General features: G+C 68.6%; 53 protein-coding genes and 1 pseudogene (1 of these 54 running past the window's edge). 10 read left to right on the top strand and 44 right to left on the bottom strand.

All coding sequences use genetic code 11. The features are described from left to right. The 11 genes from ACFRAQ_RS28650 to ACFRAQ_RS28600 all read right to left on the bottom strand — a co-directional run. On the bottom strand, window positions 1-541 hold the 5' portion of the coding sequence (locus ACFRAQ_RS28650; protein WP_357285167.1) for an adenylate kinase. 5 nt of this gene lie to the left of the window's left edge; only the first 541 of its 546 coding nucleotides appear in the window; the start codon lies at window positions 539-541; the stop codon falls past the left edge of the window. After that, entirely contained in the window at window positions 538-1,857 is a 1,320-nt protein-coding gene (gene secY / locus ACFRAQ_RS28645) for a preprotein translocase subunit SecY (RefSeq protein WP_357089100.1), read from the bottom strand. Before secY ends, ACFRAQ_RS28650 begins: the two co-directional genes overlap by 4 nt. A gap of 154 nt (window positions 1,858-2,011) precedes the next feature. Beyond that, window positions 2,012-2,455, bottom strand: a complete 444-nt coding sequence (gene rplO, locus ACFRAQ_RS28640) for a 50S ribosomal protein L15 (RefSeq protein WP_357285164.1) — start codon at window positions 2,453-2,455, stop codon at window positions 2,012-2,014. 2 nt (window positions 2,456-2,457) lie between these two features. Then, a complete protein-coding gene (rpmD, locus tag ACFRAQ_RS28635; RefSeq protein WP_157388589.1) occupies window positions 2,458-2,637 on the bottom strand; it encodes a 50S ribosomal protein L30 in 180 nt (59 codons plus the stop codon). A gap of 1 nt (window position 2,638) precedes the next feature. Next, window positions 2,639-3,283, bottom strand: a complete 645-nt coding sequence (gene rpsE, locus ACFRAQ_RS28630) for a 30S ribosomal protein S5 (protein ID WP_357089105.1) — start codon at window positions 3,281-3,283, stop codon at window positions 2,639-2,641. 31 nt (window positions 3,284-3,314) lie between these two features. Continuing rightward, window positions 3,315-3,722: a 50S ribosomal protein L18 gene (gene rplR, locus ACFRAQ_RS28625; RefSeq protein WP_357089108.1), complete on the bottom strand. Its 408-nt coding sequence runs from the start codon at window positions 3,720-3,722 to the stop codon at window positions 3,315-3,317. 3 nt (window positions 3,723-3,725) lie between these two features. Continuing rightward, a complete protein-coding gene (rplF, locus tag ACFRAQ_RS28620; protein ID WP_033087353.1) occupies window positions 3,726-4,265 on the bottom strand; it encodes a 50S ribosomal protein L6 in 540 nt (179 codons plus the stop codon). A 14-nt stretch (window positions 4,266-4,279) separates the two neighbouring features. Beyond that, window positions 4,280-4,678 carry a 30S ribosomal protein S8 gene (gene rpsH, locus ACFRAQ_RS28615; RefSeq protein WP_213558035.1) on the bottom strand — a complete coding sequence of 133 codons (399 nt, stop codon included), beginning with the start codon at window positions 4,676-4,678 and terminating at the stop codon, window positions 4,280-4,282. 231 nt (window positions 4,679-4,909) lie between these two features. Continuing rightward, a complete protein-coding gene (locus ACFRAQ_RS28610; RefSeq protein WP_379105094.1) occupies window positions 4,910-5,689 on the bottom strand; it encodes a hypothetical protein in 780 nt (259 codons plus the stop codon). Between the two features lie 96 nt (window positions 5,690-5,785). Next, on the bottom strand, window positions 5,786-6,247 hold the full coding sequence (locus tag ACFRAQ_RS28605) for a PPOX class F420-dependent oxidoreductase (RefSeq protein WP_379105092.1): 462 nt from the start codon (window positions 6,245-6,247) through the stop codon (window positions 5,786-5,788). 73 nt (window positions 6,248-6,320) lie between these two features. Continuing rightward, window positions 6,321-7,073, bottom strand: a complete 753-nt coding sequence (locus ACFRAQ_RS28600; protein WP_379105090.1) for a helix-turn-helix transcriptional regulator — start codon at window positions 7,071-7,073, stop codon at window positions 6,321-6,323. Between the two features lie 388 nt (window positions 7,074-7,461). Between ACFRAQ_RS28600 and ACFRAQ_RS28595 the strand changes: the two genes are divergently transcribed. Next, window positions 7,462-7,668, top strand: a complete 207-nt coding sequence (locus ACFRAQ_RS28595) for a hypothetical protein (RefSeq protein ID WP_379105088.1) — start codon at window positions 7,462-7,464, stop codon at window positions 7,666-7,668. A gap of 92 nt (window positions 7,669-7,760) precedes the next feature. Next, window positions 7,761-8,234 carry an SRPBCC family protein gene (locus ACFRAQ_RS28590; RefSeq protein ID WP_379105086.1) on the top strand — a complete coding sequence of 158 codons (474 nt, stop codon included), beginning with the start codon at window positions 7,761-7,763 and terminating at the stop codon, window positions 8,232-8,234. 197 nt (window positions 8,235-8,431) lie between these two features. On the opposite strand, the gene ACFRAQ_RS28585 is transcribed toward ACFRAQ_RS28590, so the two are convergent. Then, window positions 8,432-9,838 (bottom strand): alpha/beta fold hydrolase, encoded by a 1,407-nt coding sequence (locus ACFRAQ_RS28585; protein WP_379105084.1) that lies wholly within the window; start codon window positions 9,836-9,838, stop codon window positions 8,432-8,434. Window positions 9,839-10,460: 622 nt separating this feature from the next. On the opposite strand from ACFRAQ_RS28585, the gene ACFRAQ_RS28580 reads away from it, so the two are divergent. Next, window positions 10,461-11,069, top strand: a complete 609-nt coding sequence (locus tag ACFRAQ_RS28580) for a hypothetical protein (protein WP_379105082.1) — start codon at window positions 10,461-10,463, stop codon at window positions 11,067-11,069. 134 nt (window positions 11,070-11,203) lie between these two features. Here ACFRAQ_RS28580 and ACFRAQ_RS28575 read toward each other — a convergent pair whose 3' ends face one another. The 4 genes from ACFRAQ_RS28575 to rplN are packed head-to-tail and all read right to left on the bottom strand — an operon-like array spanning window position 11,204 to window position 12,646. After that, a complete protein-coding gene (locus tag ACFRAQ_RS28575; RefSeq protein WP_029923637.1) occupies window positions 11,204-11,389 on the bottom strand; it encodes a type Z 30S ribosomal protein S14 in 186 nt (61 codons plus the stop codon). A 3-nt stretch (window positions 11,390-11,392) separates the two neighbouring features. Next, window positions 11,393-11,959 (bottom strand): 50S ribosomal protein L5, encoded by a 567-nt coding sequence (rplE, locus tag ACFRAQ_RS28570; protein WP_040855261.1) that lies wholly within the window; start codon window positions 11,957-11,959, stop codon window positions 11,393-11,395. Window position 11,960: 1 nt separating this feature from the next. After that, on the bottom strand, window positions 11,961-12,275 hold the full coding sequence (gene rplX / locus ACFRAQ_RS28565; protein WP_357089127.1) for a 50S ribosomal protein L24: 315 nt from the start codon (window positions 12,273-12,275) through the stop codon (window positions 11,961-11,963). Window positions 12,276-12,277: 2 nt separating this feature from the next. Further along, the gene (gene rplN / locus ACFRAQ_RS28560; protein WP_033090674.1) at window positions 12,278-12,646 is read right to left on the bottom strand and encodes a 50S ribosomal protein L14; all 369 of its coding nucleotides are present in this window, start codon (window positions 12,644-12,646) and stop codon (window positions 12,278-12,280) included. 301 nt (window positions 12,647-12,947) lie between these two features. On the opposite strand from rplN, the gene ACFRAQ_RS28555 reads away from it, so the two are divergent. Both ACFRAQ_RS28555 and ACFRAQ_RS28550 read left to right on the top strand, forming a co-directional pair. After that, window positions 12,948-14,996: a M13 family metallopeptidase gene (locus ACFRAQ_RS28555; RefSeq protein ID WP_379105079.1), complete on the top strand. Its 2,049-nt coding sequence runs from the start codon at window positions 12,948-12,950 to the stop codon at window positions 14,994-14,996. Between the two features lie 77 nt (window positions 14,997-15,073). Beyond that, the gene (locus ACFRAQ_RS28550) at window positions 15,074-17,110 is read left to right on the top strand and encodes a M13 family metallopeptidase (RefSeq protein ID WP_379105077.1); all 2,037 of its coding nucleotides are present in this window, start codon (window positions 15,074-15,076) and stop codon (window positions 17,108-17,110) included. A 19-nt stretch (window positions 17,111-17,129) separates the two neighbouring features. On the opposite strand, the gene ACFRAQ_RS28545 is transcribed toward ACFRAQ_RS28550, so the two are convergent. The 3 genes from ACFRAQ_RS28545 to ACFRAQ_RS28535 are packed head-to-tail and all read right to left on the bottom strand — an operon-like array spanning window position 17,130 to window position 19,820. Beyond that, on the bottom strand, window positions 17,130-17,465 hold the full coding sequence (locus ACFRAQ_RS28545; RefSeq protein WP_357285126.1) for an MmcQ/YjbR family DNA-binding protein: 336 nt from the start codon (window positions 17,463-17,465) through the stop codon (window positions 17,130-17,132). A 34-nt stretch (window positions 17,466-17,499) separates the two neighbouring features. Next, on the bottom strand, window positions 17,500-18,849 hold the full coding sequence (locus ACFRAQ_RS28540) for a SagB family peptide dehydrogenase (protein WP_379105075.1): 1,350 nt from the start codon (window positions 18,847-18,849) through the stop codon (window positions 17,500-17,502). Then, a complete protein-coding gene (locus ACFRAQ_RS28535; protein ID WP_379105072.1) occupies window positions 18,846-19,820 on the bottom strand; it encodes an ABC transporter substrate-binding protein in 975 nt (324 codons plus the stop codon). Before ACFRAQ_RS28535 ends, ACFRAQ_RS28540 begins: the two co-directional genes overlap by 4 nt. 210 nt (window positions 19,821-20,030) lie before the next feature. On the opposite strand from ACFRAQ_RS28535, the gene ACFRAQ_RS28530 reads away from it, so the two are divergent. Then, window positions 20,031-21,128, top strand: coding sequence for an AMP-binding protein (locus tag ACFRAQ_RS28530; RefSeq protein WP_379105070.1), 1,098 nt, complete (start codon window positions 20,031-20,033; stop codon window positions 21,126-21,128). A gap of 67 nt (window positions 21,129-21,195) precedes the next feature. Here ACFRAQ_RS28530 and ACFRAQ_RS28525 read toward each other — a convergent pair whose 3' ends face one another. The 5 genes from ACFRAQ_RS28525 to ACFRAQ_RS28505 are packed head-to-tail and all read right to left on the bottom strand — an operon-like array spanning window position 21,196 to window position 36,291. Continuing rightward, complete coding sequence (locus ACFRAQ_RS28525; RefSeq protein ID WP_379105068.1) at window positions 21,196-25,854, bottom strand: amino acid adenylation domain-containing protein; 4,659 nt, start codon at window positions 25,852-25,854, stop codon at window positions 21,196-21,198. Further along, on the bottom strand, window positions 25,851-30,914 hold the full coding sequence (locus ACFRAQ_RS28520) for an amino acid adenylation domain-containing protein (RefSeq protein ID WP_379105066.1): 5,064 nt from the start codon (window positions 30,912-30,914) through the stop codon (window positions 25,851-25,853). The genes ACFRAQ_RS28525 and ACFRAQ_RS28520 overlap by 4 nt, the downstream gene beginning before the upstream one ends. Before the next feature lie 19 nt (window positions 30,915-30,933). Further along, entirely contained in the window at window positions 30,934-34,230 is a 3,297-nt protein-coding gene (locus ACFRAQ_RS28515) for an SDR family NAD(P)-dependent oxidoreductase (RefSeq protein ID WP_379105063.1), read from the bottom strand. Then, complete coding sequence (locus ACFRAQ_RS28510; protein ID WP_379105686.1) at window positions 34,223-35,530, bottom strand: polyketide synthase; 1,308 nt, start codon at window positions 35,528-35,530, stop codon at window positions 34,223-34,225. The genes ACFRAQ_RS28515 and ACFRAQ_RS28510 overlap by 8 nt, the downstream gene beginning before the upstream one ends. A 5-nt stretch (window positions 35,531-35,535) precedes the next feature. Further along, entirely contained in the window at window positions 35,536-36,291 is a 756-nt protein-coding gene (locus ACFRAQ_RS28505) for a thioesterase II family protein (protein ID WP_379105061.1), read from the bottom strand. Between the two features lie 155 nt (window positions 36,292-36,446). Between ACFRAQ_RS28505 and ACFRAQ_RS28500 the strand changes: the two genes are divergently transcribed. Further along, on the top strand, window positions 36,447-37,103 hold the full coding sequence (locus tag ACFRAQ_RS28500; protein WP_379105059.1) for a GNAT family N-acetyltransferase: 657 nt from the start codon (window positions 36,447-36,449) through the stop codon (window positions 37,101-37,103). Here the strand turns inward: ACFRAQ_RS28500 and ACFRAQ_RS28495 are convergent. The 4 genes from ACFRAQ_RS28495 to ACFRAQ_RS28480 form a co-directional block, all read right to left on the bottom strand. Further along, window positions 37,058-38,353 (bottom strand): SidA/IucD/PvdA family monooxygenase, encoded by a 1,296-nt coding sequence (locus tag ACFRAQ_RS28495; RefSeq protein WP_379105057.1) that lies wholly within the window; start codon window positions 38,351-38,353, stop codon window positions 37,058-37,060. The genes ACFRAQ_RS28500 and ACFRAQ_RS28495 overlap by 46 nt on opposite strands. A 248-nt stretch (window positions 38,354-38,601) precedes the next feature. Next, window positions 38,602-40,338, bottom strand: a complete 1,737-nt coding sequence (locus ACFRAQ_RS28490) for an ABC transporter ATP-binding protein (protein WP_379105055.1) — start codon at window positions 40,336-40,338, stop codon at window positions 38,602-38,604. After that, the gene (locus ACFRAQ_RS28485) at window positions 40,335-42,218 is read right to left on the bottom strand and encodes an ABC transporter ATP-binding protein (RefSeq protein ID WP_379105053.1); all 1,884 of its coding nucleotides are present in this window, start codon (window positions 42,216-42,218) and stop codon (window positions 40,335-40,337) included. Before ACFRAQ_RS28485 ends, ACFRAQ_RS28490 begins: the two co-directional genes overlap by 4 nt. A gap of 94 nt (window positions 42,219-42,312) precedes the next feature. Further along, window positions 42,313-43,167 (bottom strand): DUF4190 domain-containing protein, encoded by an 855-nt coding sequence (locus ACFRAQ_RS28480; protein ID WP_379105050.1) that lies wholly within the window; start codon window positions 43,165-43,167, stop codon window positions 42,313-42,315. A gap of 123 nt (window positions 43,168-43,290) precedes the next feature. Here ACFRAQ_RS28480 and ACFRAQ_RS28475 point away from each other — a divergent pair, with 123 nt between their 5' ends. Together ACFRAQ_RS28475 and ACFRAQ_RS28470 are read left to right on the top strand one after the other, a co-directional pair. Continuing rightward, window positions 43,291-44,223, top strand: a complete 933-nt coding sequence (locus ACFRAQ_RS28475; protein ID WP_379105048.1) for a pseudouridine synthase — start codon at window positions 43,291-43,293, stop codon at window positions 44,221-44,223. 46 nt (window positions 44,224-44,269) lie between these two features. After that, the gene (locus ACFRAQ_RS28470; RefSeq protein ID WP_379105046.1) at window positions 44,270-45,034 is read left to right on the top strand and encodes a CPBP family intramembrane glutamic endopeptidase; all 765 of its coding nucleotides are present in this window, start codon (window positions 44,270-44,272) and stop codon (window positions 45,032-45,034) included. A 339-nt stretch (window positions 45,035-45,373) separates the two neighbouring features. Here the strand turns inward: ACFRAQ_RS28470 and ACFRAQ_RS28465 are convergent, their stop codons facing one another. The 3 genes from ACFRAQ_RS28465 to ACFRAQ_RS28455 form a co-directional block, all read right to left on the bottom strand. Further along, window positions 45,374-47,533 (bottom strand): MMPL family transporter, encoded by a 2,160-nt coding sequence (locus ACFRAQ_RS28465; RefSeq protein ID WP_379105044.1) that lies wholly within the window; start codon window positions 47,531-47,533, stop codon window positions 45,374-45,376. Between the two features lie 38 nt (window positions 47,534-47,571). Further along, window positions 47,572-48,084 carry an EXLDI protein gene (locus ACFRAQ_RS28460; RefSeq protein ID WP_379105042.1) on the bottom strand — a complete coding sequence of 171 codons (513 nt, stop codon included), beginning with the start codon at window positions 48,082-48,084 and terminating at the stop codon, window positions 47,572-47,574. Between the two features lie 202 nt (window positions 48,085-48,286). Continuing rightward, the gene (locus ACFRAQ_RS28455) at window positions 48,287-49,249 is read right to left on the bottom strand and encodes a LysR family transcriptional regulator (RefSeq protein WP_379105040.1); all 963 of its coding nucleotides are present in this window, start codon (window positions 49,247-49,249) and stop codon (window positions 48,287-48,289) included. A 60-nt stretch (window positions 49,250-49,309) separates the two neighbouring features. Between ACFRAQ_RS28455 and ACFRAQ_RS28450 the strand changes: the two genes are divergently transcribed. After that, window positions 49,310-49,732, top strand: a complete 423-nt coding sequence (locus ACFRAQ_RS28450) for a DUF5997 family protein (protein WP_357285076.1) — start codon at window positions 49,310-49,312, stop codon at window positions 49,730-49,732. 299 nt (window positions 49,733-50,031) lie between these two features. Here the strand turns inward: ACFRAQ_RS28450 and ACFRAQ_RS28445 are convergent. The 13 genes and pseudogenes from ACFRAQ_RS28445 to rpsJ all read right to left on the bottom strand — a co-directional run. After that, a pseudogene (locus ACFRAQ_RS28445) lies at window positions 50,032-50,265 on the bottom strand (FAD/NAD(P)-binding protein); the annotation flags it as partial. 139 nt (window positions 50,266-50,404) lie between these two features. Then, window positions 50,405-50,998 (bottom strand): hypothetical protein, encoded by a 594-nt coding sequence (locus ACFRAQ_RS28440; protein WP_379105037.1) that lies wholly within the window; start codon window positions 50,996-50,998, stop codon window positions 50,405-50,407. 239 nt (window positions 50,999-51,237) lie between these two features. Beyond that, window positions 51,238-51,534 carry a 30S ribosomal protein S17 gene (gene rpsQ, locus ACFRAQ_RS28435; RefSeq protein WP_213558067.1) on the bottom strand — a complete coding sequence of 99 codons (297 nt, stop codon included), beginning with the start codon at window positions 51,532-51,534 and terminating at the stop codon, window positions 51,238-51,240. After that, window positions 51,531-51,770 (bottom strand): 50S ribosomal protein L29, encoded by a 240-nt coding sequence (rpmC, locus tag ACFRAQ_RS28430; protein WP_040804215.1) that lies wholly within the window; start codon window positions 51,768-51,770, stop codon window positions 51,531-51,533. The genes rpsQ and rpmC overlap by 4 nt, the downstream gene beginning before the upstream one ends. Further along, on the bottom strand, window positions 51,770-52,186 hold the full coding sequence (gene rplP / locus ACFRAQ_RS28425) for a 50S ribosomal protein L16 (RefSeq protein WP_213558068.1): 417 nt from the start codon (window positions 52,184-52,186) through the stop codon (window positions 51,770-51,772). The genes rpmC and rplP overlap by 1 nt, the downstream gene beginning before the upstream one ends. Before the next feature lie 3 nt (window positions 52,187-52,189). After that, window positions 52,190-52,996 carry a 30S ribosomal protein S3 gene (gene rpsC, locus ACFRAQ_RS28420; protein WP_033091021.1) on the bottom strand — a complete coding sequence of 269 codons (807 nt, stop codon included), beginning with the start codon at window positions 52,994-52,996 and terminating at the stop codon, window positions 52,190-52,192. Continuing rightward, window positions 52,997-53,398, bottom strand: a complete 402-nt coding sequence (rplV, locus tag ACFRAQ_RS28415; RefSeq protein ID WP_213558069.1) for a 50S ribosomal protein L22 — start codon at window positions 53,396-53,398, stop codon at window positions 52,997-52,999. After that, a complete protein-coding gene (gene rpsS, locus ACFRAQ_RS28410; RefSeq protein WP_019931198.1) occupies window positions 53,395-53,676 on the bottom strand; it encodes a 30S ribosomal protein S19 in 282 nt (93 codons plus the stop codon). The genes rplV and rpsS overlap by 4 nt, the downstream gene beginning before the upstream one ends. A 14-nt stretch (window positions 53,677-53,690) precedes the next feature. Next, a complete protein-coding gene (rplB, locus tag ACFRAQ_RS28405) occupies window positions 53,691-54,521 on the bottom strand; it encodes a 50S ribosomal protein L2 (RefSeq protein ID WP_379105029.1) in 831 nt (276 codons plus the stop codon). 32 nt (window positions 54,522-54,553) lie between these two features. Continuing rightward, window positions 54,554-54,859: a 50S ribosomal protein L23 gene (rplW, locus tag ACFRAQ_RS28400; protein ID WP_067712168.1), complete on the bottom strand. Its 306-nt coding sequence runs from the start codon at window positions 54,857-54,859 to the stop codon at window positions 54,554-54,556. Continuing rightward, the gene (gene rplD / locus ACFRAQ_RS28395) at window positions 54,856-55,527 is read right to left on the bottom strand and encodes a 50S ribosomal protein L4 (RefSeq protein WP_357089175.1); all 672 of its coding nucleotides are present in this window, start codon (window positions 55,525-55,527) and stop codon (window positions 54,856-54,858) included. Before rplD ends, rplW begins: the two co-directional genes overlap by 4 nt. Further along, complete coding sequence (rplC, locus tag ACFRAQ_RS28390; RefSeq protein ID WP_357285067.1) at window positions 55,524-56,189, bottom strand: 50S ribosomal protein L3; 666 nt, start codon at window positions 56,187-56,189, stop codon at window positions 55,524-55,526. The genes rplD and rplC overlap by 4 nt, the downstream gene beginning before the upstream one ends. A gap of 14 nt (window positions 56,190-56,203) precedes the next feature. Then, window positions 56,204-56,509: a 30S ribosomal protein S10 gene (gene rpsJ, locus ACFRAQ_RS28385; protein WP_040804197.1), complete on the bottom strand. Its 306-nt coding sequence runs from the start codon at window positions 56,507-56,509 to the stop codon at window positions 56,204-56,206. Between the last annotated feature and the right edge of the window lie 96 nt (window positions 56,510-56,605).

The raw sequence follows: 56,605 nt of genomic DNA, 5'->3' as shown, positions 1-56,605 counted from the left end.
GACCCAGGGCCTTGAGCGCGTTCGCGTTGACGTCCTCGATCTCGCCGACGCCCTCGACCGACACGACCTGGCCGTCGTAGTGCACCAGCAGCGGCTCGGTCTCCTCGCGGTAGACGCGCATGCGGTTGCGAATGACCTCTTCGGTGTCGTCGCCGCGGCCGCGGGCCAGCATGCGCTCGACCACCACGTCCTCGTCGACCACGAAGGACAGCACGGCGTCGAGCTCCTTGCCCATGCCCTTCAGCATCTTCTCCAGCGCCTCGGCCTGATCCACGGTGCGCGGGTAGCCGTCCAGGATGAAGCCGTTGACGGCGTCCGGCTCGGCGATACGGGCCTCGACCATGCGGTTGGTCACGTCTGACGGCACCAGGTTGCCGGCGTCGATGTACCCCTGGGCTTCCTTGCCCAGCGCGGTCTGCTGGTCGATGTTCGTGCGAAACAGGGCTCCAGTGGAGATGTGCGGAACACCGAGCTTTTCCGACAACAGTTCGGCCTGGGTGCCTTTACCGGCGCCCGGCGGTCCGAGCAGTACGAGTCTCACTTCAGGAACCCTTCGTAGTTTCGGTTCATCAACTGGCTCTCGATTTGCTTCACGGTATCGAGGCCGACGCTCACAATGATCAGCACCGCGGTACCACCGAACGGCAGATTCGTCACGCCGCCGGAGGCCCCGATCCCGAGGAGCAGGTTCGGCAGAACAGCGACAGCACCGAGGTAGATGGAGCCGGGGAGGGTGATCCGGCTCAGGACATAGTTCAGGTAATCGGCGGTCGGCTTGCCCGGCCGGTAGCCCGGGATGAAGCCGCCGAACTTCTTCATCTCGTCCGCGCGCTCCTCCGGGTTGAAGGTGATCGCGACGTAGAAGTAGGTGAAGAACACGATCAGGGCGAAGTAGATCGCCACATAGACCGGGTTGCTCGGGTTGACCAGATACTTCTGGATCAGCTCCTGCCACTTGGCCGGATTGCCCGTGCTCTTCTGGGTCAGCTGCGCCAGCAGGTTCGGCAGGTACAGCAGCGAGGACGCGAAGATCACCGGGATGACACCCGCCTGGTTGACCTTCAGCGGCAGATAGGTCGAGGAACCGCCGTACATCTTCCGGCCGACCACGCGCTTGGCGTACTGCACCGGAATCCGGCGCTGGCCCTGCTCCACGAAGATGACGCCGACGATGACCACCAGGGCGGCCGCGCAGACCAGGGCGAAGATGCCCACGCCGCGGCTGTCCCAGATCATCTTGCCCTCGGAGGGGATGCGGGCGGCGATACCCGCGAAGATCAACAGCGACATGCCGTTACCGATGCCGCGCTCGGTGATCTGCTCACCGAACCACATGACCAGGGCCGCGCCCGCGGTCATGACCAGCACGATGATGATCATGCCGAAGATAGAGGTGTCGTCGAGAATGTCCTTGGGGCAGCCACGCAGCAGCTGACCGCGGGAGGCGAGCGCGACCAGACCGGTCGACTGCAGGATCGCCAGCGCCACGGACAGATAGCGCGTGTACTGGGTCATCTTGTTCTGACCCGCTTGACCCTCTTTTCGCAGTTCCTCGAACCGCGGGATCACGACGGTCAACAGCTGGATGATGATGCTGGCCGTGATGTACGGCATGATGCCGATCGCGAACACGGACAGCTGCAGCAGCGCGCCGCCGGAGAAGAGGTTGATCAGCTGGTAGATGCCGGCGGAGTCACCGCCGTTGACCAGATTGACGCACTCTTGAACGTTCTTGTAACTGACGCCCGGCGAAGGCAGCGACGCACCGAGCCGGTAGAGCGCGATCAGTCCCAGCGTGAAGAGAATCTTCCGCCGTAAGTCCGGGGTCCGGAAAGCCGACACGAAGGCGGAAAGCACAGATCCTCCTGGCTAACGACATAGGTCAGGCCACGGATTCAGCGAAAGAACGCCGAGAACCATGACGGGGTGTTGGCAGACAACACTTGAACTTTAACAGCGGCACCGGGCGAGCTCGCGACTCGCCCGGTGCCGTTGCTACTTCAGGTTACCGTCAGGCCAGCTCGGTGGCAGTGCCACCCGCTGCGGCGATCTTCTCCTTGGCGGAGCCGGAGAACTTGTCGGCCGAAACCTGCACGGCCACAGCGATTTCGCCCTCGCCGAGCACCTTCACGAGCTCGTTCTTGCGAACGAGGCCGTTGGCGACCAGCTCGGCCTTGCCGATGGTTCCGCCCTGAGGGAACACGCGGGCGATGTCACCGACGTTCACGACCTGGTACTCGGTGCGGAACGGGTTGGTGAAGCCCTTGAGCTTGGGCAGACGCATGTGAATCGGCATCTGACCGCCCTCGAAGCGGACGGGGACGTTCTTGCGAGCCTTCGTACCCTTGGTACCGCGGCCCGCGGTCTTACCCTTGGAACCCTCACCGCGACCCACACGGGTCTTCTCGGTCTTGGCACCCGGGGCAGGACGCAGGTGGTGCAACTTGATGGTCATGCTTAGACCTCCTCAACTTCCACGAGGTGGCGCACGACGTTGATCAGGCCACGGTTCTGCGCGTTGTCCTCACGCACCACGACCTTGCGGATGCCGCGCAGCCCGAGGGTGCGCAGCGAGTCCCGCTGATTCGCCTTGGCGCCGATGCTGGACTTGACCTGGGTCACTTTCAGCTGTGCCATATCAGACTCCCTGTCCCGCGCGCGCACGCAGCATGCCGGCCGGGGCCACGTCCTCGATCGGCAGGCCACGACGGGCCGCGACCTCTTCGGGACGCTGCAGCATCTTCAGAGCCGCAACCGTGGCGTGCACGACGTTGATGGCGTTGTCGCTACCGAGCGACTTGGCCAGAACATCATGGATGCCGGCGCACTCCAGAACGGCACGGCACGCGCCACCGGCGATCACACCGGTACCGGGCGAAGCCGGACGCAGCATGACGACACCGGCAGCCGCCTCACCCTGAACCGGGTGGGTGACCGTGGAGCCGATCATCGGAACGCGGAAGAAGTTCTTGCGAGCCTCTTCGACACCCTTCTGGATGGCCGCGGGAACTTCCTTGGCCTTGCCGTAGCCGACGCCGACGAGACCGTTGCCGTCACCGACGATCACGAGGGCGGTGAAGCTGAAGCGACGACCACCCTTCACGACCTTGGAGACGCGGTTGATCGCGACGACGCGCTCGAGCTGGTTCTTCTCGGCGGCATTGTCCCGACGATTGTCGTCGCGACGGCCGCGACCGCCACCACGCTGATCGCGGTTGTCGTTGCCACTGTTCTGTCCGGCGGGACCGTTGTTTCCGCCGTCACGCCGCTGACGTCCCGGCATCAGACGTTCCCTTCGTTCGCAGTGTTGATCATCAGAACTTCAGCCCACCTTCACGGGCGGCATCGGCGAGAGCCGCGATACGGCCGTGGTAGTCGTGACCACCACGGTCGAACACGACCGCCTCGACGCCGGCAGCCTTGGCGCGGGCGGCGATGAGCTCGCCGACCTTGGCGCCCTTGGCGGACTTGTCACCCTCGAGCGCACGCACATCGGCCTCGATGGTCGACGCGGCGGCAATGGTCTTGCCGGCCGAATCGTCGATCAGCTGGGCGTGCAGGTGGCGCGCGGAGCGGTTGACCACCAGGCGCGGACGCTCGGTGGTGCCGACGACCTTCTTGCGCAGACGGAAGTGACGACGCGTCTTCGACAGGCGGCGCGAGGTCGAGGCGTCCTTGCCGATCGGCTTACGAGCGGCCTTCTGCTTTTCGGTTTGTGCCATGGCTTACTTACCCGTCTTTCCGACCTTGCGGCGAACGACCTCGCCGGCGTAGCGGATGCCCTTGCCCTTGTACGGATCGGGCTTACGCAGGCCGTGGATCACCGCGGCGATCTGGCCGACCTTCTGCTTGTCGATGCCGGACACCGAGAACTTGGTCGGGGACTCCACCGCGAAGGTGATGCCCTCGGGGGCGTCGACCGGAACCGGGTGGCTGTAACCCAGGGCGAACTCGAGGTTCGAGCCCTTGGCAGCGACGCGGTAACCGACGCCGAAGATTTCCATCTTCTTCTCGTAACCCTTGGTGACGCCCTCGATCATGTTGCTGATCAGGGTGCGGGTCAGGCCGTGCAGCGAGCGGTTCTGACGCTCGTCGTTCGGACGAACGACCTCGAGCTCACCGGACTCAGCCCGGGCGACGGTGATCGGCTCGGCGACAACGTGGGACAGGGTGCCCTTGGAACCCTTGACCGTCACGTTCTGGCCGTCGATGGTCACCTCGACGCCGGCGGGAACCGGGATCGGCTTCTTACCGATACGCGACATTGTTCCTACCTCCCTTACCAGACGTAGGCGAGGACTTCGCCGCCCACGCCCTGCTGCTTGGCCTGACGGTCAGTGAGCAGACCGGAGGACGTGGAGATAATCGCCACGCCGAGGCCGCCGAGCACCTTGGGCAGGTTGGTGGACTTCGCGTAAACCCGGAGGCCCGGCTTCGACACGCGGCGCACACCCTGCAGGGAGCGCTCACGGCTCGGGCCGTACTTCAGGTCGACGATCAGGTTCTTGCCGACGGGCGCATCTTCGACGCGGAAGTCGGCGATGTAGCCCTCGCGCTTGAGGATCTCGGCGATGTTCACCTTGAGCTTCGAGTGCGGCGCCTTCACCTGATCGTGGTACGCCGAGTTGGCGTTGCGCAGACGGGTCAAGAAGTCTGCGATGGGATCAGTCATGGTCATGTGTTTGACCGGTACCTTCCTGCCGCGGTTCCCATTCAGCACCGTCTGAGATCGGCGGTCGTGGGCCTACGACAATTCGGGGCGGTCCAGCCGGGAACGCCCGACCGGATGATTCGCTTGTGCTGCGGAGCAACGCCGCACGCGAGAACGCGTGCGGACACAGCTGTGCCCGAGCAACCGGTCTAGTGTAGACAACCCCTGATCAGCGACCAAATCGAGGTCCGCGTCACATCAGCGGGGCGACCCGAGGCAGTAGACCTTCGGCATGATCTCGCCGGCCTGTTGATAGGAGTAGCTGGCGATGGAGCCCGCGACGCGGTCGCAGAAGGATTTGTCGAGCACCGAGCTGAGGATCTTGTACTTCGCGTCGGGCGCGGTGCAGCCGGTGATCTCGACGTCGTCGGCGCCGGTCTTCTTCAGGCAGTCGCCGACCTTCGCGTTGTCGATCGTGCGAGTCGCGTCGGAATCCTTTGCGATCAAACAGAATACGATGCCGGTCCCGAACGCGCCGATACCCTTCTTCGCCTTGAGCAGGTAGCTGTACGTGGTCTGCGTACCCGCGACGAACTTGCACGCCGAATCCGTCATGAACTCCGAGCCGTCGGGACGAGCCAGGACACGATAGACAGCGGTCGGGTCGGTGCACGCCACCTTCTGCACAGCACTGCCCTGGGTATCGGTGAGGCAATCACCCTTCTGAGCCGCATTCGCCGCGCGAGCCGGATCAGCACCCTTGATCCCGACGCAGATCGACCCACTGCCCTTGTCCGTATATACGTACTCGGTACCCGGCACATCCACACACCGGTTGTGGGCCTTGCCGCTGCCGGCGCGGTCGAGCACCACGAAGCCCGCGTCCGATGCCGAGCACGACACCTTGTCGAAGCCTTCGTCACCGGACTTCTTCAGGCAGTCACCCTGCGAGACATTGTTCGCGGAGCCATCGATCAGCCCACACCCGGTTGTGAACAGAGCCAACAACACCGCCGCCACGGCCAGCACCCAGCGCATACGGAACCCACCCCCGATTAGAAACCGTCATTTCCGACGAATCGTCACGCTAGCGCGCCGGTGCCGCGACGGCCAATCCGTGCGGGCGCCAGCGGGTTACAGGACCCGGCCGTCGGGGAGGATTCCTGGGCGGAAGGGTTCGACGCCGATGGTGCGGTGGATGCGGTCGGGGTGGATGAGGACTGCGACCCGGGTCTCGCCGTCGATCAGCCAGGGGAAGGTTTCGGCGTTCAGGTACTTCTGCGCCAGGCGGTCCATGATGTGGATCGCTTTCTGGCCCTCGATGAATCCTACTGCGCGGCCGCGGATTTCGACTCGATCGTAGGGCTGGTCCGGGTCGAAGCTGGAGAGGGAGAGGCGGGGGTCGCGGCGGAGGTTTTGTTCCTTGACGCGGCCCACGGAGGTGTTCATCACGATGTGCTCTGTGCCGTCGACGGATTCGAGGCCGACCCACATGGGGGTCAGCTGGGGGGAGCCGTCCTCGTTCAGGGTGCCGACCGTCCAGAAACGGGGCTCCTCGAGCCATTTGCGAACGCCCCCAACAACTTCCACCGGCATGGCTGTGCGTCCTTCCACTCGAGCGAACTCGAGTGTAGGTCGGGGACGGGCAGGGATCGTGAAACTTCGGAGATCAGGTCGCGGGGGTGGTGGGAAAGCACATGGCCAGCCAGCCCGAGGCGGCGGGGATCAGGGATTCGCGCCATGCCGTCATGGTGGCGGTGGCCGGGGACCAGACGCGGCGATCGCTGTCGGGGCGGCGGACGTAGACATCGCCGGTGGCCCAGAAGCGGCGGAAATCCGGGTGACGGCCGGACAGCTCCCGGACGATATCGGCGGTGACGCTGGTGTTCTCGGTGGCCCCGATGGCCGGGGCGGCCACGTAATAGTGGCGCAGGATGCCCACCATGTACGCGGCCTCGGTCTGCCAGTCCGGGAACACCAGCCGGGAACGGGGATCGCCGAACAGCCAGTGGGCGATGCTGGGCGCCTCGGCGATACCGGGCATCAGGCGGCGGTACTGGTCGTTCGCGGCGGCCACGCCCCAATTCACCACCCAGGCAGCGGGAATCGAGGTGAGCTGGTCGAGCAGCGCCGACATGTCGGCGGCGGAGGCGGCCTCGCCGAGCGCGAAACCGGGGCGGCCGCCCAGGGCGCGCAGATGCTCACGCTCGTGCTCGTTGTCGCAGACGGCGTCGGCCAGTGCCGACAACGCGCGGTCCCCCACGCTGACCTTGTCGCCCTGCTCGAGTTTCTGCACGGTGCCGATACCGAGGTGGGCGTGCTGCGCGAACTCACGCTGGGTCCAACCGCGACGCAACCGCAGGCGCTTCACGAACGCCGCCAGCGTCGGCATTTCGACGTCGACCCCATTGTCGAACTGCATGTGTGAACCCTTTGCGGCCGTGCGAGATTGAGCTCCCCCGAATTGGGGGTAGAGCGCCCGACGCTACCACCAGGTTGGGACAGCTCCCGATCTTGCTCCCTGGATCGGCCGATTGACAGGATTGACCCTCGGTGGCGCCCTGGCCGCCATTGGAGGGGAGGGCCAGGTCGTCCCGAATCGTCCGGGTCAACGGGGACCTGAACGCCGCGAGCCCCACCGAGACGAACCTCGGTGCGGGCTCGCGGTCTCGGATCGAAAGTAGCTGCGCCGATACCTATTCGAATCGGCCGCGCAATCGGTCATCACGGATCCGCTGTCGCCGGAATCGATGAGCTCGCGCCCGGCACTGCTAGGCTCCCCGGTCTGACGATGGGGGAAGGACCGGCTCATGCCCGGAATGATGGGGACGCCAACCGATCCCTCCCTGCCGCCGACCGCCCTCGCGACCCTGCGGCCGACCACCACCACACCGGCCCCGAGCACCACGGTCCCGACGACCACCACCCCCGCGGACACCGAACCAACCGATGTCGCGATCTGCCTGGATCCGGAAACCGATGTCCGCGTCGACGATGACCCCGGTGGCGGCAGCTGAAGCGATTAATTCGAGTGGTTCGCGTCGTCCAATGTTTCGAGGCCGCACCGACGCGGCCCGGGATCGAGAAACTCGAGAGACAGGACGAGACGATGAGCAACCCGGAAACCACCTTCACCGCCGAGCCCGACAGCCATGTGGCCACCACCGTCGCCCTGATCGACGCGCCCAAGGCCGCCGTGTACCGCGCCTACACCGAAGCGGACCTGATGGTGCGCTGGTGGGGGCCGCGCGAGCTCACCAGCAAAGTCGAGCGGTTCGAGCCGGTGACGGGCGGATCGTGGCACATCGTGCACGTCGATCCCGCGGGCAACGAATACGGATTCCGCGGCGTCTACCACGAGGTCAGCGCCGACCGGATCGTGAACACCTTCGAGTTCGACGGCACGCCCGGACACGTGTGCCTGGAATCGGTCACCTTCGACGAGGAAAACGGCAAGACGCGGGTGACGTCGCTGTCGGTGTTCCAGTCCGTCGCGGATCGGGACGGCATGGCGGCCTCGGGGATGGCGGAATTCGCGCCGATCGGGATGGCGCAGCTGCAGGAGGTAGCCGCCGGCCTGTGACCGCCTGCGGCACACCGCCGAAGTCCCCCACCGGGAGACATATCTCGATGGGGGACTTCGACTTTGGAGCCGTTCAGCTCACCGCGAGCCGGCGCCGGACGACTCCTGGACGCCACGAGTTCGCCGTGGTGGGCCACCTCTCGCAGGAATCGAATGCCAGGCCAGCGGCGGTTGCTGCACGGCCCGGATATACGTGCCTACTCGAGTGGTGTGGTGGGCGCGCAGGTGCGGTCTTCCGCCGGGAAGGTTCCATCGCCGAAGTAGCGGTTGGTGGTGTCGAGGATGCAGGTGCTCAGACCAGGGCGCAGCACCATGTGGATCCTGGTGTCGGTCAAGGTGATCAAGCGTGACCCCGACATCTGCTGGTGGAGTGCTACGGCATGGGGGTAGGGCGTCCGGTTGTCGCCGGTGGCCTGCAGGATCAGTGCGGGCACGGCGTTGTCGACCACGGTGGGCGGTTCCGGGGGCGGTGACCAGAACGCGCAGGGTTGAATATTGTTGGCCAGTGCGGCGAAGATCGGCTGGCTCGGACGCGCCGCCTGGATCGCGTTCCAATACCAGGCGGGGTCGGCGGGCATCGGTGCGTCCGCACACCAGATCTGCACCATCACCGAATCCTCACCTTGCTTCTCGGCCTCGATCTGCTGGTGCAGCTGTGGGGGCACCTGCGGCGTGCGTCCGTCGGCCGCGTCGGTGACGGCCCGTACCGATGACGCCAGAGCCTCGTTCAATCGCGCGTCCCGCAACATCGTCCACAGCAGGTTCGGCAGGAGATGATCGTCGAAACCGAAGCCCTCGACCACGATCGGCGACAGCGACGCACGGTCGATCAGGTCCTCGACTCCACGACGTACCGCGGTCGCGGAGTCGCCGAGGTGGTACTGCTGGTCACGAGCGGCGACCCAGCCGGCCCAGTCGTCGAAGGCCGCTTCCACCGCCGGCCCCCAGTCCTGCTGCAACCCCAGCCAGTAGCGCCGCGGATCGATGACACTGTCGAGCACCATGCGATCGGATCGATCGGGGAACAGCTGGGCGAAGACCGCACCCAGATAGGTCCCGTAGGACACGCCGTAGTAGCTGATGCGGTCCTCACTCAGTGCGGCACGGATCACGTCCATGTCGCGGGCGGTGTTGCGAGTGCTGAGCTGCCGCATCCAGTCCCGATCGCCCACCAGGCAATCGGCGGCCAGCTGTGCCTGCAGGACTGTTTCGGCGACGAATCCGGGGAACCCGACACCGGCCGAGCGGATCGAGCCGGCGACCGGCCATCCGCATCGCTGGTGCCGCCCGGAACGGGCGACTCCCCGCGGGTCGAATCCGATCAGGTCATAGCGGCTCAGCACATCCGGTTCGAGAACATCACCGACGAGATCGAACGCATCGAGCCCAGGCGTGCCCGGTCCGCCCGAGTTGGTCAGCAGCACACCGCGACGGTGTGCCATGTCGCGGGCCGGGATCCGCGAGACCGCGATGGTGATGCTCGGCCCGTCCGGCCAGCCGTAATCGAGTGGCACGGTGACATCCGTGCAGGCCGCGCCCTCCGCCGTCAGGGCCGCGTCCTCGCATGTACGCCAGTCGAGATATTGCTGATGAAAGCGCGCCAACGGATCTCCCGGTTCAGCACCCGCGACACCCGAAGCAGAGGCCACCGTGACCGCGAGTACGGCGACGATCACCGTCGCGACAACACCCCACACATCATTCAGCGAACTTCGGGGGCGACGCTCAGGGGACGTGATCGAGTACGGATCTCCAACACTCACGAGGACAAGACCTTTCAGCAAGTCGAGATCGAATCGCGCCGGGAGCCACCGCCGCCAACAACCCAGCCGCGCAGAAATCAGTCCGGGTCAACCGCAAATCCGGGCAAATCCGGGCAATTCCGGGAAACCCACGGAATTCTGCGGCCTCGGCCACGTATTTCGCGGTGGGTTGGCGAACCGAGTTTAGCGTCCGATCACGGAATGGTCGGCCAGGCGAAAAGTCGCGCCGAAACCGGTCCCAACACATCCGAAACCCTGCCCGTAACCACCCTTTTCGGATAAATCGTCACATTTGGTGCGCCAGGCGCGGCAACGACCAAATCCGAGCGGTTCAGTATTTCCGGACACCGCCGGCGAGTAAGGTGTCCCACTGCGTGTGGCGTACCACACACCGGCGAATTCGACGCCTAAGGTCTGGTGCGGTCCGCCCCATCAGGGGCAGCTGAGTGGAGGGATTCGAAGAGTGAAGTTCGAGAAGATCACCGCTGTCGTTTTCATGGCCATCTCGGCCGTGGGAATTACCGCGGCAACCGCCCATGCAGAGCCGGCTGTCGCCGAGCAGCCGGCTGCGGCGGGCATCATTTCCGGTCTGGATCACGAAATCGGCTACCAGATCACCATTTCGCCAGTCGACAAGGTCATCACGACCACCGTTCAGAATGGCAAGTTCGAGATGGCGCGGAACGGCGCGGTGGTGCTCGAGTCCGGCAACGGAGCGGCGATGACCGAAATGCCGCAACAGTTCGCCGTCGACGGGCGTTCGATTCCGCTCGTGCAGCACATCGGTGCGGACGGCCGCACCTTGACGCTGACACCGACCCCAACGGCGGAAGATACCGCGCAACTGAAGAACATCAGCTCCTACGACCGCCTGAAGGAACAGATCGACAAAAACCTGCCCGGCGTCGTCACCGGTGCCATTGTGGGCGGCCTCCTCGGGGCGTGCGTGTTCCTGTTGTGGGGGCTCACCATTCCCGTGGGTGCGCTGATCGGCGCGACCATCGGCGGATACGTCACGGGCGGCCCGGAGTTCCTCGACGCCGTAACAGCGTGGGTCACCGCCCAGCCGTGATCACCGGCGGGGTCAACTGGTCGGGGAGCAGCTGCGAGAAATGAGGGTCGACGACAATGCCGAAGGCCCCCACCGGGACGAATCACGGTGGGGGCCTTCGGGTGTGGAGTTGTCAGCTCACGAGGAGCTTCGGCTCACCAGGACGACTTGTGGACGCCCGGAAGCTCGCCGCGGTGGGCCATCTCGCGCAGGCACACGCGGCACAGGCCGAACTTGCGGTACACAGCGTGCGGACGACCGCAGCGCTGGCAGCGGGTGTAGGCGCGCACCGCGAACTTCGGCTTGGCGTTGGCCTTGTTGATCAGAGCCTTCTTAGCCATGGATCAGTTCTCCTTGAACGGGAAGCCGAGGGCCTTCAGCAGGGCGCGGCCTTCTTCGTTGTTGGTCGCGGTGGTCACCACGGTGATGTCCATACCACGCGGACGGTCGATCTTGTCGACGTCGATCTCGTGGAACATCGACTGCTCGGAGAGACCGAAGGTGTAGTTGCCGTGGCCGTCGAACTGCTTCGGCGAGAGACCGCGGAAGTCGCGGATACGCGGAAGAGCGATCGAGATCAGACGGTCCAGGAACTCCCACATGCGGTCGCCGCGCAGGGTGACCTTCGCGCCGATCGGCATGCCCTCACGCAGCTTGAACTGCGCGATGGACTTGGTGGCCTTGCGGATCTCGGGCTTCTGGCCGGTGATCAGGGTGAGGTCGGCGACCGCACCGTTGATCAGCTTCGCGTCACGGGCGGCGTCACCGACACCCATGTTCACGACGACCTTCACGACGCCCGGGATCTGCATCACGTTGGCGTAGTTGAACTCGTTGTTCAGGGCCGGCTTGATTTCCTCGCGGTAGCGGGTCTTCAGGCGGGGCTGAACCTTGTTCTCGGTAGAAGTCATCTCAGATGTCCTTCCCGTTGCGACGGGAGATGCGGACCCGCTTGCCGTTCTCATCGGTGCGGTAGCCCACGCGGGTCGGCTTGCCGTCGGAGTCGACGACCATCACGTTGGAGGCCTGGATCGGCGCTTCCTGGGTGACGATGCCGCCCGAGCTGGCGCCACGCTGGTTCGCGGAATCCGCGACGTGCTTCTTGATGCGGTTCACGCCCTCGACGAGGACCTTGCCGGTCGCCGGGAAGGCCTGGATGACCTTGCCCTTGGCGCCCTTGTCCTTGCCCGAGATCACGATGACCGTGTCGCCCTTGTGCACCTTCATGGTTACAGCACCTCCGGGGCCAGCGAGACGATCTTCATGAAGCGCTTCTCACGCAGCTCACGGCCGACCGGGCCGAAGATGCGGGTGCCACGCGGATCGTTGTCCGCCTTGATGAGCACCGCGGCGTTCTCGTCGAACTTGATGTACGAGCCATCCGGGCGACGACGCTCCTTGACGGTGCGCACGACGACGGCCTTGACGACCTCGCCCTTCTTGACGTTGCCGCCGGGGATGGCGTCCTTGACAGTGGCGACGATGATGTCACCGATGCCGGCATAGCGACGCGACGAACCACCGAGCACGCGGATGCAGAGGATTTCCTTCGCACCCGTGTTGTCGGCGACGCGCAGTCGCGACTCCTGCTGAATCACTTCAGCTCCTCCTAGACCTGGACGAAATGCACGCCGGATTGCCGACCCGACGGGCATGGTCAGTTGCCCTGCGACGCGCGCCTGCCAGCGGTTTTTCACCGAACTGGGAGAACAACCACCGTGGGTTCGCGGCCGAAGTGCGGGCATAGCTCCCGCAGGCAACCGCAACAGTCTAACGAAGGCCCAGGTCGTACCCAAATCAGGGGGTTCGGCGCGGATTCAGGGGATCCTCAGCCGGGTCCACTAGCGTCGGCTCGAGCAACGTACGAGCAATCCGATTATCCGGTAGAGGAGATTCGCGTTGACTTCCGAGCGTCCTGCTCTCGACCGCCGTGGCTTCCTGATCGCGCTGGGGCTGGTGCCCGCCGCGGCCGTGCTGGCCTCCTGCAACAAGAACGACGCCAAGGCCGGGAAACCGGCCTCGCTCATCGGGCCCGATCTGGCCGGATCGGATCCGGCGATCCGGCCGCAGGACGACCTGTACCGGTTCGTCAACGGGAAATGGCTGCGCGAGTACCAGCTGCCGCCGGACAAGGTGTCCTTCGGCACCTTCGACGAGGTGCAGGAACGAGTGGAGCAGCAGCTCAAGGAGATCATCGAGGGTATCCGCGACCCGAAGGGCGGATCCGACGCGCAGCGGATCCGCGACCTCTACGACGGGCGCATGGACAAGGACGTCATCGAGCAGCTCGGCATCACACCGCTCAACGATCTGTTCGAGCAGATCGACCGGGCCGCGACCAAGGCCGAACTGGCCAAGGTGATGGGCGCGCTGCCCGGGGTCGGATTGATCGGGATCGGGGTGGGGCCCGACCCGAAGGACTCCAACGCCTATCTGGCCGAGGTCTCGCAGGCGGGGCTCGGGCTGGACGAGCAGTACTACCGCAAGCCCGAGAACGCCGACAAGCTCGCCAAGTACCGGACCTATATGCAGCGCATCGCGGCCGGCGCCGGGTTCGCCGACCCCACCGCCCTGGCCGACCGGGTGGTCGACCTGGAGAAACGGATCGCCGGATTCCATTGGGACAATGTGAAACTGCGCGACACCGACGCCACCTACAACCTGACGACGTGGGCGGACCTGACCGCGCTGGGGCCGCAATTCGATTGGGGCCCTTGGCTGGCGGGCACCACCGACCGGCCCAAGGATCTGTTCGGCAAGGTCAATGTGGGCGAGCCGTCGTTCATCACGGGCGCGGCGCAACTGTGGGCCGAGGTCGACATCCCCGCCTGGCGTGACTATCTGAAGCTGGCGCTGGTGCGCGGCTTCGCCACCTATCTGCCCAAGGCCATCGCCGATCCGAACTTCGACTTCTTCGGCCGGGAGATGGCGGGCCTGCAGCAGCGGCCCGAACTGTGGAAGTCCGCGGTGTCCACGGTGAACGAGACGGTCGGCGAGGCGCTCGGAAAACTGTACGTGGACAAGCACTTCCCGCCCGAGGCCAAGAAGCGGGCGCTGGAGATGGTCGACGATCTGCGCGCGGCCTACCGGGACAACTTCAAGAACTCGTCCTGGATGTCGGCGCCCACCCGGGCGGCGGCCATCGCCAAGCTGGACAAGATCGACGCCAAGATCGGCTACCCGGACAAATGGGAGGACTACGGCAAGCTCACCGTCACCCGCGACCGGCTGATCGAATCCCTGCGCGCCTCCGCGGCCTTCGACGCCAAGCGCATGTTCGACCGGCTGGGGACGCCTGTGGACAAGTCGGAGTGGGGCATGCCGCCGCAGACGGTGAACGCCTACTACAACCCCAGCGGCAACGAGATCGTCTTCCCCGCGGCATTCCTGCAGCCACCGTTCTTCGACCCGAACGCCGCACCCGCCGTGAACTACGGTGCGGGCGGCGCGGTCATCGGCCACGAGATCGGGCACGGCTTCGACGATCAGGGCGCGAAGTACGACGGGGACGGCAACCTGAAGGACTGGTGGACCCCGGAGGACAAGGCCGCCTTCCAGGCCAAGACCGAGCAGCTCATCGCGCAGTACAACGCGCTGGTGCCGGAGGGTCTGCCCGCCGATCAGCACGTGAACGGTGAGCTGACCGTCGGAGAGAACCTGGCCGACCTGCGCGGACTGGAGATCTCGCTGGCCGCGTACCGCATGGCGCAGGAGCGCGCGGGGACCGCGACGCCCGACTACAAGCCGATGTTCGAATCCTGGGGCCGGACCTGGCGGACCAAGATGACCGACCAGTCGCTGGAACAGCAGCTCGCCAATGATCCGCACTCGCCCCCGGAGTTCCGATCCAACCAGGTGGTGCGCAATCTCGGCGAGTTCTACAGCACCTACGACGTGAAGGAAGGCGACAAAGCGTTCCTGCCGCCGGACCAGCGCGTCACCCTCTGAGCTCGCGACACCCCGCGCGGGGCTGCCTTCCCCGGTAGCCTCGCGTCGGTATCGCAGCTTCACGAGAGGTAGTGCCTGTGACTTCGTCGGGTTCGGCGCGCTTGGATCGCCGCGCATTCCTGATCGCCCTCGGGCTGGTTCCGGCCGCGGCCGCCTTGGCCTCCTGTAGCAAGGATTCGACGGCGAAAACGGTGACGGGGCCGGATCTCTCGGGAGCGGACGAGGCGGTCCGGGTGCAGGACGACCTGTACCGGTACGTCAACGGCAAGTGGCTGCGGGAGTACCAGCTGCCGCCGGACAAGCCCGCCTTCGGTGCGATCAGCGAGGCCAACGAGCGCACGCTGAACCAGTTGCGGGAGATCATCGACGGGATCAAGGACCCGGAACCGGGTTCGGACGCGCAGAAGATCCGCGACCTCTACGACGCGCGCGTCGACTGGGACACCGTCGAGAAGCTCGGGATGCAGCCGCTGCAGGAGCTGTTCGACCAGGTCGACAAGGCCGCGACCAAGCCCGATCTGGCGAAGGTGATGGGCGCGTTGCCGATCGGCGGGCTGATCGGGATCGGCGTCAGCATCGACCGCAAGAACTCCAACGCCTACATCCCCGGGATCTCGCAGTCCGGGCTCGGGCTGGAGGAGGACTACTACAGCAAGCCGCAGTACGCCGAGAAGCTGAAGGGGTATCGGGTCTACCTGGAAGCGATCGCCAAGGGCGCCGGGTTCGCCGATCCGAGCGGAATGGCGCAGCGGATCCTCGACCTGGAGACCCGCATCGCGGCCGTCTTCTGGGATCGGGTGCGCCGCCGCGACGCCGACGCCTCCTACAACCGCATGACCTGGCAGCAGCTGACCGAACTCGGCCGCGGCTTCGACTTCGAGCCGTGGCTGGCCGGATGCACCGACCGGCCCAAGGACCTGTTCGCGGAAGTGGTTGTCGCGCAGCCGTCCTACATCACCGCGGCCGGGCAGATCTGGGCCGACACCGATATCGCGATCTGGCGTGACTATCTGAAGCTGTCGGTGGTTCGGGCCTACGCGCCCTACCTGCCGATCGCGATCAACGACGCCTACTTCCAATTCGCCGGGCGGGTCATGCGCGGACAGCAGGAGCGGCAGGAACGCTGGAAGTACGGCGTCAACCTGGTGAACTCCTCGCTGCCGGAATCGCTGGGAAAGCTGTACGTGGACAAGCATTTCCCGGCCTCGGCCAAGGACGAGGTCAAGCGGATGGTGGACGATCTGCTGAACGCCTACCGGGAGAACTTCCGCGCCTCGGCCTGGATGACGCAGCCCACCCGGGACGCGGCCCTGGCCAAACTGGACAAGATGCGAGTCAAGATCGGGTACCCGGACAAGTGGGACGATTACTCGAAGCTGACCGTCACCCGCGGCAAGCTCGTCCAATCCCTGCTCGCCATCAACGCGTTCAACAACAAGAAGGACTGGGACCGGCTCGGCAAGCCGGTCGACAAGTCCGAGTGGGGCATGAGCCCGCAGACCGTCAACGCGTATTACTCGCCGCCCAACAACGAGATCGTCTTCCCCGCCGCGTATCTGCAGCCGCCGTACTTCGACAAGGACGCGCAGCTGGCGGTGAACTTCGGCGCGGTCGGCGCGACCATCGGCCACGAGATCGGACACGGGTTCGACGATCAGGGCCGCAAGTACGACGGCGACGGCAATCTGCGGGACTGGTGGACGCCGGAGGACAAGGCCGCCTTCGAAGCCCGCGCGGCCAAGGTGGTCGCCCAGTACGACGGCCTGGTCCCCGAGGGGGTGTCGCCCGAGAACAAGGTGAACGGCAAACTCACGCTCGGCGAGAACCTGGCCGACCTGCGCGGACTCCAGATCGCCCTGGCCGCCTACCGGCTCGCCGAGAAGCGCGCCGGCAATGACAACCCGGACTACCGCACCATGTTCCTGTCCTGGGCCCGGGGCTGGCGTGCGAAGCAGACCCCCGAGCTCACCGCCGAGGGTCTTTCCGACACCCACTCCCCCGACGAATTCCGCTGCAACCAGGTGGTCCGCAACCTGCCGGAGTTCTACAGCACGTTCGGCGTCACCTCCGGCGACAAGCTCTTCCTGCCCGAGGACCAGCGCGTCACCTTCTGACCCGCGCGGACCCGGCCGCTCAGGCCGGGTCCGTCAACTCCCGGGGCGCGGCCTGCCGCCACGAGTCGGTGACGATGGCCTCCAGCTCGTCGCGATCGTCCAAGGCCGCCAGGCGAACCCGGACCCAGGCGTTGCCCGCCTCGTGCGGGGCGATCCAGAACTTGTCCGGCTCGGCCCGCACCAGTTCGTCGCGGTCGGCGATCGGGCATCGGACGGCCATCGAGGTCTCGTTCTCCGGCAGGGTCAGGAACAGTTTCCCCGCGACCCGGAAGGTCGGCATCTGCCATTCGAACTGCTCGGCGGTGCGCGCCAGCGAAAGCGCCACCGCCCGAACATCATCCCCGGTCACCGTCATGCGATCGATCCTCCCAGGCGGGTCCGACACCGGTTCAGGCGGCGGGGGTGCCCAGGATGACGCTGCCCACGTTGCATTCCTCCAGTTCGGAGACGCCGGCGGCGGCGGTGAACGCGGCGGTGTCGGAGAAGCCCTGGGCCACCGCGCCCAGACCCATGGCGGTGGCCGCCAGATAGAGGGTCTGCATGAGGACGCCCACATGTTTGAGCATGTTGGCGTAGGCGACCGACTCGTAGGACCACATGACCCGGCCCGCGCGCGCCGAGATCAACAGCAGCAGTTGCGGTTCGGACGCGTTGGCCAGGGTCGCCGTCGTGGTGCGGAGCAGACGCTCGACCTCGGGGGAATCGGCGGGGGCCACGGGGCGCAGGACGTGCTCGAAGGAGTCGTAGTGGTACATGGCCGGGGGCAGACCCTCGACACTGCGGACCACCGGGTAGAGCTCCAGCTCGTGAACGCCGCCGCCCGAAGGGTAAGGGCGGGAAGGGAGTTCGCCGCCGTCGGGAGTCCGTTCCACCGAGCGGGTGCGGGCGGTGCGGTAGAGCAGTTCCGCCAGCTGAGCCAGGGTGATCGGGTTGCTGTCGTCGAAGGCGCGGCAGGAGCGGCGGTCCTCGACGACGGCGGTCAGGGACGGGTCCGAGGCGCGCAGGGCGGCCAGATCGGGGGCCGGGAGCGCGACCGACTCGCCCGGGTAGGCCGGACGGTGCGCGGGGACCTGCGGGAACTCGTCCTTCGCCCACGCCGTCGGGCCGAAGTTGTCCCAGGTGACCGTGCGGGAGCCCATCGTGCTGCGGCGGTGGAACCACAGGTCGGTGGCGCTCCAGCTGCGGGTGGTGAAGTCGCCGGACTCGGTGGACGGGTCGGCGGTGAAGCCGCCCCAGGCCAGGTCGGCGGCGATGCGGGCCGAAAGATGCTCGGGCAGGCCGAGTTCGGACGGGCTCGCACCGCCGGCCAAGGCGAGCAGGCGCGGGTCGTGCACCCGCAGGTCGCACCAGGAGGTGGGGTGCTCGAGCACCAGGCCCTCCGAATCACGGTGGATCACCGTGAATTTCGAGAGGGGGGCCGCCGCCGCGCCCGCCGGACGGGCGGGCGGGGTGGCGAAGGGGCGCAGGGTGTAGAGGTCCCGATCGCCGTCACGGACGGTGACCTCCAGCCAGCCCCCGCCGGTCAGGCGGTCGAGCAGCGGTGTCACCGAATCGGATTCGGGCTCCAGCTGGGTGAGGGTCGCCGGGCCGCGGTTGAGGGTCTTCAGGGCCTGGCTCTGGGGTGCGGTCAGGCCCGTTAGCTTCTCGTTGCGGGGCGGGTTCAGCAGGACCGCGCCGCCCGGCATCGTCAGGCAGGTGACGCCGGGGCGCAGCGCGTAGCGGTGGTCGGCGCGGATCATTTGGCGGCGTTGGCCAGGGCCGGTTCGAGCTTGTCGAGCAGGTAGGGCAGGGCCAGCGGGGTGGGCTGGTTGATGGCGCTGATCTCCTGGACGGTGAGGAAGACGATGGAGTTCTTCTTCACCGAGGGCAGGTCGTTGTACCCGGGCAGGGCGCGGTACTTCTCGTCCAGGCCGGGCGAGTAGCCGGCCAGCAGCAGGTCGGCGTTCAGTTCGTCGAGGCGCTCCGGCGACAGGGCCAGGCGGCCGCCATTGCCGCCCTGGTCCACCAGGCGCTGCGGGATGGTCATGCCGAGCTGGGTGAACAGGCGGCTGGATCCGTCCTTCGGGTCGGTGAGGACCATCAGCTGCGACGGCCCGGCCAGCCAGGAGCTGACGAAGGTCTTGCCCTTCAGGCCCGGATTGCGTTGCGCGATGCCGTCGATGCGGCCGTTGAGGTCGGCGACCACCTTGTCGGCGGCGGCGGTCTGGTGCAGCACCTGGCCCAGCGCGTGCACCTGGTCGGCCCACGGGGTCACGGCTTCCTTGGTGAGGCCGGGCAGGGTGGGCGCGACCTTGGACAGGTCGCCGTAGGTCTTGGCGTCGGCGATGAACGGGTCGGCCAGGATCAGGTCCGGGTTCAGCGCGGCGACCTGTTCGGCCAGACTGCCGGTGGTCGAGAGGGCCTTGGACTGCGACAGGGCGGCCGGCTCCCAGGGCGGGGCGCCCTTGCTGAGCACCGCGATGTTGTCGATGTAGCCGACCGGGGTGACGCCGAGCGCCTGCGTGGTGTCGAGCCACTGGTTGCCCAGGGCGACGATGCGGGTCGGGGTGCCCTCGACCGTGGTCTGGCCGTGCGCGTGGGTGATGGTGACCGGGGCGCCGCCACCCGAGGCCGTGTCGTCGGAGCTGGATCCGCAGGCCGTGAGCCCGAGCGCGAGCAGGCCTGCGACCGCCGCCAGGGCGGCTTTTGCGGTGAACGACCGCGACTTCATCGTGCTCTCCTGTCTGCTCTGCCCGACCGGATCGACCGAGCGCGCCCGGCCGAAACGGCCGAGCGGTAGGTGAGCCTAGCCTAATTTTCTCCCGAGTTGCAGACCGTTGTCGCCGATTCGATCCCCGAAGGGGTGGCCGATCGTGCTCTTCATGGATTAGGTTAGGTTTGCATAAGTTAGTACCGGGGGTTTGGAACGATGGAGCGTGCGGTGCCGGATTCACTGTCCGCCGTCGAGCGTCACCGGCTCGCGGACGAATGGGCCAATGGGGTCGAACTGTACGACGTCCCCTCGGTTTCCATGCTCATCGACTGCGGGCGCCGCGTGCCGTCACTGCGCACGGCCGTCCGCTGCGGCGGGCACATCCTCACCTACGCCGAACTCTACGAACGGCTCGACGGCGGCGTGACCGGCACGGCCGGACCCACCCTCGACGATCTGGCCCGCATCCTCTGCGATATCGCCAGCGCCGCCGAATTCGGCACGGTGCTGGCCGAACTGGGCCCCACCGGCACCGGGCTGAAACCGGTCGCGGTGGCCGCGGCCGCCGACGACCGCCGCGCGGTGGCCGCCGATCAGCGCTCCTGCCAGATCGACCGCGCCTACGGCTCGCCGGATTCGCGACTGCTGGCCACCCGCTGGGACACCACCGACGCCGCGGTCGAACTGCTGGCCGCGCTGGCCGACGGGGCGACGCTGGTCCTGGCCACGGCCCCGCAGCGCGCCGACGCCGGCGCCCTGGCCGAACTCATCGCGCTGAGCGCCGCGACCCATGTGGTGGCCGACGCCGACACCCTGGCCAACCTGGCCTTCCTGCCCTCCCCCGCGCTGCCCACCGTGCGCCGCTGGGATGTGTTCGGAAACGACTGCCCGGCGGCGCTGTCGGCGCTGCTGCACGAACTGGCTCCGGGCTCCTGCACCGGATTCGCCTACACCACACCGGAATACGCGGGCGTGGCCGCACGCGGACCCCTGGACGGTTCGGGGCGGGTGCGGCCGATTCCCGGCGCTCGGCTGCTGGTGCTGGACGACGCGTTGCGGCTGGTGCCGCCGGGCCGGTCCGGCCGTGTGTACCTGGGCGGTTCGGCGCTGGCGCTGGAATTGGACGGCGCCGCCGAAGGATTCGTCAACGACCCGTTCGTGCCGGGCGGACGCCTGGCGCGGACCGATATCCACGGCGGCTGGACGCGCGACGGCTGGCTTCTGCTCGATCTGGAGGGGTCCGTCGCTGCCGCGGCGCCGTCGGCCATCGAGCGGCGGCTCTCCGCACCGCATCGCGGTCACCGCGGCGAATCCGCCGCCGCCTGATCGGTTACCGGAGACGAACGGCCGCCGACCCTGTCGAGGTCGGCGGCCGACGTCGTCTCGTCTTCCGCTATGTGGCGGCCGCCAGCGCGGCCAGGCTGCGCTGCCACAGTTCGGTGAGGCGGGTGGCTTCCGCCTCGGTGAACAGGGTCTCGCTCCAGCGCCAATTCGTGGTCAGCTGCGGGCCTTCCGGGGTCGAGCCGATGCCCGCGATGACATCGAGGGCGTAGCGCAGCGGCAGGTCCGGTTCCGGATCCAGCGGCAGCGACTCGTTGAGCGGGCCGGTGAGCAGCGACCACGAGTCGGCGGCCTGGCCGCTGAGGTCCACGCGGCCCAGATAGTTGAACTCGACCTGCGGGTGCCGCGCGGTGGCCAGCTCCGGCACGCCGGTGGTGTAGCGGAGCAGACCGTAGTCCGAGCCACCGTTCGGGATCGCGGCGAGCTGCGTGGTCACCGCGTCCAGCAGGGCGCGCGCCGCCGCCGGATCCTGTTCGGCGCGTTCGATGTCCACCGTCGCGCCCGCGCCCAGGCGGACCGGGAACACGGTGGTGAACCAGCCGAGGGTGTTGCTGGTGTCGGTGCCGAGCAGGTCGTCGGCGCGGCCGTGACCCTCGAGCGCGATGAGCGCGCCGTGCGCGGGATCCTGGGCGCGCTCGCGCCGCCAGCTCGCCAGGGTGACGGTGAGGGCGGTGAGCAGGAATTCGCGCACGCCCTCGTCGCGGGTGAGGGAGGCCAGCACCCGTTCGGTCACGGGGACCGGGGTGACGGCCGTGGCGACCCGCAGCGACGACCAGGTGTCGGTGTCCGGATACGGGATGCGGCGGCCGATGGCCGGGTCGGGGGCGTCCAGCTGATCACGCCAATACGCGCTCTGGGACAGGATTTCCGCCGACTCGGCGCGCTCGGCCATCCGCCGGGAGAACTCCCGGTACGAGGTGGACTCCGGCAGCGCGGCCCCCTCACCGAGGGCGGCGATCAGCAGGTGCCACGACACCACGTCGACGGCGAGGTGATGGATGGTGAGCAGCAGGACGTCACCCTGATCGGTGCCGGAGAACCAGGCCGCGCGCACCATATCGCCGGTGCGCGGGTCGATCTCGTCCATCAGGACCCGGGCCGCGCCGTGCACGGCCTGGGCCGTGTCGGCGGGATCGGCGATGTGGGTGAGGATGTCGGCCGCCCGCACCGTGCCGGGCGGCGCGGTGACCAGGCGCGGGCCGTCGTCGGTATCGGTGAGGGTGGAGCGCAGCGTGTCGTAGCCGTCCAGCACACCCTGGAGTGCGGCCTCGATGGCCTGCCGGTCGATGCCGGCGGGCAGGCGCAGCAGCGCGGTCTGGGTGAAGCGGCGGTAGTTGCCGTACTCGTACATCCACGACACCACCGGAAGCGGCGGCACCGCACCGTAATCCGCGACCTTCTCGGCGGCGGCGGTCTCGGCCGCGTCGAGGGCGGCGGCCAGTTCCCGGATGGTGGGGGTGGCCAGGACCATGCGCGGGGTCAGGGTGAGACCGCGGCGGCGGGCCTTGTTGACCAGGGAGATGGCGACGATGCTGTCCACGCCGAGGGCGAAGAAGTCGTCGTCCACGCCGGGCGCGCGGCCGTCGAAGAGCTCGGCCAGCAGTTCGGCGAGTTCCTTCTCGGTGGCGGTGCGCGGCGCGGTGTCGGAGCCGGTGTCGGCCAGGGCGGCCTCGGCCAGCCGGGTCAGGGCGGGACCGTCGAGCTTGCCGTTGGTGTTGACCGGCAGCCGCGGCAGCGCGAGCACCCGGGCCGGAATCATGTAGGCGGGCAGGCTCTCCGAGAGCGCGGCGCGGGTGCGCACCGGGTCGATCACGCGATCGGGCTCGCCCACCACGAATCCCACCAGGCTCGCCCCGCCGGCGCGACGGACGACGGTGACAGCCGCGGTGTCGACACCGGGCAGACGCCGCAGCGCGGTCTCGATCTCGCCGACCTCGATGCGGTAGCCACGCACCTTGACCTGGGCGTCGGCCCGGCCGAGGTAGCCCAGGCCGCCGTGCGGCAGGCGGCGGACCAGATCGCCGGTGCGGTACATGCGGCGGCCGGGCCGGAAGGGGTCGGCCACGAAACGATCCGAAGTCGTTGCCGCGCGGCCGATATAGCCGCGGGCCAGCTGCGGACCCGACAGGTAGAGCTCACCGACGACACCGCCGGGTACCGGGCGCAGCATGGAATCCAGGACATAGGCCGCGGTTCCGGCGTTCGGGGTGCCGATGGTCGGGGTGTCGAAATCCGCGACGGGTGCGACCACGGCCTCGACGGTGGTCTCGGTGGGTCCGTAGCAGTTGTAGACGGCGGTGCCCCGGCCACCGGCCGCGACGCCCTCGCGCGGGGCGAGCTCACGCAGTCTCGCCCACAGCGCGGCGTCGATGGCCTCGCCGCCCAGCGCCAGCACCGGCAGCTCGCGGTCCACCAGACCGGCGGCATTGAGCTGCGCGAACATCGACGGGGTGGTGTCGATCATGTCGATGTCGGCGGCGATCATGCCCGCGCACAACCGGTGCGCGTCCCGCACTTCCTCGGCGTCGAACAGGTGGACGGTCTGCCCGGCGAGCAGTCCGACCATCGGCTGCCAGGAAGCGTCGAAACTCAACGACCAGGCGTGGGCGATGCGCAGCGGGCGGCCCAGCCGCGTCATGGCGGGGCGATAGACGCGGTCGCGGTGATCGGCGAAATACGCCATGAGCGCGGCATTGGTGCCGGCCACGCCCTTGGGTTCGCCGGTCGAGCCGGAGGTGAAGATCAGGTACGCGAGCTGGTCCGGATGGCGAATGACAGGCGGGCATTCCACGCGGTCGCCCGAATCACGGTTCCCGGCAATGGAATCGTTCGTGACGACGGGATCGACCAGCAGGACCGGCCGGGCATCCCCACCGGTCAACAGCGCACCCCGCGGATCGAGGTGATCGCGGGTGCCGGAGTCTGTGACCACCAGAGCCGGCCGCGCCTGACGCAGGATCGATTCGATCCGGGCGGCCGGCAGCGTGATATCCACCGGTACATACGCACCGCCCGCCGCGAAGGCCGCCAGCAGGGCGATGATCGAACGGGGTGAGCGCGGCAGCACCAGCGCCACCACGCTTTCCGGGCCGACGCCCTGCGCGGCGAACTCGCGGGCCTGCCGGGCGGCCAGCGCCCGCAGCTCCCGATAGGTCACGCGCAGACCCGAACTGTCCTGCAAGGCAATGGCTTCCGGCGTCGCGGCCGCCTGTTCCTCGAAGAGCTCCCACACCGACCCGGCGGTCGCCGTCGCACCGGCGGCGGAATCCACTTTCGCCAGGGCCTCGTCGCGGCCGAAATCGGGCTCCGGCGAGGCGATTCCGCTCTGCGCGCCGGCGGGCGGGTGACTCGCGGTGGAGGCGTAGGCCGCGGCCTCGGTCGCGATGAGGACGCTGAGGGAATCCGGTGTGGCCGTACCGATCCCGGGCAGCTGCCGCAGCACGGCCAGCAGTCGCTCGCCCAGGTCGGCGGCGGGCAGGTACGGCAGGGCGGCGGGCATGGCCTCGAACTGGACCAGCAGTTCGTCGCCGCTCATGTGGGCGACCACGGTGAGCGGGTAGTGCGCGAGGGATTCCATCTCGACCGGCCGGAACCGGGCCCCGTCGGGGGCGGTGACGGTGCGGATGGCGTCGTCGATGGGCGCGTTCTCGAACACGAACAGGGTGTCGAAGAGCGTGCCGTGCCCGGCGGCGCGCTGCACCGACGACAGGCTCACGTGGCCGATGTCGCGCATGGCCGCGCATTCGCGCTGCAGGCGCGCGCACTGCTCGACCACCGACAGCTCGCGGTCCAGGCAGTGGGTGACGGGCACGGTGTTGATGAACAGCCCGACCATGCCCTCCACGCCCGGAAGCTGGTCGGGGCGACCGGAAATGGTGGTGCCGTAGACGACGTCGCGACGGTCGGTGAGGCGGCCGAGCAGGACCGTCCAGGCGAACTGCACCGCGGTATTGAGGGTCAGGCCGTGGGCGCCCGCCCAGGACCGGACGGCCGCGGTGTCGGCGGCCGACAGCAGCAGGCGGGTCTTCTCCGGCACCGCGTCGGCGGCGATCGGCGCGCCGCCCGCCAGCAGCAGCGGGCCGGTCAGCTCGGCCAGGTAGTCGGTCCAGCGCTGGGTGACGGCCGCGGTGTCCTGCGCGCCGAGCCAGGCGATGTAGTCGCGGTAGGGACGCGGTTTCGGCAGTGCCGCGGCGGATCCGCCCGCCTGGTAGACGGCCAGCAGCTCGGTGAAGTAGATCGCCACCGCCCAGCCGTCCATCAGGATGTGGTGGGCGGTGAGGATCATGCGCCGCGCGCCGGTCCCGGGCACGGTGAGCAGCAGCACGCGCAGGGCGGGCCCACGACTCAGATCGAACGGAACGCGCCGTTCGACGGCGGCGAGCTCGTCGAATTCCTCGGGCCGCGCGTCCTGTTCGGTCCACGGCATCTCGGCGTGGGCGGGCACGATCTGCACCGGCCGCGGCACGTTCTCGTCCCAGAACGCGGCACGCAGGTTGGGGTGCCGGTCCAGCATGGCCTGGGCGCTGCGGCGCAGCAGGCCGGTGTCGAGCGGGCCGTCGATGTCCACCACGAATTGCATGGTGTACAGGTCGATTCCGTCGCCGGCGAGCCGCGACAGCGAGAACAGGCCCTCCTGCAGCGGGCTCAGCGCGAGGACGTCCTCGATCCGCGGCGGGGCGGCGGGGCTCGGGGTTCCAGCGGCGGCGGTCATCGGGCTCCCCAGGAGGCGGTCAGGGCGGCGAGGGCGTCGGCGTCGAGGCCGGAGGCGCTCATGGGTGCGGATTCCTCCTGTGGAATCGACTCCGCTTGCGCGGCAACGGGTTCGGCGGCATCGACCGCGGCGGCCAGTTCGGCGATGGTGAGGTGCTCGAACACCAGCTGCGGGGTGAGCGCCAGGCCGAGCGCGGTGGCGCGGGCCGACCACTGGATGGAGATGACGCTGTCGCCGCCGAGGGCGAAGAAGTTGTCGTCGGCCTCGACATCGTCGATCTCGAGCAGCTCCTCGAGCAGGTCGATGAGGGCGCGTTCGGTGGCGGCGTGGTCGCCGGTGGCCACGGCGAGGGTCCGCGCGGCGGCCGCGGGCGGCGCGAGCAGCCGGTCCAGGTCGGCGACCGGCAGCACCTCGAGCTCGACCACGGTGCGGTCGGGCGCGGTCGCGTACGCCTCCAGGGTGGCGACCAGCGCGGACCCGATGAGCCGCACGGTCTCCGGCTCGTACAGGTCGGCGTTGGCGACCACACGTACGGCCAGTCCGCCGTCGCCGGTGACGTTCACCGAGATATTGAGATCCAGGAACGACACGTCGAAGTCGACGGGCAGCACGGTGGCGGTGGTGGCGCCGGCCACGGTCACCGTCGCCGGGGCCCAGTCCGCGCCGCGGAAGTGCAGCATGCTCTGGAACAGCGGATTGCGAGAGCGGGAACGCGCCGGGTTGAGCGCCTCCACGAGGCGTTCGATCGGCAGTTCCTGGTGCGCGTGGGCGTCCAGCACCACCTCGCGGCCCCGGCGCACGGTGTCGCGCAGGGTCGGCGTGCCGGACAGGTCGTTGCGCAGCACCGCCATATTGGCGAACAGGCCGACCAGCGGCGCGGTGGCCGGGTCGACCCGGGCGGCCACCGGGGTGCCGAGGGCGATGTCGGAGCCGCCGCCCAGCTTGTGCAGCAGGGTCGCGACGGCGGCCTGGTAGACCATGAATTCCGTTGCGCCACAGGACTCGGCGAGGGCCGCGAGCCCGGTGCGCAGGGCCGCCGGGGCGGCGAAGGTGGCGACCTCGCCGCGCTTGCCGAGCACCGCGGGGCGGGCCCGGTCGGGCGCGACGTCGATCTGGTCCGGGACGTCGGCCAGCGCGCCGCGCCAGTGCTCGAGCTGCGCCCGGCCGTAGTCGCGCGCCGCGGAATCCGTTCCCGGCCCGAAGACGTCGTGCTGCCACAGCACGTAATCCGCGTACTGCACGGCGAGCGGAGTCCACTCCGGAGCCCGGCCGCCCTCGACGCGGGCACGGTAGGCGGCGATCAGGTCGTCGAGCAGGATGCCCAGCGAGGCGTGGTCGGCCACGATGTGGTGCACCAGCAGCGACAGCACCTGGGTGCTCGGGTCGAGCACCAGCAGCCGGGCGCGCAGCAGCGGCTCGGATTCGACGGTGAAGGCGTAGCGGCCGATCTCGGCGAGTTCGTCGGCCAGCAGTTCGGGGTCGACGCCGGTCACGTCGAGCGCGACCTCACCGGCCGCTCGGATCTCCTGGTACGGAATGCCGTCCCGCTCACCGAATCCGGTGCGCAGCGCCTCGTGCCGGGCCACCACGTCGGTGAGCGCGGCGCGCAGTGCGGGAATGTCGAGGCCGCCCTCGAAGCGCACGGCGAAAGGCAGGTTGCCGACCGCGCTGGGGCCCTCCATGCGGTACTGGAACCACATGGCCAGCTGCGAGTACGACAGCGGCAGCCGCTCCGGGCGCTCCCGTTCGGTCACGGCGGGACGGCCGGAAACCGGTGCGGGGACCACGGTTTCGACCGGCTCGGCGGTCTCGTCCTCGTCGTCCATGGCGTCCAGGTCGATGCCGAACTCGTCACGGAATCGGGCGACCAGACCGGCCGCGAGCCCGGCCGGGGTCGGGGTGTCGAACACGATGCGCACATCCAGTTCGACACCGAACTCCGCGCGGATCTGCGCGACCAGGCGGGCCGCCAGCAGCGAGTGGCCGCCGAGTTCGAAGAACGAATCGTCCGCGCCGACGACCGGGACGCCGAACAGGTGCGAGTAGATCCCGCACAGGCGGCGCTCGGTGGCGGTGGCGGGCGCGCGGTGCGCGCGCTCCACGGCCGGGGCCGGGGCGGGCAGCGCGCGCTTGTCCAGCTTGCCGTTGACGGTCAGCGGGATCTCGTCGATCACGGCGAAAGCGCTGGGCACCATGTACTCCGGCAGCGCGCCGGCGGCCTGGGCGCGGACCTGCTCCACGTCCACGGTCGCGCCGGCGGCGGGCACCAGGTAGGCGGCCAGCTGGGCGCCGACGGCCGGATCCTCGGTCACCACGACCACGCAGTGGCCGACGGCCGGGTGCGCGGCCAGCGCGGACTCCACCTCGCCGAGTTCGATCCGGAAGCCGCGCACCTTCACCTGCTCGTCGGCGCGGCCCACGAAGTCGATCTCGCCGAACTCGTTGCGGCGGGCCAGGTCTCCGGAGCGGTACAGGCGCGCGCCCGGGGTGAACGGGTCGGCGACGAAACGGCTCGCGGTGAGGGCCGGGCGGCCCAGGTAGCCGCGCGCCAATTGCGCACCGCCCAGGTAGATCTCGCCGACCACGCCCGCGGGCACCAGTTGCAGGGCCTCGTCGAGCAGGTAGGCGTGCACGTTCTGATTCGGGACGCCGATCGGCACGATCCCGGTGCCCTGCGGGCCCGACACCGGCTGATGGGTGGCGCACACGACGGCCTCGGTCGGGCCGTAGTGGTTGCGCAGTTCGGCGTCGAAGACGGTCGCGAACTTGTCGGCCACCTCACCCGGCAGCGCCTCACCGCCGACCGGGACGTGACGCAGCGCCCGCCATTCACTCACCTCGGGCAGCAGCAGGAAGGTGCTGAGCATGGACGGCACCATGTGCAGCACGGTGACGCCGCGGCGGGTGATCAGATCGGCGACGTAGCGGATGTCGCGGAACGCCTCCGGCTTGGGCACGATCAGGCGCGCGCCCAGCGCGAGGGTGACGAAGATGTCGAGCAGCGAGGCGTCGAAGGACACCGAGGACGACTGCAGCAGTACGTCTTCCGACGTCATGCCCCATTCGGCGGTGAAGCTGACCACGTGCTCGGCGATCGCGGCGTGCGAGACCGGGACGCCCTTGGGCTTGCCCGTCGACCCCGAGGTGTAGATGACGTAGGCCAGGTTGGCCGGGAGCAGCGGGCGGACGCGGTCGGCGTCCGAGGGGTCGGTGTCGGGCAGCCCGGCGGCGGCCTCCTCCGCGGCGTCGAGCTCGACCCGGCCCAGCACCAGCCGCGGGGCGGCGTCGGCGACCAGGTAGTCGATGCGGTCGTCCGGGTAAGCGGGGTCGATGGGCAGGTAGGCCGCGCCCGCCTTGAGCACGGCGTAGACGGCCACGATGAACTCGACCGAATTGCTCATGCGCAGGGCGACGATGTCCTCGCCGCCCAGGCCCTCGCGAATCAGCCAGTGCGCCAGGCGGTTCGCGCGGCGGTTCAGGGCGGCGTAGGTGAGTTCGGTGTCGTCCGAGACCAGGGCGAGGGTCTCGGGTCCGGCGGCCACGGCGGCCTCGAACAGGTCGACCATGGTGGTCTCGTCCGAGGGCGCCTGCGCGCCGCGCGACTGCTCCAGGATCGCGGTACGGTCGTCGCCGCCCAGCATGTCGAGGTCGGCGAGGCGGGCGGCGGGCGCGCTCAGCGCCCGATCCAGCAGGCGCACGAAGTGTTCCAGCATGCGCCGCACCAGCGGCTCGGACAGCACGTCCACCTGGTACTCGGCCTCGAGCACCGCGCCGCGCGCGCTCTCGGTGACGACGGCCAGGGCCAGCGGCACCTGCGCGGTCGGCGCGCCCAGCTCGTCCAGCTGCACCGAGGAAACCTCGCGCAATGCGAAACCGTCGGCGCTCTTGCGGACGCTGAAGCCCAGCCGCACCAGCTGATCCATGCCGTCGCGGCCGGCGACCCGCTCCGGGTTCACCTCGCGGACGACGCGGTCGATGCCGACGGCCTGATGCGCGAAGGCGTCCAGGCAGGTGCGCTTGGTGGACTCGACCAGACCGGCGAAAGTCTCGGTGCGGGCGAAGGTCTCGCGCAGCAGCAGGGTGTTGCCGAAATAGCCGATGAGCTGTTCGGCGGCGGCCGAGCGGCGGTTGGTGACCGGGATGGACACCAGGAAGTCCTCGGCGGCGGTGTAGCGCTGGATCAGCGCGGCGTACCCGGCGAGCAGCACCATGAAGGGGCTGGCCGCGTGCTCACGGGCGAAGGCGTCCACCCGGCCGAGCAGGTCGCCGGGCAGCGCCACGGTGCAGCGGTCGGCGCGCTTGGAGGGTGCGGCCACGGCAGCGCCGGGTAGCTCGAGCGGTTCGGGCAAGGGACGCAGGGTGTTTCGCCAGTAGGCGATGTCCGCCTCGTCGTCGGCGGGGGCGTCGAGGACCTCGAGGTCGACGAACTGCGCGGGCGGGGCGGTCGGCGCGGCGCCGTTGTAGGCGGCGTTCAGGTCGGTGAAGAACACGCCCCAGGCGTCATCGTCCCAGCAGCCGTGGTGCGCCGACAGCAGCAGCACCCACTCCTGGATTCCAGTGCGCGCCAGCGTGATCCGCAGCGGAAGTTCGGTGGCCAGATCGAAGGGGCGGCCGAACTCGCGGCGGGCCAGCACCTCCACCCGCACCGGGCGGGCGGACTCGGCCAGCTCGGTCAGATCGTGCGACTGCCACGGCAGGGTGATCTCGTCGGTGAACACCTGGAAGGGCTCGCCGTTCTCGTCCACACCGAAGGTGGTGCGCAGCACGTCGTGCCGGTCGAACACCGACGCCACCGCCTGCCGCAGCCGCTCCTCGTCCAGCGCGCCGGTCAACCGGTACGCCACGCAGATGTTCAGCGTGGTGTCCTCGGGATCACGGGTCTGCAGGAACCACATGCGGCGCTGACCGGCCGACAGCGGCCGCCGCTCCCCCGCCGCGGTGCGGCGCACCGGGGCGGCGGTGTCGACGGCCAGGCCCTGCTCGGCCAGCTTGCGCCGCAACAGTTCCCGGCGGCGGTCGGCGACGGAGGTTCCGGCCACGGTGGCATCGGTGTCTGACATGAAATCTGGCCCCTAGCCCTTAGTTGGTGTTCGCTGCCATGAGCAGCACGACATCGTCGAGTGACGCGCCGCCGAGAATCGCGGCGACCGGCAGATCCCGGTCCAGCGACGCCCGCACGCGCTTGCGGAAGTCCAAGGCCTGCAACGAGTCCAGGCCCAGGGCGACCAGCGGCACCGAACGGTCGATGCTGTCGCCGGTGTCGATGCCCATGACGCGTTCGAGCTCGGCGAGCACCTGATCCGCCAGCGGACGGTCGGCGACGACCGGCGCGGGTGCGGCGGGAGCGGCGGGCTCCGGCGCGACGACCTCGGCCGTGACGGGCGCTTCCGGTTCCGCGGCGGCGATCACCGGGACCGGTTCCGGCTCCGGCACTTCCGAGAGCACCGACGCCTGACCGAACGCTCCCATGACATCGCGCAGGAACGGCCAGTCCGCGGAGATGACGATGGCGTCCGTCGGCTGCCCGGTGAATCCGGCGGCGATCGCGTCGGCGGGATGCATCGGGAAGACCCCGGCGCCCTCGACCCGCGCCATGCCCGCCTCGTCCAGCGGACCCGCGACACTCCACAGGCCCCACTCCAGCGACGAGCAGTCAGTGCCACGCTCCCGCACACGGCGGGCGAGCACGTCCAGCATCCGGTTGGTGACCGCGTACAGGATCTGCCCGCGCCCACCGAGAGTCGCGGCCATGGACGAGCACAGCAGCACCCGGCCGGTCGCGCTCAGCGGCACCGCGTCCAGCACGGCGTCGAGGCCCAGCACCTTCGACGCGGCGGCGGTGGCCACCATGTCGGCGGTGATCTCCTCGATGCCCGCGTCCACATAGTTGACGGCGGCGTGGACGAGCAGGCTCACCGGCCGCTCCCCCAACCCCGACGCCAGGCGCGCCACATCGTCGGCGGCATTCACATCACAGGCCTCGACCACGATCTCGGTGGCTCCGGCGGCTCGCACCCGCGCCAAATCCGCGGCGGCCGCACCGGATTCGCCGGACCGGCTGACCAGGGTGACCCGGCCCGCGCCCTGCCGGGCGAAATGCTCCGCGAACAACAGGCCGAGCTTGCCGGTGCCACCCACGATCAGCACATGATCCAGATCGGCGGCCGCACCCGGCTCGGACTCGTCGGCGACCAGTCGCTTGACGAACACCTGGGTGCCGCGCAACGCCACCTCCGGCTCACCCGCCGTGTGCAACGCCGCGACCAGGCGCTTGGCATCCGCGGCTCCGGCGTCGGCCGCGAGATCCAGGTGCCGGAACAGCAGTCCGGTCTTCTCCACACCGACACACCGGAATCCGGAGGCCACCGCGCCGTGGAACAGCTGCGGCAGCTGGTCCTCGGGCACCACCGCCTCGCCGCCGCTGGTCACCAGCCAGCAGTCACCACCCGGACGCAGCCGGTCCAGCGCGGGCAGCCAGGCTCGCCCGGCGAAGAACTCGCTCAGCTCGGCCACCGCGCTCGCCGAGCCGCCTTCTGACAGCGCGGGCCAAAGGATCACGACGCTGTCGTACGTCGACGCCGAACCAGCCGAGACGGGCTCAGCGGATCGCGCCTCACCGACGGCACGGTCGGCCGTACCCGGCCCACCGTTCCCGGTGACGACGGCGACCGTTGCGGCCGAATCGAGCACGGCGCCGACATCGACGCGGCCGGTTCCCTGGGGGTTCGACTCGATCCGCTCCGAAGTCGGGCGGCTGGACGCGCCGATGGCGGACGCGTTCACGGTCAGCGCGGTCGCGGTGGCGCCGTAGCGGTCGGCGGCCGCCAGCAGAGCGGAGAGCTGGTCGGCGCACCGGCCGGTCGGGTCGACGAACGCCAGGCGGCGCGGGGCGGTCAGGGCGCGCCGTTCCCACGGGCTCCACTTCTCCACCAGGCGTTGGGGTTTCGGCACGGCCGGGGCGGGGGCGGTCACCTTGTCGGGGGCGTAGCCCGGGTTCGCCCACAGGCGCTTGGGGTTCATGACCGTGTGCGGGAAGTCGCGCAGCGGGAGCGCCGGGACGGCGTCGGTGCGCAGGGCACTCCAGTCGTAGCCGAGGTCGTGTACCGCGACGGTCGCCAGGTTGCGGGTGAATTCGCGCAGCGTGGTCGCGGTGCGCAGGGACGTGCCGAGGACCTTGACGTCGCGGGGGCCGCGGGCCGGGTCCGGCGGGACCAGGGTGAGGTTCTCCTGGAGGGCCAGCTGCAGCACCGGATGCTCGACGACCTCGATGAGGGTGTCGATGCCGTCGCGGGCCGCCGCCACCACGGCGCGGTCGAAGCGGACGCGATTGCGCAGGTTCCAGTACCAGTACTGTTCCTGGATCAGGTCGGCGGTGATGGGCGCGCCCAAGGTCGCTCCATAGCACTGGATTCGAGTGTCGAGGAAGGTCGCGCTGCTCATCTCGCCGCCGAGGAAGCCCTCGAACTCCTCGCGCAACTCGGCCACGATCGAGGTGTGGGCCGGGTAGGCGACACCGATCTCGCGGGCGAACTGGCCCTGGGCGGTGGCCGCGGCGACCATGTCGGTGATGGTCTCGCGGTCACCGGAGATGGCCATGATGTGCGGGGCGTTCACCACCGACAGCTCGGCCCAGCCGGAGTTCCGCGCCAGCAGCGCCTCGCAGTCCTCGCGGTCCATGGCCAGCACGGCCATGGAGAAGCCGCGCGGGGACAGCCGCTCGACCAGGCGCGCGCGGTGGGTGACCACCAGCACGGCGTCACGCACCGACATCACCCGCGAGACCGCGCCCGCGGCCAGCTCACCCTGGCTGTGTCCGACGGTGGCGGCGGGCTCGACGCCCGCGGCCCGCCACATGGCGGCCAGACCGACCATGTGGAACATCAAGGCGGGCTGCACTTCCCACACCGTGTCCTGGTACCGCCCCTCGGAGCCGAGCAGGTAGTGCAGCGGCTGGTCGTGGCCGAAGCGTTCGGCGTGCAGGCCCGAGCACTCGTCGACCGCCGCCCGGTAGGCCGGGGACAGCTCGTAGTACAGCTTGCCCATGCCGGGGCGCTGACTGCCCTGGCCGGGGAACACGAAACCGATCCGGCGCGCGGTGGCGGGACCGTCGCCGGCCACCACTGCGGCATGCGCGGTCCCGGCGGCGACGGCGCGCAGCGCGTCGATCAGTTCCTCGCGTCCGGTGACCATGGCCAGCGCCCGGTACCGGCGGGCGGTGCGAGTGCGGAACAGCATGTCCGCCACCCGTTCCGGGGTGACCGCGGGCCGCGACTCCAGGAAGTCCAGGATGCCCGCGGCCTCGGCGCGCACGCCGTCGGCGGTGTCGGACGAGAGCAGGACGGGGATGCTGCCATCGGGCAGCCGGTGGCTACACATCGCTTTCCTCCAGCTCGGGCAGGGCGACCAGGGCATGCGCGTTGGTACCCGCGACACCGAACGAGGACACGGCCGCGTAGCGCACGCCGTCCGCGGCGGACCACGGTTCGAGTTCGGTGGCGAGGCGCAGACTGGTGGCGTCCCAATCGATTTCGCCGGTCGGACGCTCGGCGTGCAGGGTGGGCGGGATCTGCCCGTGCATCCCGGCCAGCAGCACCTTGATCAGGGCCAGCAGACCCGAGGCCGCCTGCGCGTGACCGGCGTTGGACTTCACCGAGCCCAGACGCGGGGTGTCGGCGCGCTCGACGCCGTAAGTCGCGGCGAGAGCGGCCAATTCGAGCGGGTCGCCGACCGGGGTCCCCGTGCCGTGGCCCTCGATCAGCCCGACCTGCTCGGCGGTGATGCCGGACACCGCCAGGGTGTCGCGGATCAGTCGTTCCTGCGCGGCCGCGCTGGGCACCGCGATCGGCGCGCCCTTGCCGTTGTGATTGACGCGCGAGCCCAGCAGCCGTCCGTACACCCGGTGTCCGAGCGCGCGCGCCCGTGATTCCCGTTCCAGCACGACGACTCCCGCGCCCTCACCCCACAGTGTTCCGGTGGCGTCGGCGGCGTAGGAGCGGCAGTGGCCGTCGGAGGCCAGAGCGTTGTTCTTGGAGAACTCGTAGAACGCGCCCGGCGAACCCATGACGCACACTCCGCCCGCGAGCGCCCACTCGCACTCGCCTGCCCGGATGGCGGCGGCGGCCTGGTGCACGGCGGTGAGCGCGGACGCGCACGCGGTGTCGACGCTGATCGAGGGCCCGGTCAGGCCCAGCCCGTGCGAGATGCGCCCGGCCACCGCGCCCAGCGCGGTCCCGGTGACCCGGTAGCCGCTGTGCTCGTTGACCGAGGCCACCCGGGGCCCGTACTCCATCACGGAGACGCCCATCCAGCAGCCCGCCGAATCGCCCTCCACCGCGGCGGGATTGATCCCGGCCTGCTCGAGCGCCCGCCACGCCACCCGCATGCCGGCCCGCTGCTGCGGGTCCATGGCGACCGCTTCGCGCGGGGTGATGCCGAAGAACAGCGGATCGAACTCGGTCGCGCCGGTGAGGAAGCCGCCCGCGTCGGGGACCGCGCCCCAGCCGTCCTGGGCGCCCAGGCTCAGCAGTTCCGCCAGCGGCCAGTCCCGGTCCCGCGGGAACGGTCCCAGCAGTTCACGGCCCGAGGCCAGCGCCGACCAGAATTCCGCGAGGGTGTCCACGCCACCGGGCGCCTCGATACCCATGCCGACGATCACGATCGGATCGCCGGAGTCCACTCCGGTCACGCGACGACGCTCTTCTCCGCGACGAGCAGTTCGGCGATGCCGTCCACGTGCTGGTCCAGATAGAAGTGGCCGCCCGCGAACATGGTGACCCGGATGCCCGCGCGGGAGTGACCCTCCCACGCGAACAGGTCACGCGGCGCGACGAATTCGTCCTCGTCGCCGCCGAGCACGTGAATGGGGGCGTCCACGGCGACGTCGGCCGGGCAGGAGTAGGCGTCGAAGGCGCGGTAGTCGGCCTTCATCACCGGCAGCGCCATGCGCAGCACGTCACGACTGCCCAGCACCTCCGCGCCGGTGCCGTTGAGCGCCGACATGTGGTCGAGCAGCGCCTCGTCGTCGGTGGGGTGGTTCGGCAGATCGGCGATGCGCGCGGGAGCGGCGGCCGAGGAGGCGGCCAGCAACTGCACGGTCAACCCCGCGGCCTCGGCCAGCCGGGTGAATTCGAAGGCGACGATCGCGCCCATGCTGTGGCCGAAGATGGTCAGCGGCGCACCCGAGTCGTGCGTGGAGTCCCGGAAGGCCTCGAAGGCTCCGGCGGCCATGTCCTGCAGCGTTTCGGCCGCGGCCTCGCGGGCGCGGTCCTGGCGGCCGGGATACTGGAACACCACGACATCGAAGTCGGCGGCCATCTTCTTGGCGAAGACCCGGTAGGCCGAAGCGCCCGCACCCGCGTGCGGGAAGATCAGCAGCGGTGGCGCGGATTCCGCACTCGGGGCCTGAAATTGCCTGATCCAGCCGAGTTCCCGTGCCATTTTCCCGCTCTCCTACGACCCGCCCGACCGCGTCAGCCGCCGGTTCTGCTTGTCCCCCTTGCAATGTCCGGGCAACCGTAACACCGCGTAGTTAGTATAGGCTAGCCTTACCAATCAGGGTGATCAAGCTAACCGACGAACGGAGCGCCACAGCGATGAACCGGACGACCTACGTCCTCGCGCGCGAACTCACGGACCTTCCGGACCACATCCGCAGCGCCCCCGCACCCGTGGTGCCCGAGTTCCCCGCGCCGTTCACGCTGCGCCTGGTGGACGTCGAATCCGGCGATCCGGAGACCATCACCGAATGGATGCACCGGCCGCACCTGCTCGAGACCTGGGAACAGGCCTGGGATGCCGACCGCCGCCGCCTCGACTGCGCGACCCAGCTGGCCGGAACCTTCTCCCGCCCCTGCGTTCTCGAATACGACTTCACCGCACTCGACCGGCCCGACCTGGGCAATCGCGAGGTCGCCTATGTGGAGTTGTACCGGCCCGCCAAGGACGAGATCGCTCGCCTCTACGACGCCGAAGCCCACGACATGGGCTTCCACATCGCCACCGCGGACACCAATCTGCTGGGCCGCGGCGTCATGTCGGACTGGATGCGGCAGCTCGGCCAGGCGGTCCTGGCGGCCGAACCCGAATGCCGCCGGCTGCTGTGCGAACCCGATCACCGCAACGCCCCCATGCGGAAGGCGTTGGAGAAGATCGGGTGGCAGCACCTCGGCGACTTCGACATTCGACCGGACCGTCGGATCTCGCTCTACACGCTGCCGCGGACCGCGGCGGACCTGCCCGAGATCCGGTAGCGCGGACCGGGATTCACCACCGGCTGCAGGATCCGGTCCGACAGCTCGCCCAGGCAGCTGAGATTCGGGAAACCCGGACCCTGCGCCATGGCGGCCATATTCGGCAGATACAGCTTGGCGTCCAGCCCGGACACCGCCAGGTCGTAACCGATGGCCGCCTCCAGCCGCCCGTGCTCGAGCGGACCGCCGACCGCCAGCTCCAGCAGATCGGTTGCGGCGGAATCGAACAGATCCAGGAACCACAGCGGCTGCCCGCCCGTGGCGTCCACCACCAGATCGAAGGTGTGCACCTGATCCGGGCGCAGATCGTTGCGCAGGGTCAGGGCGACCCGATCGTCCTGCTCGGCCAGGCTCACGACGCGGCCCTGCAGGTGATGCACCCGGTTGTCGCCCAGCAGGCTCTCCTGCACGCGCACCGAGAACACGCCACGATCGGTGCGGCGGATGACATCCCGGCGCTCGGCCATGCCCAGCCCGGCCCACTTGGTCGGATCGCTGTAGAGCGAGTTCTCGAAATAGCTTTCCCCACGGGTGTACAGCGTCGCCTTGGGCGAGATCACCGAGACCGTCAGCATGTCGTGGTTGACCAGCTCGTCCAGCGCCGAACCCGCGGTCTCGCCACCGCCGATCACCGCGACGCGCGAGGACGGCGGCAGCTCGCGGCGGCCCGCCAGGTCCCAGAACTCGGAGATGCTGAGCACCTTCGGGTGCTCGGCCAGGGCGCGGTCGCTGCGGCCGGGGCCGGTGATCATGACGGCGTCGCAATCGATCTCGTCGACCCCGCCGTCGGCGTCGGTGACCGAGACCAGCCAGCCGTCGGCCGCGGCGGCGATACCGGTCACCGAGCCCTGGACCAGGTCCATATCGCAGCGCTTGGCCACCCACCCCAGGTACTTCGCCCACACGTGATGCTGCGGGCTGGGACGGCCGCGGTCGATCCACTCGGCGTAGGTGCCGTGCTCGACCAGGAAGGCGGTCCAGCTGAACGCCCGCATGGCCTCGTCGATTTCGCGGTTGCGGCCACGGGCCCAGGTGGAGTGGTACGGGAAGCCGACATCCTTCTCCGGGCTGGTGCCCAGGCGGTGGCGTCCGTCGGTCCAGCCGCCGGTCGGCAGCCAATTGCCGCCCACCGTCCGCGCTTCGACGACCGTCACCCGCGGCGCGGGCAGGCCCAGGTCCCGCAGCACCCGTGACTTGGCCGCTACCGCCAGGGCTTTCGGCCCCGCTCCGACCACCAGAAGCGTTTCCACCGGTTCTCCGTCCCAGTTGCTCAACTGTTGCCTGCCTCGCACAACCTGCCAACCACCTTAGGTTTGCATAGCCTTACCTTATCTTGCTCGACAGCGGTTGCGAAGCGCTGAGACGAAAAGATCGGACAGAACACATGCCTCGTACTTCCCGCCTCCTCGCCACCGCCGCGATGCCCTGCGGCCTCTGACGATCGGCTGGTTCGTCCGCACGAACGGCCCCGGACCCCAAGGGATCCGGGGCCGTTCCGCTAGGCGGAGACCCGAGCCAGACGCCAGCCCGACGCCCGGGTGCGCTCGTTCCAGAAGGCGGCGTAGCAGCCGTCGAGGGCGATCAGCTCCGCGTGGGTGCCGCGCTCGACGATGCGTCCGGCATCCATGAACAGGATCTGATCGGCGTGCGCGATGGTCGCCAGCCGGTGCGCCACCACCAGTACCGTCCGGCCCCGGGTGAGTTCGTGCACACCGCGCACCACGGCCGCCTCGTTGTGCGGATCCAGCGCACTGGTCGCCTCGTCCAGCAGCACGATCGGGGCATCCTTGACCAGGGCGCGCGCGATCGAAACCCGCTGGCGCTCACCACCGGACAGCGCCGAACCGCCCTCACCGACCGCGGTCTGCCAGCCGTCGGGCAGGCGCTCGGCGATCTCGTCCACCCGTGCGGTGCGCGCGGCCGCGAGGACCTCGTCATCGGAGGCGTCCGGGCAGCCCGCCCGAATGTTCTCCAGCACAGAGCGATCGAAGAGGTAGACGCTCTGGAAGACCAGGGCCAGCCGGCTCAGCAGCGACTCGGCGGGCTGGTCGCGGACATCGTGGCCGCCGACCGAGACCCGGCCCGAATCCGCGTCGTGGAACCGGGCCGCCAGGCGCAGCAACGTGGACTTGCCCGCGCCGCTGGGACCGACGATGGCCGTCGTCGTGCCGGGAGCGGCGGTGAACGAGATGTCCTCCAGGACCGTCTTGCCCGGGCCGTAACCGAAGGTGACGCCGTCGAACTCGACCCGCGCGGCGGTGTGCTCGACCGGCGAATCCGGCTGTGCCAGTCCCGGTTCCGCCAGCAGCGCGCTCACCCGGTCGGCGGCGGCCGCGGCCGTGCGCAACGCGCCACCCAGCTGGGCGGCCTGGGTCAGCGGCTCGATGAAGCGCGCGCTCACCGCGATCAGGGCGATCGCCGCGGCGGCCGAGATCGCGCCGTCGGTGGCCCGGCCCACCACCAGGTACACCAGCACCAGGAAGACGGCCTGCACCACCAGCGCGAAACCGATCAGACCGGGAACCGCCGCGACGAGCAGACCGTTGGCGGCGGTGCGCTGGCGCGCCAGGGCCGCGTCCAGCGCCCGATTGCCCGCGCCGACCGCGCCGAGCGAACGCAGCATCGGCTGCGCCTGAGCGAATTCCAGCACCCGGGCGTTCGCCTCGGTCGCGGCCTCGTGCATGCGCTCGTCGGCGGTCACATAGGAACGGTTGGCCCACAGGTTCACCAGGAACAGCACCGGCGCGGTCACCAGCATGGCCAGCGAGATCCGCCAGTCCACGAACAGCATGCCCAGCGCGACACCCAGCGGAACCAGCACGCCGGTCAGCATCTTCGCCAGCAGATAGGCGATCAGGCCCTGCACCTCGCGGACGTTCTCGACCATCACCCGCGACAGCTCGCCCGCGTGCCGGTCGTCGAACCAGCCCAGCGGCAACGCGTTCAGATGATCACCGAGCCGGGTCTGCAGGCCGTGCTGCATACCCACGCCGACCCGCAAGCCCAGCACCGACTGCAGGTAGCCGAACACCACGACCCCGGCCACGGCCAGCGCCAGCCACAGCGTCCACCACCAGGCCCGGCCCAGATCCTGGGCGAACAGGGCCTTCAGCACGGGCACCAGCAGCACGTACGCGGCCGCCTGCGACAACGCCTGAGCCACGATGGCCAGCAGCAATCGCGGTGTCAGCGCGGCGAATTCGCCCGGCACCAGGCCGAGCACCTTGCGGATCATCGGAGGGCCTCCTCGGCATCGGCGCGAACCCGCTGAGCGGGACGGTCGGCGGCCGCGACATCGGCCAGGGCCGCCGCGTTGATTTCCCAGAGCCGCTGGTACAGGCCGCCCGCGGCGTGCAGGCTCGCGTGGTCGCCCTGTTCGACCAAGGTTCCGTTCTCCAGCACCAGGATTCGGTCCACACCGGTGATGGTGTGCAGGCGGTGCGCGATCACCAGGACCGTGCGGCCCGCCACCAGCTCGGCCAGCGCGTCCTGGACGGCGGCCTCGGATTCGGGGTCGGCGAAGGCGGTGGCCTCGTCCAGCACCAGGATCGGGGTGTCGGCCAGCAGCGTGCGGGCGATCGAAAGCCGTTGCGCCTCACCGCCGGACAGCACGACGTCCACGCCGATCTCGGAGTCGTAGCCGCGCGGCAGCGCCGTGATGCGGTCGTGGATCCGGGCGGCACGCGCAGCGCGTTCCAGCTCGGCGAGGTCGGCCTCGGGGCGGGCCAGCCGCAGATTGTCGGCGATGGTGCCGCGGATCAGGCGCACGTCCTGGAAGACGAAGCCGACCGTGCGATACAGCTCCGCGCTCGGGATGTCGCGAATGTCCCTGCCGCCGAGGGTGATCCGGCCGCTGTCCACATCGTAGAAGCGCGGCAGCAGCTTGGCCAGCGTGGACTTGCCGGAGCCGCTCGGGCCGACCAGGGCGGTCATGGTGCCGGGCGTCAGCTCGAGGTCGACGCCGCGCAGCACCTGATGATCGGCGCGGTAGCCGAAGCTCACGCCCTCGAAACGGATCAGACCCGCGGGCACGTCCGGCGCCGCGGATTCCCCGGTGCCGGAGGCCAATTCCGGGGTCCGCATGAGTTCGTGCAGACGCAGCGCGGCGTCACCGGCCGTGCGCAGCGCCTGCGTGCCGTAGCCCAGGCCCAGCAGCGAACTGCCCAGGCCCAGCCCGACCAGCAGGAAGGGCAGCAGGTCGAGGGGCTCCAGCCAATCCAGGCCGACACCCGCCAGCCCGGCCACCACGACCAGCAGCATCACGAACACCGGGGAGACCACGGTGTCCGAGATCGACTGCGCCGTCATGACGGGCAGCTTCAGCCGCCGCAGCCGGTCGGTCTGCTCCTCGACGGCCGCGCGGAACTCGCTGTGCGCCTTGCCCGCTCGCCCGAAGGCCCGCACCACCTGGATGCCGTCCACGAATTCCACGGTGGCGGCACGGGTGCGCTGTTCGGCGGCGTTGTAGGCGAGCAGCCGCTCACGGCCGGGCTCGTCCAGCATGGCGCGCATGCACAGCGCGTACACGATCAGCGGGATCAGCAGGACCAGGGTCAACCGCCAGTCGACGGTGGCCAGGTACACCAGGGTCACCAGCGGCGCGGTCACCGAACCGATGAAGTCCAGGCGCGCGTGCGCCACCAGATAGTGCAGCGCCTCGACGTCGTCCTGCAGGTACTTCTTCACGTCGGCGGAGGCGCGGGCGCCGAACCAGCCCAGCGGCACCCGGGTCAGCTTGTCGGCCAGCAACCGGCGCAGGGTCAGCTGATAGCGCGCGTCCACGGCGTGCGACCAGGTCAACGCGACCGCCTGCAGGATCGCGCGGGCCACCAGGACCAGCACCGCGATCAGCAGCAGCCGCCACACCCGATCGGTGTCGGGGACCTCCCGCAGCAGCTCCCGGCAGGCCGAGACGATCAGCAGGAACGGGACCACCGAGCAGACGGCGGCCACGGCCACGATCAGCCCGGCGGCCGTGAGCGGCCCGCGCACCGGCGCGAGGATCTCCTTGCGGGCGGCGGCTTCTGCCTGCCGCCGCGCTTTCGCCTCGGCCTTCGCGTCGGGCCCGCTCGGCTCCGGGCCCGCCTCGACCGCGGGCGGTGACTCGACCGTCATCAGTCCGCCTTCCACCTTCATTCGTCCGGCGCTCCCACGAACACCGACGAGAAGATAGGTTAGGCTAACTTTTGCTTGACGACCACACCGAGGGTCAGCGCGGCACCTTCGTGGTCAGCTTCGAACCGTCCGCGTTGTGCACCATGCAGGTCGCGCGGCCGTTCGACTTGTTCCATTGCGTCTCGTTCGCCGGATACAGGATGAACGACTCCAGCTGCTCGACCACCGGGCTCGAGGCCAGCAGCTTGTCCAGCTGCACCTGGCAGGCCTCGCTCGCCTTGTCGAAGGACGCGTCACCCGAACCCGGCCACGAACCCGGCAGGTGCACCTGGGTGATCACCTCGCCGTCGTGCGGGGAATCGCAGGACAGCACGGTCACCTTGCGGATGTGGTTGTTCTCCTCCACCGTCTGCACACAGTCACCGGTCTTCACCTCGTCGATGGAGATCGAGGTCGGCGAATCCGACAGGGCCGAGGTACGGGTCGTATTGTCCTGCGCCGCCGTGGTGTTCGAATCGGTCACCGCGGCGATCGCCACGATGACCACGGCGAACACGACCCACAGACCCGAGGCGATCAGACCGGCGATGGCCAGACCCCGACCGGCCTGATTGCGCTGCTTGGTCTGATTCAGCGCGATGACGCCGAACGGGATGGCGAGCAGACAGGTCCCGAGCAGACCGAAGATCAGCGCGGCGATCGCGAAACCATTGGTGCCCTGCGCGGGCGGCGGCGCCACCGGATAGCCAGGCGGCATCGGCTGATACCCGGGCTGGCCGTAGTCCGGCTGACCGTACGCGGGCTGAGGCTGGCCGTAGTCGGGCTGACCGTAGAACGGCTGCTGCTGTCCGTAGTCCGGCTGTCCATACGCGGGCTGGCCGTATTCCGGCTGCCCGGGCTGCGGATAGCCGTACTGGCCCGGCTGCGGCTGACCGGGCTGGCCCGGCACACCCTGAGGCTGTTGGTCGTTCGGATACACGAGACCCCCGATCACGGCGCTGACCCGGACATTCCGGGCGTCGGCCCACCGTACCCCGCAATCCGGACATACCCGGGGGCTAGGGTTTCCCAGGTGAGACGCAGGCAGCAACCACCGCTACCGAAGCGGCACGGATTGGATCCGGCCCGGTTGCGGCTACCCGAGGAGGGCGACTGGGCGACCATCCGCGACCACCTCGTGGAACGGCTGCCCCGGGTCCGGCCCGAACGCATCGACGAACTGCTGCGCGAGGGCGGCATCGTGGACCTGGCGGGACCCATCGCCCTCGACACCCCCTACGTGCCCGGCGGCGCGGTGTGGTTCCACCGCGATCTGCCCGAGGAGACCGAGGTCCCCTTCCCGATCGGCATCGTCCACCGCGACGACGACATCCTGATCGTGGACAAACCGCACTTCCTCTCGACCATCCCCCGCGGCCAGCACATCCTGCAGACCGCCCTGGTGAAGCTGCGCCGCGAACTGGACCTGCCGGATCTGGTGCCCGCGCACCGGCTGGACCGGGTGACCGCCGGACTCGTGCTCTTCATCATCAATCCGGCTCGGCGCGGGGCGTACCAGACCATGTTCCACAACCGCCTGGTCCACAAGGAGTACGAGGCCATCGCACGCTTCGATCCCGGCCTGGACCTGCCGCGCACGGTCGTCAGCCGCATCGTCAAGGAACGGCAGGTGCTCAAGGCCTACCAGACCGAGGGCGAGCCCAATGCCGAGACCGTCATCGAACTCCTCGAACACCGGGACGGGCTGGGCCGCTACCGGGTGCGGCCCCGGACCGGGCGCACCCATCAGATCCGCATCCATATGAACAGCCTCGGGATCCCGATCCTGGGCGACGACTTCTATCCCGAGCTCACCGACAAGCCAGTCGACGATTACACGCGGCCGCTGCAGTTGCTGGCATCGGCGCTGGAGTTCCCCGACCCCGTCACCCGCGAGCCCCGGCGTTTCGAAACCGCGCGCACCCTGCGGGCCTGGGACGACCACGCGGGCTGGGCGAGCGATTAACCACAATCGAAGCGGATTCCAAGAATTCGCTCGTACACTGGCCAGGATGTCTCGAAACGATAACGGCGCGGCGGTGGCACTGCCGGAAGCGCCCACCCCGCCCGGCCACAAGCTGCACGCCTATGTGGACGTTGCCGTCGTTGTCATCGTCTTGACCTGCACCAACCTCATCGCGCACTTCACCAACCAGTGGGCCAGCATCCTCTCGGTGCCGATTGCCGCAGTGGTGCTGGTGGCCATGGTCCGGCGTCGCGGCCTGGGCTGGGCGGAGCTGGGACTCTCCCCCTCGCAGTGGCGGCGCGGCTCGCTCTGGGCGCTGGCGGCCGTGGGCGTGGTGCTGGCGGCTGTGGCCATCGGCGCGGCCCTGCCCGTCACCCGGCCGTTCTTCCTGAACGACCGCTATGCCGCGGTCTCGGGCGCGCTCATCGCGTCCATGATCGTCATCCCCCTGCAGACCGCGATTCCGGAAGAGCTGGCCTTCCGCGGCGTGCTGCACGGCACGCTGGACCGCGTGGTCGGCGCGCGCGGCGTGTTCGCCGCCGGGTCGATGTTGTTCGGGCTCTGGCACATCGCCTCGTCACTGGGATTGACCAGCGGCAACAAGGGCCTCACCGGATTCCTGGGCAGCGGCCCGGCCGGGCAGATCCTCGGGATCGGGCTCGCGGTGCTGGCGACGGCCGGGGCGGGCATGGTCTTCACCTGGCTGCGTCGGCGCAGCGGGAGCCTGCTCGCGCCGATCGCGCTGCACTGGGCGGTGAACGGGGCGGGCGCGCTGGCCGCCGCGGTGGTGTGGCACGTGACCGTGCGCTAGCGGCGGCCCCTCCGACGAAAGAAGAGGAGGCCGGCTGACCTGGGAACAGAGGATTATGGTCAGCCGGCCCGGGGTCGGTTCGGCGGGTTGGGCCACGCCGAACCGAGTCTGTGCGTCGGGCCGAACTGTATCGGTTGTCCAGTTCACCGCGAGGCACTTTCGCGAAAAAAGTGAAACGTGTTTCTGTCAGACCTGATCAGGCCGGGTGTTCCCACCTCGGATCGCGACCCGGCACTGGACTCGCGGAGGTTGTCGATCAGCGGCACGTCGTGCAGCAGCGAACCGGCCCGCTTCTCGAAAGGAGAAGCGGGCCGGTCTATTCGGCTACCTATTCGAACCTCAGTGGCGCGATTGTCCGCTCACCACATCGGTTTCCGACCATTCGGTGTCCCACACCTGCGGGTGTTCGGCATCCCCGCCGTGTCCGGGCCACCAGGCGAAGCGGCCGACCAGAGCCGTCACCGCGGGCGTGAAGAACATCGCCATGACGAACGCCGCAATGGTGATACCCAGCGAGATCGCGAAACCCATCTGGGAGAGCACCGAATTGCCCGCCAGCATCATGGAGGCGAAGGTGCCCGCCAGGATGACACCGGCCGCCGCCACCGTCGGACCCGTGTGCCGCACCGCCAGCGCCGCGGCGGCGTGCGGATCGTTGCCCTCGCGGGCCTCCTCCCGCAAACGGGCCACCATGAGGATGTTGTAGTCGGTGCCCAGCGCCACCACGAACAGGTACATGATCAACGGCAATTGGAAGATCAGACCCTGCTCGCCCTGGATGCGCTGGAACACCAGCACCGCGGAACCCAGCGTCGCCGCGAAGCCCAGGAACACGGAGGCCATCAGGTACCAGGGCGCGACCACACTGCGCAGCAGCAGCGCCAGCACGATCATGATCAGGATTCCCGCGACCGGGAACACCACCATGTAGTCACGGTTCATGGCGTGCTGGAAGTCGACGAACACCGAGGTCATACCGCCCACCACCGCGGTGGTGCCGGCCGGGGCCGAGGCGTGCGCGGTATCGCGCAGCGGACCCTTCACGGTCTCCAGCGCGGCATCGGATTCCGGCTTGTCGGCGAGGGTCACCTGGAACTCGGCCACCGCGCTGTCCTTCGACAGCGTCGCCGGCGACACCTGGCCCACACCGCTCACGCCGGTGAGCGCCGTCCGGAAGGCGTCGAGCTCACCCTGGTTCAGCGTCCCCTGCTCGGCGCGCAGGTAGACCTGCGACGGCTGGGTGCTGCCCGCGGGCATGCCCTTGAGCAATTCCTTGCCGTACACGGTGGATTCGGCAGCGTTCGAGGTCGAACCGGAGCTCAGATCGAAGGTCGGGTTGAAGCCCAGCGCGAAGACGCCCAGCACCAGCAGCACGCCGCCGGAGACCGCGGCGAACACCGCCGGACGCTTGCCCAGCGCATTGCCGACCGCTCGGAACCGCGCGCCCTCGGGTTCGGTCTGCCAGGCCTTCGACGGCCAGAACACCTTGGTGCCCAACAGCGAGACGATGGCCGGGACCAGGGTCAGACCCGCCAGCAGCGCCACCGCCACCGCGATGGCCAGCGCGATGCCCATCGACCGGAACATGCCCAGGGTGGACAGGGTGAGCGCGCCGAAGGCGATGATCACCGCCGCCGCGGCCGAGGTGATGGCCTCGCCGACCCGCTCGACCGAACTGACCATGGCCGTCTTCGGGTCCTCCCCGGCGCGCAGGCGCTCCCGGAAGCGGAACATCAGGAACAGGATGTAGTCGGTGCCGACGCCGAACAGCACCACGACCAGCAGCGACTGCACCGAGTTGTCGATCTTCAGGTCGAATGCCGCACTGGCCGAGGCGATCACGCCGTTCGCCAGCGCGGACACCATCCCGATCACGATGATCGGCAGCAAGGCGATGATCGGACTGCGGAAGATGACCAGCAGCAGCACCAGGATCAGCACCACGGTCGCGATGCCGATGATGGCCAGGCCCTTCTCACTGGAATCCTGCTGATCCAGCATCTGGGCCGCGGTGCCGGTGACGCCGGCCTTCAGATCGGTGCCGGACACCTGCTCCTTCAGAGCGTCACGCAGCGCCTTGACGGCGTCGGTCTGGTTCTTGGCCGCCGCGTCGGCCGCCTTCTCCATGGCGACCGCGACCACGCCGATCGCCTTGGTCTGCGACGGCGGCAGCGCCTGAACAGCGGTGACGTCCTTGATGTGCTTGTCCGACAGCTTGGTCGCGGCCGACGAGATGACAGCGGTGTCCTGATCGGTCAGCGGGGCCCCGTCGGAGCGCTCGAACACGATCAGCGCGGCCGGGGTGTTGCTGTTGGGAAAGGCCTTCTGCTGCAACTCCATCGCCTGGACGGATTCGTAGTGCGAAGGCAGGAAGTCTGATTGCTCGGTGGTGGCCGTGAGCTTGGGGGCCGTGGCGACGACCGCCACGATCGCGATCAGCCATGCGCCGATCACCAGCCACGGAAAGCGGACGACCAGGCGTCCTAGTCCGGAGAACATGCGGGAGAAGTCCTTTCGGGGTTTCGGCCGCGCGCTATTCAGATGTCGAGGACCTGGGATGCCGGGTTCTCCAGCGCATCGGCGACGATCCGGTAGACCTTCGCCGGAACAAGATCACGCAATTCCCCCGGCGAGTCCACGATGTCGACGGTGAAGTCGCCGTATCCATCCTTACCCAACTGAAGGAATTCCCGCCACCCCCCAAATCCTTTGAGCCATTCGGCCATCAGCGAGAGATCCGACCGATCGGAACCCTTCCGGACGGTGAGGTACTCGTCCTTCCGTTCCTCCGCGACCGTCCTGGTGGCCCGCGCGAAGTCGGTCCAATCGAGGAAGTGCCGGTGCACGACCAGCTTGCCCTTGCGACTCAGGAAGACCTGAACCGATTCGCTGCCCTCCCCGGTGACCTTGCGACCGTCGGCCAGCGAGCGGCCGACGAAGCGCTGGGTGCGGCCGCCGCCGGGGCCGACGCGGAGGGTGATCTCGCGCATGCCCTCGGGCTGCGAATCCGGGACCAGGTCGGTGGCGGGCTTGTCCATTTCGAGGGCCATGAGACGCTCCGAATCATTCGTAGATGCTTATATGGGCATGCGTGTACGACACGACACCCCGGAACTCACATCCGGTGCGCCGCAATCGATCTCAGCGATTCCCGACGGCGGAACACCGTCTTACGTCACTATAAGTAGACGTATACGTATAGAGCAACCCTGAGTCGACCCTGAGATTTCTCCAGGTCGACCCCTGAACCGGTCAGCGACCGCGCCGCTTACCCGGCTTCCGCGCGACCCCCTGCTTCGACTTCGCCACGGCCGCGGGCTTTTTCGCGGGGGCGGGCTTGCGCTTCGGCGCGGACTGCTGCTTGGCCTGCTTGTCCGGCTGCTGGCCCGACGACGACCGGGAACTGCGCTGGGAACGGCCGCGGACCACGCCGACGAACTCCTCCACCAGTTCGGTGGTGGCGGCGGCGGGCCAGGCCAGCGCGATCTCGGTCTCGGGCACATCGGTGACCGTGCGATAGACCAGATCCTTGCGGTGGTGCAGGCGGGCGATCGAATGCGGGACGATGGCGGCGCCGCTCACCGCGGCCACCAGTTCCATGGTCATGGCCGCGTCGTCCAGGTCGGCGGCGTCCTGCATGCGCTCGTCGGCCAGATCCGCCGTGGCGACCTGATCGAACAGGGCGATCGGGTGGTCCTTGGGGACCACGACCACCGGGACCTCCCGGTAGAGCGGGATCGCGCTCATGCCGTCGCGGTCGATGGGCAGGCGCACGAAGCACATGTCGACCGCGTCCGTGCGCAGCGCCGTCTCCTGCTCCTTCATCGGCACCGGGATCAGGTCGAGGGCGACCTCGGGGAAACGCTCACCCCAGATGCGCTCCCATTTGGTGACGGTCACGCCCGGGACGAAACCGACGCGCAGGCGATCCACCGCCTCCGGCGCGGCGACCGGTTCCGGCGGGGCGGCCGCGATCAGCGCCCGGGCCTGCTCCAGCACCGCGCGACCGTCCTCGCTCAACTGGGTCGGCTGCGCGCCCGGCACGAACAGCTTGGTCTCGAGCTCTTCCTCCAGCTCGATGACCGTGCCGCTCAAACGCTGCCGGGAAATGCCCAGGCCACGCGCCGCCCGGGCGAAGTGCAATTCCTCGGCAACCGCGACGAACCAGCGCAGGCGCGTCACGTCGATGGACTCCAACCGGCCCTGACCTGTCATGGGGTCCAGGTTATTGCACCGGCCAGCGGGTTCTCCCCACCCGCCCGATACGCTGGACGGGTGAGCCCGGACAAGAACACCCAGACCATGAAGCCGCTGACCGCGGCGAACAAACTCGGCATCTACCTCCCGGCTACCCCGGAGGAGTTCCAGAGCTCACCCATCACCCGCGCCCAGCTCGAGGAACTGCGCGCCAACCCGCCGCAGTGGCTGACCGACCTGTACGCCAACGGCCCGTTCCCGCGCGACGTGGTGGCCCGGAAACTCGGCATCTCCAACTCCGGTCTGGGCCGCGCGGGGGTGTCCGACGCACTCACCGCCGAGGAGATCACCGCCCTCCTCGCCGACCCGCCGGAATGGCTGGTCCGCGAACGCGAGAACCTGGTGGCCGTCCGCAAGGAAGCCGAACGAGTCAAGGAGAAGGACGCCGCGCGCCGCGCCGCCAGTAACCGTCCGCCCAAGAACCTCTTCGGCCCCAAGTAGGAACTCACCGGCCCCGGACAGGACCTCACAGTCCTGGAAACCGCCGGGGCCGTCGCGCATATCCACCACGGTTGCCACGATTTCGCGGACCCGCACTCATTCGGCGTATCGATCATGGGTACGTTCGAATGCCCAGCGCAGGTAACGGCCGTAGTGGGCGCGCGGGGATAGGTGGCGGGGGGAAATTCGCATGGCCGCACCGAAGGCGGCGGTGGGCAGGCCCGCGAAATTGCCGATCTTGGCCAGGTAGTTCGACTACTCGTAGAGGCGGGGCCCCGTTCGACCGGGCCCGCCAACTCGACGGTGTCGTCGGTGAATATCGTGACCTGCTCGGCGACGGTGTTCATGAGCAGGTGCGACGACGGGTCGGTCCGCCGGACCGAGCCGGTGCCGACCCTATTCGAGTCGGTGACCACCAGCTCGACACCGGCGGTGATACCTAATTGGCGAGCATTGGCGCAAACACGTTCGAAAACATTCAGACCTCGGGGGCCGACTCCAACAATGGCGATCGGTAAAACATTGTCGAGCAAGCAGACTCACCGATCGCGCTCGATTAGCCGTATCCGAATCCGGATACGGCGCCGAGGCCGGCAGCGGGTGGAACAGGCCCTCGAGAATGATCGGTCCGGAACGTCTGCTCAGCAGGAATTGTCAGCAGTGCCGGAATTCTCAGCAGTAGTAGCAGACGCCATTGGCCGGGAGCTCGGTGAAACAGTTGACACACACGGCCTTCCGCGCCTCCGGCTCCGGCTTGGCCACCGGCGCCGCGGCCGCCGCGGTGACCCGGCGCGGCGCGCCGCCATTGCGCGGAATCAGCGGCGGAATGCCACCGTCGGTCGGGATGTCCGCGCCGTAGGCGGCGTAGCACTGCCACCGGGCGTACGCGGCATGCACCTCGAGATCGGCGGGAACCGGCAGATGCGCCAGCTCCAGCACGTACTTGTAGCTGTCACTGACCTTGTGATTCTGCTTGACACACAGGGCGGTCAGCGGCGGTTCGCCGGCATTGTGGCAGCGCCGCGCGACCTTGCGCAGGATGGCGTCCATCCACGTGCGGGTCGGCGCGTCGGTGCGAATGCCCGACATCTCCTGAACACGCTCGGCCAGTTCGTTCACTGTGACGAAATGTCCGTAGCCGGAAGCACATTCGGCCAGTACCTCGTGGGCGGCCAGGGACCAGGCCACGGCCGCGTCGCGGAAAGTCACCGCGGTCCGGTCGTCGATCCGCCAAGCCCCGGAAGTTGTTGTCGCAGCATCCCTCATAGCTCGTACACGCTAACGCTTCTGCCGGGCGACACGCCAATTCCATTTGGACATATGGGGTTTCAGTTTGGTCACACTCGCCCAGGTTTGGCATTACCGGCCAGTACCCGGACAAAAAGAAAGGAACCGCTTCCCGAATGGCAAGCGGTTCCCGCACTCTCCCCCGAAAACACACCGGTCCGCTTCCCCACAGGGAAGCGGACCGGTGATCAATGACTTGGTTCAAGTCATGGAGCAGGCTACTTGGCCTTCTCCAGGACCTCGACCAGACGCCACCGCTTGGTGGCGGACAGCGGACGGGTCTCCATCAGCTGCACGCGGTCGCCGATGCCGGCGATCTCGTTCTCGTCGTGAGCCTTCACCTTCGAGGTGGTGCGGATGATCTTGCCGTAAAGCTTGTGCTTCACGCGATCTTCCAGCTCGACCACGATGGTCTTGGTCATCTTGTCGGAGACGACGTAGCCGATGCGCGTCTTGCGCTGGCCCCGCTCCTCCTGGTTGGCCGGCGTCTTGGCCGGGCCCTTTACGTCGCTCATGCGGCGTCTCCCTTGCCTTCAGGACCGGAGGCCAGGCCGAGCTCGCGCTCGCGCATGACCGTGTAGATGCGCGCGATCTCGTGGCGGACCACGCGCAGGCGGCGGTTGTTCTGCAACTGACCGGTCGCCATCTGGAAGCGCAGGTTGAACAGCTCTTCCTTGGACTCGCGCAGCTTGGCGACGAGCGCCTCATTGTCGAGCTCGCGGAGCTCTGCAGTCGGGTTGGCGGTAGCCATCAGAACTGCTCCTCCCTGGTCACGATCCGGCACTTCATCGGGAGCTTGTGCATCGCGCGGCGCAGGGCCTCACGAGCGATCTCCTCGGTCGGGTACGACAGCTCGAACATGACGCGTCCGGGCTTGACGTTCGCGATCCACCACTCCGGCGAACCCTTACCGGAACCCATGCGGGTTTCGGCCGGCTTCTTGGTGAGCGGGCGGTCCGGGTAGATGTTGATCCAGACCTTGCCGCCACGCTTGATGTGGCGGGTCATCGCGATACGAGCCGACTCGATCTGACGGTTGGTGACGTAGGCCGGCTCGAGAGCCTGGATGCCGTACTCACCGAACGTCACCGCGGTGCCGCCCTTCGCCATGCCGGAACGGCCGGGGTGGTGCTGCTTACGGTGCTTGACCTTGCGGGGCATCAACATAGGTCAGCCCTCCTGATTCTCTGCCGGAGCCTCCGCCACAGCGGTGGCGGCGCGGCCGGCCTCAGTGCTGGTCGCGGTGGTGCCCTGGGCACCGCTGCGACGGGGGCGGCTCGGACGCTCGCGACGCGGGCGGTCGTCACGGTCGCGGCCGGACGGGGCCACAGCGGTGACCTCGCGCTTGCCGCCGACGATGTCGCCCTTGTAGATCCAGACCTTCACGCCGATGCGGCCGAAGGTGGTCTTCGCTTCGTACAGGCCGTAGTCGATGTCGGCGCGCAGCGTGTGCAGCGGCACGCGACCCTCACGGTAGAACTCCGAGCGCGACATTTCCGCGCCGCCGAGACGGCCGGAGCACTGCACACGGATGCCCTTGACGTTCGGCGAACGCATGGCCGACTGGATGGCCTTGCGCATCGCGCGACGGAACGCCACACGGTTGGACAGCTGCTCGGCAACACCCTGAGCAACCAGCTGAGCGTCCGACTCGGGGTTCTTGACCTCGAGGATGTTCAGCTGAACCTGCTTCTTGGTGAGCTTCTCCAGCTCGGCGCGAATGCGGTCGGCCTCGGCGCCACGACGGCCGATCACGATGCCCGGGCGCGCGGTGTGGATGTCCACACGCACGCGGTCACGGGTGCGCTCGATCTCGACCTTCGAGATGCCGGCCCGCTCCATGCCGGTGGCGAGGAGCTTGCGGATCGCGACGTCTTCCTTCACGTAGTCCGCGTACTGCTTGTCCGCGTACCAACGCGACTTCCAGTCGGTGGTGATACCGAGGCGGAAGCCATGGGGATTGATCTTCTGTCCCATTTACTTTGCCCCTCCCTTCCGGCGGCTACGAGTGGCAGCGCCGGCGGTGGGCACGCTCTCGACCTCGATGGTGATGTGGCTGGTGCGCTTGCGGATCCGGAACGCGCGGCCCTGGGCACGCGGCTGGAAACGCTTCATGGTCGCGCCCTCGTCGACGAACGCGGTCGAGATGACGAGGGTGGCCGGGTTGAGACCGAGGTTGTTCTCGGCGTTGGCCGCCGCCGAGGCGACAACCTTCGCAACCGGCTCGCTCGCGGCCTGCGGCGCGAACTTCAGGATGTTCAGCGCGTCCTGCACGCTACGGCCACGGACCAGGTCCACGACGCGACGCGCCTTCATCGGCGTCACGCGAACGTGCTTGGCGGTCGCGCGCGCGGTCGGGTTCTGAGTTTCAGTGCTCATCGCCGCTTGCTCTTCCGATCTTCCTTGACGTGGCTCTTGAACGTGCGGGTCGGCGCGAATTCACCGAGCTTGTGTCCAACCATGTTCTCCGACACGAACACCGGCACGTGCTTGCGGCCGTCGTGGACCGAGAACGTGTGGCCGATGAAATCGGGGATGATGGTGGAACGACGCGACCAGGTCTTGATGACCTGCTTCGTGCCCTTCTCGTTCTGGACGTCCACCTTCTTGAGGAGGTGTTCGTCGACGAACGGGCCCTTCTTCAGGCTGCGTGGCATGTCTAACCTCCTCCTTAACGCTTCTTGCCGCGGCGGCGGACGATGAGCTTGTCGCTGGGACGGTTGGGCTTACGGGTGCGGCCCTCGGGCTTGCCCCACGGGGAGACCGGGTGGCGACCACCGGAGGTCTTACCCTCACCACCACCGTGCGGGTGGTCGACCGGGTTCATGACCACACCACGGACGGTCGGGCGAACGCCCTTCCACCGCATACGGCCGGCCTTACCCCAGTTGATGTTCGACTGCTCGGCGTTGCCGACCTCGCCGATGGTGGCGCGGCAGCGCACATCGACACGACGGATCTCACCGGAGGGCATACGCAGGACGGCGTAGGCGCCTTCCTTACCCAGCAGCTGGATGGACATGCCCGCGGCACGAGCCAGCTTGGCGCCACCACCCGGACGCAGCTCCACGGCGTGAACCGTGGTACCGGTCGGGATCGAGCGCAGCGGCAGGTTGTTGCCGGGCTTGATGTCGGCGCCGGGGCCCGACTCGATCTTCGTGCCCTGGGCGATGCCCTTGGGCGCGATGATGTAGCGCTTCTCGCCGTCGGCGAAGTGCAGCAGCGCGATGTTGGCGGTGCGGTTCGGGTCGTACTCGATGTGAGCGACCTTGGCCGGGATGCCGTCCTTGTCCAGGCGACGGAAGTCGATCAGACGGTAGGCGCGCTTGTGACCGCCACCCTTGTGACGGGTGGTGATGCGACCCTGCGCGTTACGGCCACCGGTCTTGGTGAGCGGACGCAGCAGCGACTTCTCGGGGGTCGCGCGGGTGATCTCAGCGAAATCCGAGACCGAGGCACCGCGGCGGCCCGGGGTTGTCGGCTTGTACTTACGAATTGCCATGAGTTCTTCTGCCTTTCTGAAGTCCCCGCCGCTTACGCGACCGGGCCTCCGAAGATCTCGATGGGCTTGCTGTCGGCCGAGATGGTGACGAGCGCGCGCTTGGTGCTCTTACGCGTGCCGTAACCGAAGCGGGTCCGCTTGCGCTTGCCCTGACGGTTGGCGGTGTTGACGCTGGTCACCTTGACGCCGAAAACCTTCTCGACAGCAATCTTGATCTGCGTCTTGTTCGAATCCGGGTGCACGATGAAGGTGTAGGTGCCCTCTTCGATCAGTCCGTAGGACTTCTCGGAGATCACCGGCGCCAGCAGAATGTCGCGCGGGTCGGCGATGGTGGTCACTTGCTCTCCTCCTGTGCAGCTTCGGCGGGGCCGTGCACGAAGGCGTTGAGCGCCTCGACCGAGAACACGATTTCGTCGCTCTTGAGAACGTCGTAGGTGTTCAGCTGGTCGGGGGCGATCGGGTGCACGCCCTGCAGGTTCGCCACGCTCTTCCACGTGGTGACATCCTCACGGCCGACGACGACCAGGATGTTCTTCCGCTCCGACAGCTCGGCGAGGAAGGACTTGGCCGCCTTGGTCGACGGGGTCTGACCCGCCACCAGCTCGGTGATCACGTGGATGCGCTCGTTGCGAGCCCGGTCCGACAGAGCGCCACGCAGCGCGGCGACCTTCATCTTCTTGGGCAGACGCTGGGTGTAGTCACGCGGCTGCGGGCCGTGGACGGTGCCACCGCCGGCGAACTGCGGCGCACGGGTCGAACCCTGGCGCGCACGGCCGGTGCCCTTCTGGCGGTACGGCTTCTTGCCACCACCGCGGACCATGCCGCGGGTCTTGGTGGCGTGCGTGCCCTGGCGAGCCGCGGCCTGCTGGGCCACGACGACCTGGTGCATCAACGCGATGTTCGCGGTCACGTCGAAGATCTCCGCGGGGAGCTCGACGGTGCCCTCGGTCTTGCCGCCAGCGGCCTTGACCGTGAGCGTCAGGTTGGTCTTGGTCTCGGTGCTCATGCCCGGGCACCACCCTTCACTGCACTCTTGACGATCACGATGCCGCCGGTGCGGCCCGGGATCGCGCCCTTGATCAGCAGCAGGCCGTTCTCGGCGTCCACCTTGTGGACCGAGAGGTTCTGCGTGGTGACGCGGTCGTTACCCATACGGCCCGACATGCGCATGCCCTTGAAGACACGGCCCGGGGTGGAGCAACCACCGATGGAACCCGGACGACGGTGCACGGCCTGCGCACCGTGCGAGGCACCCTGACCACGGAAGCCGTGGCGCTTCATGGTGCCCGCGAAGCCCTTGCCCTTGGAGGTGCCGGTCACGTCGACGTAGCTGCCCTCTTCGAAGGCGTCCGCGTTGATCTCCTGGCCGACCTCGAAGGCGGCGACGTCGGCGACGCGCAGCTCGGCGATGTGGCGGCGAGGGGTGACACCGGCCTTGGAGAACTGACCGGAGACCGGCTTGTTCACCTTGCGGGGGTCGATGGCGCCGTACGCGACCTGGATGGCGGCGTAGCCGTCGCGCTCCTGGGTACGGATCTGGGTAACGACGTTCGGGCCCGCCTTGACGACGGTCACGGGAACGACGCGGTTCTTCTCGTCGAAGACCTGGGTCATGCCGAGCTTGGTGCCCAGGATGCCCGCGGCCGGACGGCTCTTGTTGTCAGTCATATTCGAAGTCCCCGTCACTGAATGTTGACGTCGACGCTGGCCGGCAGGTCGATACGCATCAGGGCGTCAACCGTCTTCGGCGTCGGGTCGAGGATGTCGATAAGCCGCTTGTGCGTACGCATCTCGAAGTGCTCGCGCGAGTCCTTGTACTTGTGCGGCGACCGGATGACGCAGTAGATGTTCTTCTCGGTGGGCAACGGCACCGGGCCGACCACACGGGCACCGGTACGGGTCACCGTCTCGACGATCTTGCGCGCGGACGCGTCGATCGCCTCATGGTCGTAGGCCTTGAGCCTGATGCGGATCTTCTGTCCCGCCACGCTGAGTGTCCTTTTCTCCGCTTGCGTTGTGATCCAGGAGCTTTCACTCCCGAACCACCCTCATTTGCACTGCCGAACACACGAAGACGCATCAGC

The organism is Nocardia sp. NPDC056611, from assembly GCF_042792755.1.
Taxonomy (GTDB): domain Bacteria; phylum Actinomycetota; class Actinomycetes; order Mycobacteriales; family Mycobacteriaceae; genus Nocardia.
The sequence above is the reverse complement of the archived record's forward strand: the minus strand, read 5'-3'. Positions and strand labels throughout refer to the sequence as shown.

Bases quoted from the DNA above. Each gene is read 5' to 3' on its own strand.
- ACFRAQ_RS28535 (WP_379105072.1), bottom strand. From the start codon at position 19,820: ATGAAGTCGCGGTCGTTCACCGCAAAAGCCGCCCTGGCGGCGGTCGCA.
- ACFRAQ_RS28485 (WP_379105053.1), bottom strand. From the start codon at position 42,218: ATGACGGTCGAGTCACCGCCCGCGGTCGAGGCGGGCCCGGAGCCGAGC.
- ACFRAQ_RS28605 (WP_379105092.1), bottom strand. From the start codon at position 6,247: ATGCCGGTGGAAGTTGTTGGGGGCGTTCGCAAATGGCTCGAGGAGCCC.
- rpsS (WP_019931198.1), bottom strand. From the start codon at position 53,676: ATGCCACGCAGCCTGAAGAAGGGCCCGTTCGTCGACGAACACCTCCTC.
- ACFRAQ_RS28465 (WP_379105044.1), bottom strand. From the start codon at position 47,533: ATGTTCTCCGGACTAGGACGCCTGGTCGTCCGCTTTCCGTGGCTGGTG.
- ACFRAQ_RS28490 (WP_379105055.1), bottom strand. From the start codon at position 40,338: ATGATCCGCAAGGTGCTCGGCCTGGTGCCGGGCGAATTCGCCGCGCTG.
- rplB (WP_379105029.1), bottom strand. From the start codon at position 54,521: ATGGCAATTCGTAAGTACAAGCCGACAACCCCGGGCCGCCGCGGTGCC.
- ACFRAQ_RS28575 (WP_029923637.1), bottom strand. From the start codon at position 11,389: ATGGCTAAGAAGGCTCTGATCAACAAGGCCAACGCCAAGCCGAAGTTC.
- rplO (WP_357285164.1), bottom strand. From the start codon at position 2,455: ATGACCATCAAGTTGCACCACCTGCGTCCTGCCCCGGGTGCCAAGACC.
- ACFRAQ_RS28540 (WP_379105075.1), bottom strand. From the start codon at position 18,849: ATGATCCGCGCCGACCACCGCTACGCGCTGCGCCCCGGCGTCACCTGC.
- rplD (WP_357089175.1), bottom strand. From the start codon at position 55,527: ATGAGCACCGAGACCAAGACCAACCTGACGCTCACGGTCAAGGCCGCT.
- ACFRAQ_RS28545 (WP_357285126.1), bottom strand. From the start codon at position 17,465: ATGACGGTGACCGGGGATGATGTTCGGGCGGTGGCGCTTTCGCTGGCG.
- rpsC (WP_033091021.1), bottom strand. From the start codon at position 52,996: ATGGGACAGAAGATCAATCCCCATGGCTTCCGCCTCGGTATCACCACC.
- rpsE (WP_357089105.1), bottom strand. From the start codon at position 3,283: ATGCCGGGACGTCAGCGGCGTGACGGCGGAAACAACGGTCCCGCCGGA.
- rplF (WP_033087353.1), bottom strand. From the start codon at position 4,265: ATGTCGCGTATCGGTAAGAAGCCGATCCCGGTTCCCGCCGGCGTCGAG.
- rplX (WP_357089127.1), bottom strand. From the start codon at position 12,275: ATGAAGGTGCACAAGGGCGACACGGTCATCGTGATCTCGGGCAAGGAC.
- ACFRAQ_RS28470 (WP_379105046.1), top strand. From the start codon at position 44,270: ATGTCTCGAAACGATAACGGCGCGGCGGTGGCACTGCCGGAAGCGCCC.
- ACFRAQ_RS28610 (WP_379105094.1), bottom strand. From the start codon at position 5,689: ATGCGCTGGGTGCTGGCCGTGGCGGCGGTGTTGTTGGCTCTGTTCACA.
- ACFRAQ_RS28455 (WP_379105040.1), bottom strand. From the start codon at position 49,249: ATGACAGGTCAGGGCCGGTTGGAGTCCATCGACGTGACGCGCCTGCGC.
- ACFRAQ_RS28460 (WP_379105042.1), bottom strand. From the start codon at position 48,084: ATGGCCCTCGAAATGGACAAGCCCGCCACCGACCTGGTCCCGGATTCG.
- rplV (WP_213558069.1), bottom strand. From the start codon at position 53,398: ATGAGCACTGAAACTCAGAACCCGACCGCGCGCGCGACCGCCAAGCAC.
- ACFRAQ_RS28600 (WP_379105090.1), bottom strand. From the start codon at position 7,073: ATGCAGTTCGACAATGGGGTCGACGTCGAAATGCCGACGCTGGCGGCG.
- rplE (WP_040855261.1), bottom strand. From the start codon at position 11,959: ATGACTTCTACCGAGAACAAGGTTCAGCCCCGCCTGAAGACCCGCTAC.
- ACFRAQ_RS28440 (WP_379105037.1), bottom strand. From the start codon at position 50,998: ATGAGGGATGCTGCGACAACAACTTCCGGGGCTTGGCGGATCGACGAC.
- ACFRAQ_RS28500 (WP_379105059.1), top strand. From the start codon at position 36,447: ATGAACCGGACGACCTACGTCCTCGCGCGCGAACTCACGGACCTTCCG.
- rplP (WP_213558068.1), bottom strand. From the start codon at position 52,186: ATGTTGATGCCCCGCAAGGTCAAGCACCGTAAGCAGCACCACCCCGGC.
- rpsH (WP_213558035.1), bottom strand. From the start codon at position 4,678: ATGACCATGACTGATCCCATCGCAGACTTCTTGACCCGTCTGCGCAAC.
- ACFRAQ_RS28520 (WP_379105066.1), bottom strand. From the start codon at position 30,914: ATGTCAGACACCGATGCCACCGTGGCCGGAACCTCCGTCGCCGACCGC.
- ACFRAQ_RS28595 (WP_379105088.1), top strand. From the start codon at position 7,462: ATGCCCGGAATGATGGGGACGCCAACCGATCCCTCCCTGCCGCCGACC.
- rpsQ (WP_213558067.1), bottom strand. From the start codon at position 51,534: ATGAGCGACGTAAAGGGCCCGGCCAAGACGCCGGCCAACCAGGAGGAG.
- ACFRAQ_RS28505 (WP_379105061.1), bottom strand. From the start codon at position 36,291: ATGGCACGGGAACTCGGCTGGATCAGGCAATTTCAGGCCCCGAGTGCG.
- ACFRAQ_RS28525 (WP_379105068.1), bottom strand. From the start codon at position 25,854: ATGACCGCCGCCGCTGGAACCCCGAGCCCCGCCGCCCCGCCGCGGATC.
- rplC (WP_357285067.1), bottom strand. From the start codon at position 56,189: ATGACTGACAACAAGAGCCGTCCGGCCGCGGGCATCCTGGGCACCAAG.
- rplR (WP_357089108.1), bottom strand. From the start codon at position 3,722: ATGGCACAAACCGAAAAGCAGAAGGCCGCTCGTAAGCCGATCGGCAAG.
- ACFRAQ_RS28515 (WP_379105063.1), bottom strand. From the start codon at position 34,230: ATGTGTAGCCACCGGCTGCCCGATGGCAGCATCCCCGTCCTGCTCTCG.
- rpmD (WP_157388589.1), bottom strand. From the start codon at position 2,637: ATGGCACAGCTGAAAGTGACCCAGGTCAAGTCCAGCATCGGCGCCAAG.
- ACFRAQ_RS28590 (WP_379105086.1), top strand. From the start codon at position 7,761: ATGAGCAACCCGGAAACCACCTTCACCGCCGAGCCCGACAGCCATGTG.
- rpmC (WP_040804215.1), bottom strand. From the start codon at position 51,770: ATGGCTACCGCCAACCCGACTGCAGAGCTCCGCGAGCTCGACAATGAG.